This window comes from Pseudomonas sp. P2S-1 (assembly GCF_057197725.1).
This window is the reverse complement of record NZ_CM170068.1, coordinates 111,613-166,772: the sequence shown is the minus strand read 5'-3', so window position 1 is coordinate 166,772 and position 55,160 is coordinate 111,613. Positions and strand designations below refer to the sequence as shown.

Here is a 55,160-nt window from a genome sequence, read left to right as displayed (position 1 = left end):
CAGCGCAACGCGCGGTGAAGACCCGGCAGGGTGAACCGCGGCCGGATCAGCCGCTGGAGCAACTGACCAAGGCCGAGCTGATGGACAAGGCGCGCAAGCAGAACATTGCGGGGAGATCGACGATGAGGAAGGCGGATCTGGTCAAGGCACTAGCCAAGTAAAAGGAAACGACGCGGACCACAGGGTCCGCGTCATCTTCACGTTCAAGGCGAGATCGGATCACTCGCCGGGAAGGTCTCCTCCAACGCGTTATCCACATTCTCCTCATCCGGCTGCTTCGCCTTGTCATCCCCGCAATGGCATTCACTCATGCGGCACGGCTCGCCATTGGCATGCCCGCTCGCGCAGGCCTTGCAGCAATAGGCTTCGCCGCCCACCTGCACGGCATTGGCGTCCACTTCGCAGGTACAACCGGGGCAGGCACAGTGTTGTTCGCTCATGATCGTTTCCTCCTTCACTCAGGCTTCTTCATCGCCGTCAGCAGACGACACCCGGTCGGTCCAGGGCTTGCCGTCCAGCGGCGCCGAGCGTGCCAGCTCGGCTTCATCGAGGCCGATGCCGCCACCGATTTCGTCTTCGTCGACCCGCCGCAGTTGCTGGTCCACAGGCCCGGCACCGCCACGTTCGGACGGATCGCGGGCACCGGTCTGGTCGTAGAGGGTGTCGGGACTCAGGTCGTCGTAGGTGACGTTGTCTTCATGCAGGCTTTCACTGAGGGCTTCCCCCCCGGTCATGCCGCTGCGCTCAACCCGCTCGGCGGGAAACTCGCGATTCACCTCTTCCGCCGACCGCGCATCGCCGGCGCGGCCCTGACGCTCGTCGTGGCGGTCGCTGAAATCCAGCTCACGCATTTCGCCCATGCGGTCCTGGATGTCGTCGATCTCCTGCGGCACATGGCTGGCAGGCTTTTCACTTTTCTCGTTCATGGCAACCTCGCTTGCGGATGAGCTGTACCTGAGTCGACTCGCCGCCGCGAAGAATGATTCAGTCTTTCTGCCACCCGGTCGCCACGCCGATTGAACTCCGCTCCCGCGCGTCCTCTCCCACTTGGTAAGACGCCGGAGACAGAGCATCCGCCATGGCCAAGCCCCTCGAGGAATACCAGCGCAAGCGCAACTTCACCGCCACCCCTGAACCCAGTGGCAAGCGCGCCCGTGGCAAAGGCCAGGCGCTGCAGTTCTGCATCCAGAAACATGACGCCAGCCACCTGCATTACGACTTCCGCCTGGAACTGGATGGCACCCTGAAAAGCTGGGCGGTGCCCAAGGGCCCGTCGCTGGACCCGAAGGTCAAGCGCCTCGCCGTGCATGTCGAAGACCATCCGCTGGACTACGCCGGCTTCGAGGGGCATATCCCCGAAGGTCACTATGGCGCCGGTGATGTGATCGTCTGGGATCGCGGCATCTGGATTCCCGAAGGCGATCCCCATCAAGGCTATGCCAAAGGTCATCTGCGCTTCGAACTGCAAGGGGAAAAGCTGGGCGGGCGCTGGAACCTGTTCCGCACGCGCCTGGCCGGCAAGAAAGAACAGTGGATGCTGGTCAAGTCAGCAGACGCCCAGGCCCGTGAAGAAAGCGACTACGACATTCTCGAAGCCGCGCCGGACAGCGTGCTCAGCGATCGCACCCTGCCCAATGCGACACCCGCGCCCAAGCCCGCTACGGCGAAGAAAAAAACGCGCAAGGCGCCGCTGCCCGCCACACTCAAGCCGCAGTTGGCAACCCTGGTGGACGCTCCACCGCAAGGCGCCTGGCGCTACGAAATCAAGTTCGACGGCTATCGCATCCTGGCCCGCATCGATGACGGCGAGGTGCGTCTGTTCACCCGCAATGGCCATGACTGGACGGCGAAGATGCCGCGCCAGGTGGCCGCGCTCAAGAAGCTCAAGCTGAAATCCGCCTGGCTCGACGGCGAGATGGTGGTAGCCGACGAGAACGGCGTGGCCGACTTCCAGGCACTGCAGAACGCCTTCGACACCGAGCACGACGAACGCATTCTCTACTACCTGTTCGACCTGCCCTGGCTCGATGGCCACGACCTGCGCCAGCACCCCTTGCACGAGCGCCGCGCGGCCCTGGAAAAGCTGCTCGCCGATCCGCCGCCTGAAGTGCGCTACTCCGCCGACTTCGATGAACCGGTGACCTCGCTGCTTGCCAGCGCCTGCCGGATGAATCTCGAAGGCCTGATAGGCAAGCGTCGCGACAGCACCTATGTGGAACGGCGCAGCAGCGACTGGATCAAGCTCAAGTGCCAGCAACGCCAGGAGTTCGTGGTGCTCGGCTACACCGATCCGAAGGGCAGTCGCGCCGCCTTCGGCGCCCTGCTGCTGGGCCTGCACGATGGCAAGCAGTTGCGTTACGCCGGCAAGGTGGGCACCGGTTTCAGCACCGACACCCTGCACACTCTGCATCGGCAACTCAAACCGCTGGAAGTGTCCCGGCCGGCGCTGGACAAGCCACCGAGCGGTGCCGAGGCCCGTGGCGTGCACTGGCTCAAGCCGCATCTGCTGGCCGAAATCAGCTTCGCCCAGATGACCCGCGAAGGCATCGTCCGCCATGCAGTGTTCCATGGCCTGCGCAACGACAAGCCAGCCAGCGCGATCACTCTGGAGCGTCCCATGACCGCCAGGAAAAGCACCGCCAGGCAGATGCGCCTGACCCATCCCGAGCGCATCATCGATGCCACCAGCCACACCCGCAAACTGGACATCGCCGAGTACTATGCCAAGGTCGGCAAGCTGATCCTGCCACACCTCAAGGATCGCCCGGTCGCACTGGTCCGCGCCCCGGACGGGCTGGCCGGCGAGCTGTTCTTCCAGAAGAACGCCGCCCAGCTCGACCTGCCCCATGTCAAAACCTACGGCAAGGACGAGGCAGGCCAGGCCGCCATGGTGATCAATCGCCAGGACACTCTGCTCGGCGCGGTGCAGATGAACACCCTCGAACTGCACACCTGGAACGCCACCGACAAGCAGTTCGAGCGCCCGGACCGCTTCATCCTCGACCTCGACCCGGACCCTAAGCTGCCCTGGAAAGCCATGGTCGAGGCCACCACCCTGACCCTCACCCTGCTCGAAGAACTGGGCCTGCGCTGCTTCCTCAAGACCAGCGGCGGCAAGGGCATCCACGTGGTGGTGCCACTACAGCGCAAGGCCGGCTGGGACGAGGTGAAGGATTTCAGCCACGCCATCGTCAGCCACATGGCCGGGCTGTTCCCGGACCGGCTGTCGGCGGTGTCCGGGCCGAAGAACCGGGTCGGGCGGATCTTCATCGACTACCTGCGCAACGGCCAGGGAGCCACCACCGTCTGCGCCTGGTCGCTGCGGGCCCGCGAGGGCATGCCCGTGTCGGTACCAATCTGGCCGGAGGAACTGGCCGGGCTCAAGGGCGCCAACCACTGGACCCTGGCCACCATCGACGAGCGCCTGGCGGACGGCAACGACCCGTGGAAGGACTACGCCGCCACTCGCCAGTCGATCACCGCCGCCATGCGCAAGAAACTCGGCCTGAAGTGAAGGAGCCACGTATGAGCATCATCCAGGACTTCGACCTGGGCAGCCTCGACACCCTGCTGCGCAGCTTCACCCAGCGTCCCCAGGCGCTGCATCTGGACACCCAGTTGCCGCTGATCCTGCAATCGCTGCAACAGGATCATCTCGACCTGCTGCCCCTGCCCGGCCAGGGCCATACCTTGCAACGCTGGCAGACCCTGGCCCGGGTCGCCGGCTGCGACCTGAGCCTGGCCAAGCTGTACGAGGGCCACACCGATGCCCTGGCGATCCTTTCCGAATGCGGCGCCAGCCACAAGGTCGGCCAGGGCATCTGGGGCGTGTGGGCTGCGGAACCGCCAGATGCACGGGTGCGCATCGTCGAGCGCGATGGCGAGCGGGTGCTGCTGGAGGGGCGCAAGGCCTGGTGTTCCGGCGCCTTGCAGATCGACAACGCGCTGCTCACCGCCTGGGACAGGCATGATCAGCCGCAACTGGTGGCGATCGAGCTGTCTCATCCGAGCCAGCGAATCATTGCCGAGGGCTGGCAGGCGGTGGGCATGTCGACCACCTCCAGCGTGGTCATGGAGTTCAATGACTCACCGGCCCGGGCCATCGGCGCGCCGGGCCAGTACCTGTCGCGCCCCGGGTTCTGGCACGGCGGCGCAGGTATTGCCGCCTGCTGGTACGGCGCCGCCGAGGCGCTGGCCGATTACCTGCGCGAGCACTGCCGCAAGCCACGCCCCGACCCGCACGCCGAGGCGCACCTGGGCACAGTCGATGCCGCCCTGTGCGGTGCCCGTGCGACCTTGCGCGAGTGCGCGGGCTGGATCGACGCCAACCCGGGCAGCGATGCCGAGCTGCCTGTGCGGCGCACCCGGGCCCAGGTGGAACAGGCGGTGAACCGGGTGATCGAGCATGTCGGTCGCGCCCTGGGCGCCACGCCGTTTTGCCACAACAGCCATTTCGCCCGGCTTGCCGCAGACCTGCCGGTATTCCTGCGCCAGAGCCACGCCGAACGCGATCTCGCCGTGCTCGGCCGACAACTGGCGGGCATGCCCGCGGGAGCCTGGCAGCTATGAGCGAAGACCTGTTCAAGGGCCCGGCGACCCGGCCCGAGCAATGGCAGCACTCGGCTCACCTGGCCCGGGCCACCTGGATCACCCCGCAGCAGCTGTGCCCGCCGGGGCGGCGCCTGGTGGTGGTGGCGCCCCATCCCGACGACGAGATCCTCGCCTGCGGCGGCCTGCTCGCCAGCTTGCGCGGCCGTGAAGCGGACCTGCTGCTGATCTCGGTCACCGATGGCGAGGCCAGTCACCCCGGCTCCGTGCAGTGGACCGAACACCGCCTGCGCCGCCAGCGCCCACAGGAAAGCCGCAACGCCCTGCACAAGCTCGGCCTCGATGTGCAGACGCTGGACTGGCAGCGCCTGTCGTTGAAGGACACCGCCGTGGCCCGGGACGAGGCCTTCCTGGTCAATCACCTGAGCCAGCTGCTGCGCGCGGATGACCAACTCCTCTGCACCTGGCGCGGCGATGGCCACTGCGATCACGAGGCCGTCGGCCGTGCCTGCGCCCAGGCAGCGCAGGCCAAGAGCGTGGCCTTGCTGGAGGTGCCGGTATGGGCCTGGTACTGGGCCGAGCCGGAGGACACGCGCCTGCCCTGGGAGCGGGCGTACAAGGTGCAACTGGATGCCGATGCCCTGCAACGCAAGCAGCAGGCGATCACGGCCCATGTGAGCCAACTGGAAACCGATGGCGAGCGCCCGCCGGTGCTGCCGGCGGAAACGCTCGAATGCCTGATGCAACCTTTCGAACTGGTGTTCCGATGAGTGTCGATGCCCGTTACTTCGCCAACCTGTTCGCCGCCAGCGACGACCCCTGGGCCTTTCGCACCCGCTGGTACGAGAAGCGCAAGCGCGACCTGATCATGGCCAGCCTGCCAAAGCAGTTCTACGAACGCATCTTCGAGCCGGCCTGTGCCAATGGCGAACTGAGTGCAGCGCTTGCCGAGCGTTGTAGCGAACTGGTCTGCCATGACCTCGACGCCACCGCCGTTTCCCTCGCCCGCCAGCGCCTCGCCCACTTGCCAGGTGTCCAGGTCGAACAGGGACACCTGCCGGGGGACTGGCCGGGCGGCAATTTCGACCTGATCGTCCTCGGCGAGATCGGCTACTACCTGGACCCGGCGCAGTGGCTACAGGTGATCGAGCAGGCGGTGGCCAGCCTGAACGCCGATGGAGCGCTGCTGGCCTGCCACTGGCTGCACCCGATCGACGGCTGCCCGCAGGACGGGCGTCAGGTACATGCCCTGCTGGAGCAGCGTTTGCCGCTGTACCGCGTGCTGCGCCACGAAGAAGCGGACTTTTTGCTGGAGTACTGGAGTTGCCAGCCCAGCGTGATCGACCTGGACGAGACCTGCCCATGATTGCCGTGATCATTCCTGCACATAACGAAGCGGACACTTTGCCGCGCTGCCTGGCGGCCGTTCGAACCGCTGCCCGCGCCGCTGAAGGTGCCGGGCACCAGGTCGGGATCGTGGTGGTACTGGATCGCTGTACGGATGCCAGTGCCGAGATCACCCGCGGGTTTTGCGTGGAGACGCTGGAGGTCGATGTGCGCAATGTCGGCCAGGCGCGCCGGGCCGGGGCCGAACTGATGCTGCAACGCGGTGCGCAGTGGCTGGCCTGTACCGATGCCGACAGTTGCGTGCCGGCGGACTGGCTGCTGTGCCAACTGGGCTTCGCCGCCGATGCGGTGTGCGGCACGGTGCATATCGAGGAATGGCAGCCGGATCAGGACCAGGCGCTGCGTGAACGTTATCTCGGGCATTACCAGATGCGCGAGGGGCACCGGCATATCCATGGGGCCAACCTGGGGATCTGTGCCCGAGCCTATCAGCGGGTGGGCGGGTTCCGGCCGTTGGCGCTGAACGAGGATGTGCAGTTGATCCAGGATCTGGAGGCGTGCGGGGCGACTATCGTGTGGACGGCGTTGAACAGTGTGTCGACCAGCAGCCGCATGGACAGCCGGGCGCGGGGTGGGTTTGGGGATTATCTGCGGTCGCTGCAACTGTAAGACTTGCTGTGTTGCTGATGGCCTCATCGCTGGCAAGCCAGCTCCCACAGGTCCGGCGATGCACGCGGTCCTTGTGGGAGCTGGCTTGCCAGCGATGAGGCCAGTAAAACACCAACAATCATGAAGCTTTGCGCGCAGCCTTCTTCTTCGGCTTCCCACCGAGACTGCGCTTGAGCAACTCGGTCAGGTCGATGATGTCCGCGCCCTTGCCCTCGCCCTCCTCGTCCGGCTGTTCCACCGTGGCGATCTTGCCCTTGGCCGCCTTCTCCTCCACCAGGTCCATGATGGTCTGGCGAAACTCGTTGTGGTAATCCCCAGGCGTCCAGCTGCCGCTCATGTCCTTGACCAGGCGCTTGGCCATGTCGAGTTCGGCCTTGCTCGCCTTGGCCTTGGTCACGCTGCTGTCCAGTTCCAGGCTGTCGAGACCGCGTACTTCATCCGGCCAGCGCAAGGTAATCAACACCAAGGCTTCCTCCAGTGGCCGCACCAACGCCAGATGCTGTTGGGTATGCAAAACCACCGTGGCCAAGGCCACCTTGCCAGTGCTTTCCAGGGTATCGCGCAGCAACGCATAGACCTTGCCCCCGCGCTTGTCCGGCGCCAGGTAATACGGCGTCTCGAACTGCTGCAAGGGAATCTCCCCGGCCTCGACGAAGGAAAAGATATCGATGGTCTGGGTCGCCTCGGGCCGGGCCTTGCGGATCTCCTCCTCGCTGATCACCACATAGCGGCCCTTCTCCACCTCGACGCCCTTGACGATATGTTCCTTGGTCACCTCCTTGCCGGTGACCTTGTTGATCCGCTTGTAGCCCACCGGGTCCATGCTGCGCTGGTCGAGCCAGTCGAAGTCGATGCGCTGGCTGCTGACTGCGGTGGTCAGGGCAACGGGGATATGCACCAGGCCGAAGCTGATCGCACCTTTCCAGATTGCACGTGGCATGGCGAACTCCCGAAGGTCAGTTGTCGCTGTCCTTGCTCGGCGCCAGCTGCGAAGCCGGACTTTCCGATTGCGGTTGCTGCATCTGCAATGACGGCTTGCTCGGATCGGAGTCCTTGCCGGGGTGGTTGGAATTGTCGAAACAGCCGCCCAGCGCCAGCAGGCCGGACAGCAGAAGCATGGCTGCGCCCTTGTTCATGGCCGATTCCTCCGCAAAAGCAAACGGCGCACCGAGGCAGGGCCACGATGCGCCAGACGGACGGGGCATGTGCATGCCCCGCCAATTACTTCACTGCTGCATCAGGAGCGACCACCTTTGCGGCCGGTGTCCTGGGGTTTCTGCCGGTCCTGATTCATGCCGCCCGAATGTTGCCCGCCCTTGCGACCGGCTTCGGAGGCTTTTTCCCGATCGTTGGCGAAGTTGCCCGGGTTGCCACCTTGCTTGGAGCCAGTGCGGTTTTCATTGTTAGCCATGATCTTTCACCTCATAGAAACTAGGGATGCACGACGTTTGCCGTACATGACTTGGGGGTCCGGTTCAGGGCAGGGATTCGCTTTGATTCGGGGCGGTCGGACGGGTGGCGGGAAATAGCGGGAGGGGGGTGTTTGGGGTGCCAGGTATTTGTGGTGTTGCTACTGGCCTCATCGCCGGCGAGCCCCACACAATCCCTGTGGGAGCTGGCTTGCCAGCGATGAGGCCGGTGGCCGTTACTGATGCACGTGACCGTGCTTCATCTCCGGCTCACCCTCGGTCAAGGAGCGTACGGGCGCCTTGATCTCGAGGTTTTCCTTGTTGCCCTTGGCATCCTCGATCACCAGGGTCAGCGGCACTTCCTGGCCTTGCTTGAGCTGGTGCGTCAGGCCCATCAGCATCACGTGATAACCGTTGGCATCCAGGCTCACCGCCTTGCCGGCCGGCAGGTCGAGGCCGTTGACCGGGCCCATGGTCATCACGTCGCCATTCATCTTCATCTCATGAATCTCGACGGTCTTGGCAACCGGCGACTGCACGGCAACCAGCCGCGCATCGGTATCCGAGGTGAGGGTCATGAAGGCACCGGACGTCGGCTGGTTGGCCACGGTGGCGCGGGCCCAGGCGTTTTCCACGGTGGTTTGCGCCAGCGCCGGCAGGGCGGCGCCACACAGGGCCAGGACGGCCAGGGTTTTACGAACAGGCAGCATCAGCAGATCTCCATCAGGGTCAGCAGGTCTTCGGCGCACTCTTTCGCGGTCAGCGAATGGGACAGCCCCAGATGCAGGCGGCCGCGGGAGTCGAAGACGAAACTGGTGGACGAGTGCGACACGGTATAGCTGTCGCCCAACGGCACCTTCTCGTAGAACACACCGAATTCCTTGGCGGTGGCCGCGATCTGTTCCGGGGTGCCGGACAGTGCGGTGAAGGTCGGGTCGAAGGCCTTCACGTAGTCTTCGAGTATCTGCGGCGTGTCGCGTTCCGGATCGAGGGTGATGAAGATCACCTTGAGGAAGTCGCCATCGCGGCCCATCAGCTTCTTGATCTGCACCGCACGCGCCAGGGTGGTCGGGCAGATCGCCGGGCACTGGGTGAAACCGAAGAACACCATCGGCATCGAGCCGTAGAAGCTCGACAGCGCGTAGGTATCGCCGTGGACATCCTGGAGCTTGAAGGAGCGGCCGAGGATCTTGTTGCTCAGGTCCTTGCCGTACTTGAAATCGAGCTTGGGCGAGGTATCGCAGCCGGTCAGGGCCGCAAGCCCCGCCAGGCCGAGCCCGGCGAGAACCGTACGCCGGGTCAGTAGATCATTCATGTAACCATCCTTTGGGGAGGGTGCACGCTTGCGCAGGGAAGCCGTTTGTTTCCGGCTTTTCACGGGGCGGCATTTTCGCACGCAAGGCAGGGAGGGGCCAGCGCACAGCGCCCGAAGGGTGCGGCGTGGTGTCGCAGAAGGTGACGTAAAAACGTAACAAGGCATTAAACAATCTGTGCCGATTCCGTCAACAACACCGGACAAATCCGACAAATTACACACATTTGTCACAAATCGGCCCGCTTCCTGCTGTCGTCCCGCCGACGCATCGCCAAGATGCCAACGCCTACCGACACACAAGGACAAGTGCCGTGCTCAAACCACTCGCCATCGCCGTCGCCCTCGGATCCGCCCTGCTGCCTCTGGGGGCCGGGGCCTACGACTACGGGGACTACGCCAGCCAGACCCTCGACCGCCTGATCCACGACTATCCCGGCCGCTACCGCGGTACCGCCAGCTTCGCCGGCGCTGCGGACTGGATGGAAACGCAACTGGGCTACGGCTACCAGACCAGCCGCCAGGACTTCACCTGGGCCGGCAATCGCAGCTCGCAAAACGTCATCGCCTCCGCCGCCGGGACCAGCAGCAACTACGTGGTGCTTGGCGCCCACTTCGATACCTACTTCGGCCGCCCGACCCTGCAAGGGCTGGACGATAACGCCTCAGGCGCCGCGGTGCTGACCGAGATCGCCCGCAACCTCGGCGGCGTGCAGCTGGAGAATGGCCTGGAAGTGGTCGGCTTTGGTGCCGAGGAGGAAGGGTTGCGCGGTTCGCGGGCCTATGTCGCCTCCCTGGACGGCAGCCAGCGCGCCAACCTGCTGGGGATGATCAACCTCGACAGCCTGATCACCGGCGACAGGATGTATGCCCACGCCGGCAGCAATGCGGTCGCCAACCCGGCCCTCGGCGCCTACCGCGACCAGCTGTTGCGCATCGCCCAGGAACTGAAGATCGACCTGTTCACCAACCCCGGCCTCAACGCCGATTACCCCGCCGGCACCGGCTGTTGCAGCGACGGCGAAAGCTTCGAGGGGCTGAACGTGCCAGTGCTGTTCATCGAGGCGACCAACTGGGAACTGGGCGATCTCGACGGTTACGAGCAGACCGACAACCCGGCGATCCCGGGCGGCTCCACCTGGCACGACCCCAACGAAGATAACCAGACCGTGCTCACCGGCGCCTTCGGCCAGGAACGCATCGACCAGCGCCTGCGCGACTTTTCGCGCCTGCTGACGCGCCTGGTGCTGGAACTGACCAACGCCGACCTGCTCGCCTCCACCGCCTCGGGCGGGGCCATGGCGCGGCAGATGGAAGACCAGTTGCAACGCCAGCACCAGGCCATGACGCGCCTGCATGACCGACGCTGGCTGAGCTTGCTGGGCAGCGAGCGGGCCGTGGGTACGTTCGATGGCGAGGTTGGCGTGGAAGGCGAAGTGTCGCCGGACAGTGGCTTCGACATGGCGGGCAATCCCGAGTCGAAGCGCGTTGGCGTGCATGTGCTGGGCGACTACCGCCTGAGCGATGCCGCGAGCGTCGGTGCCAGCCTGAGCTTCGAGCGCAGCCGCGACAGCCTGGACCATGGTGGCCGGGTCGAAGGCGACACCTGGCAGGTCGGCGTGTTCGGCTTGCTCAACGATGGCGGTCCTCAGTGGCTGGCGGGTGAGCTAAGTGGCGGGCATACCCGTTTCGACACGCGGCGCTCGGTGTTCATCCAGGCCAATGGCGGGCCGGTGTTGCTGGACCAGCGGCTGTCCGGGGATACCTCGGCGCTGTTCTGGGGCGCGCGGGTCGAGGGTGGCTATGACTTCGACATCGGCGGTTTGAAGACCGGGCCGCTGGCCGGGCTGGATTACGTTCATTACCGCATCGACGACTTCAGCGAGGACGAGGCGCTGCGCACCGCGCTTGGGTACGAGAAACAGGATTACGACGCGCTGGAAGCCAGCCTCGGCTGGCGCCTGCATGGCCAGCTGGGGCTTGGCGCCGGGATGGTGGTCAAGCCTTACGCCAGCGTGCGCTGGGTGCGGGAACTGGCGGAGGGGCGGCTGGACGAGATCGATCTGACGGCCCGGGCCGACGGGCGGGTGCGGGTGGCTGAACCCGGAGACGTCGACAAGAGCTTCGGGCGCGCGCAGCTTGGGGCACAGTTGATGGTGACCGAGCAACTGGGGGTGTTTGCCGAGGCCAATACCCGGTTTGCCCATGATGAAGGGAATCAGGCGGGGTATTCGGTGGGGGTGCAATGGATGTTCTAAGCATCCAGTGATGTGGTGAACTTTCGGGCCTCATCGCTGGCAAGCCAGCTCCCACAGGGTTCGGCAGCGCCGCGGACACTGTGGGAGCTGGCTTGCCAGCGATGAGGCCATTAAAAACAACACAAAATCCGCCTATTCTTCACCTGTCAGCCATTCACCCCAGACAGCCCACCATGCCCCGCCTCATTCTCCTGACCCTGGCCCTGTTCCTCACCAGCACCCAGGCCGCCGGGCCCTGGCACCTGGCCCACGAAGAAGCGGGCATCCAGGTCTACCTGCGCGACGTCCCCGGCTCGAAATACCAGAGTTTCCGCGGCGTCACCACGATCAAGGCCGACGTGCGCACCCTCAGCGATCTCCAGGAAAACCTCCGGGTCGCCTGCAAATGGCTCTACGCCTGCGCCGACATGCGCCTGCTGGGCGTGGAGGGCGCCGACACCTTCGTCTACCTCACCACCGCCCTGCCCTGGCCCGCCGGCACCCGCGACATGGTGCTCAAGGTGCACAGCGAGCGCAGCGATGACGGCAGCCTGACCCGTGAACTCAGCGCCCTCCCCGGCCGTGTCCCGCGGGAACCCGGGCAGGTCCGCGTGACCCAATTGCAAGGCATCTGGCGCATGGTCCCCAAGGGCGAACGGGAAACCGAGGTCACCTACGAAATGCAGGCCGACCCTGCCGGCGACATTCCGGCCTGGCTGGCCAACCAGTTCGTCATCGACGCGCCGATGATCACCCTGAAAACCTTGCGCGCCGTGGCCGAGCGCCAGGGCATTCACAGTGCGGATGACACCGCGCAACCCATTCAGTAATCAAATACCACGAATTCCAACATTTAATTTGTGGATGCACCGCGATGCTCATACTGTAGAGCGGCAGCCCCGGTAGAACGGCCGTTACAGGCGGTCCCGGGGTCACAACAACAAACATCCGAGACTGTCCATGTCCAAATCCTACTTCGCCCCTCACGGCGGGCACCCGGCTCAGACCGAGCTGCTGACAGACCGTGCGATGTTCACCGAGGCCTACGCGGTCATCCCCAAGGGCGTGATGCGTGACATCGTCACCAGCCACCTGCCGTTCTGGGACAAGATGCGCATGTGGGTCATCGCCCGCCCGCTGTCCGGTTTCGCCGAAACCTTCTCGCAATACATCGTCGAAGTTGCCCCGGAAGGCGGCAGCGAGCGTCCTGAGCTGGACAAGAACGCCGAAGCGGTGCTGTTCGTCGTCGAAGGTGAAGTCGACATCACCCTGCAGGGCAAGAACCACACTCTGAAGCCTGGTGGCTATGCCTTCATCCCGCCGGCGGCCGAATGGAGCCTGCGCAACAACAGCAACGCCAACGTCACCTTCCACTGGATTCGCAAGCACTACGAAGCCGTGGAAGGCCTGGCGCATCCGGAAGCGTTCGTCACCAACGAACAGGACATCGCTCCGATCCCGATGCCGGGCACCGACGGCGCCTGGGTCACCACCCGCTTCGTCGACATGGCTGACATGCGTCACGACATGCACGTCAACATCGTCACCTTCCAGCCGGGCGGCGTGATTCCGTTCGCCGAGACCCACGTCATGGAACACGGCCTGTACGTCCTGGAAGGCAAGGCGGTATACCGCCTGAACCAGGACTGGGTCGAAGTGGAAGCCGGCGACTTCATGTGGCTGCGCGCCTTCTGCCCGCAGGCCTGCTACTCCGGTGGCCCTGGCCCGTTCCGCTACCTGCTGTACAAGGATGTGAACCGCAACGTGCACCTGACGCTGAACCCGAAGCGTTGAGTGGTGTTGGGCTCGCAGCCTGAATGAAAAAGCCCGCCGGTGGATGGCGGGCTTTTTTTATGAGTGCCTATGAGGGCCCCATCGCTGCAGCGACTCGGACCCTGTGGGAGCTGGCTTGCCAGCGATGAGGCCCTCAAGGTCAACACTTACTCCTGATCCAGCAACCCCGCCAGCACCACCCCCAATTCCTTCACCATCGGCTCCGCCGTCGGCCGATGCACCACCACGATCTCATAGCTGTCCACCACCGGCAGCCCATCCCCGTCACCCAGCACCCGATGATCCCCGGTCACCGCCCGCGGAGGCAGCAGGCTGATCCCCATCCCGTCCGCCACCGCCGCCTGGATCCCGCTCAAACTCGAACTGGTGAACGCAATCCGCCAGCGCCGCCCCAGCCCCTCCACGGCATTGATGATCTCGTCGCGGTACAGCCCACGAGGCGGAAAAGTCACCAGCGGGATCGGGTCCAGTTGCAGCGCCGGGTTCTTCGCGCTGTCGATCCAGGTCAGTTCCTCCGCCCAGTTCGCCACCCCTTCCCGGCCATTGCGCCGCTGCTTCAACAGGACCAGGTCCAGCTCACCGTTGTCGTAGCTCTGGGCGATATCCCGGCACAGGCCGCTGGTGACTTCCAGCTTGACCTCGGGATGCTTGCGGTTGAAGGCGGACAAGGCGTTGGTGGTGCGGCCCCCGACGAAGTCCTCGGGCACGCCAAGACGCACGGTGACGCCAACGGTCGCGCCAGCCAAGGCTTCGAGCATCTGGTCGTTCACCGCCAGCATATGGCGGGCGTAGCCGAGCAGGGTCTGGCCGGCATCGGTGGGCAGGACCTCGCGGTTGCCGCGTTCGAGCAAGCGGTGACCGACCATGTCTTCCAGGCGACGGACCTTCTGGCTGATGGTGGATTGGGTTGAATGCAGGCGGGAGGCAGCGGTGGTGAAGCTGCCGCAATCGGCGACCACGACGATGGCGCGCAGGAGGTCGAGGTCGAAGAGGGTTCTAGTGGGTTTTGCAATGGGCGGCATGGGGGCATTTACAGAATGAATGACCCCCGAGGTTTTAACACGCCCTCACGCCACCTGCGAGCCCTGCAGGAACAGATGCCGCTCGACATCCCGCCGCTTGACCATCTGGATATCCGGACGGCCACGGACCTGGACCCATTTGGAGAACTCCGCAGCTGCCCGTTCGAATTCACCGGCATTGACGTGACGGATCAGGATCGAGCTGCGGATGCGCGCGATGCCATAGTCGAACATCAGCATCAGCAGCGCGTCCCATTGCCCCTGGCTCACCGGGACCTGCAGCATCCCGGCCAGATGGGTCTCGAAGCGACCGAGTTCATGCTCCAGCTTGGCGTCGGCCTCAGCCTGGGTGATTTCCATGCCCTCGCTGACATCACCATAGTGGGCATAGCCGATGAACCAGGTGCCGGCAGTGTCCTGCCGGGCTTTGAGGGTCAGGCCGTTACGGCGTTTGATCAGGTCCAGACCCGTCGGGGACAGTCGCATGTGCCAGCTCCTTGCAAGAAAGTGAGGGACAACGTTCGGCCAAGACTACTTCAGACATGGGGCAGCGTGATAGCACTAAGCCGCTACCTATCGCCGCACCCGGTACAGGCCTCAGAACCGGACTTTCACCCCCACATACCCCGTCCGCCCCGGCGCCGGTTCGTAGTAGCGCCCGCCACTGTCATTGATCCGCAGATTGTCGTAATAGCGCCGGTCCGTCAGGTTATCCAGCCCGGCATACGGCTCCACATTCTCCGCCCAGCCCTGCAACTGCATGCCCACCCGAAGGTTGACCAGTGCATAGCCGCCGACACGGGCGGTATTGCCACTGTCGGCATACTGCCGGTCATACAGCGAGGTATTGACCCGTGCGTACCAGTTGTCGCGACTGTAGGACACTTCGCCAAACAGGCTTTGCACTGGAATTCCAGGCAAGCGATTGCCGTCGGCATTCTCGAAGCTGCGGTAGGTGTAGTCGTTGAGGCTGTAGGCCGTGCTCAGTTGCCAGTGCTCGTCGGGCTGCCAGCGGGCGCTGAGCTCCAGGCCGTCGCGGCGGGTGGAGCCGGCGTTGCGGTAGAAGGTGCGGCCGTCGACGTAGGGCACCAGTTCGTCGCGGGTGTCGATGCGGTAGACCACCGCTTCGTAGCGCCAGTGCGCGGTTTCGCCCTTGAAGCCGATCTCCTGGTTGAGCGCTTCCGCCGGCTCCAGGCTGCTGTTGAATCCACCGCCATTGGGGTTGGCGAGTTCGCTGACGGTCGGGGTCTCGAAAGAGGTCGCGACACGGGCATAGATCGTGTGGGACGGATCCAGCCGGTAACTGAGCCCGACGCTGTAATTGAGGTCGCGCAGGTTGCGCTTGCCGGAGTCGTCACCGTCCCGCAGGTAGCGGTCGTCGACGCTCAGGCGCACCGTGTCATGACGCAGGCCGAGGCTGAGCAGCCAGTCGTCGGTGAGTTCGGTCTGGCTTTCGACGAACAGACCAAGGCTGCGGGCTTCTTCACGTTGACGGGAGGTCAACGCACCCTTCTCTCCGCCGACGATATTGTTGTTGCGATCCCGATCATCGCGCAGGGATTCAAGGTCGCCGCCGAAGGTGAGCTTGTGCCTGAGGCCGAACCAGTCGGCGACATGGGTGTAGTTGGCGCCAACACCACCAAACAGGCGCTCGTAGCTGGTCTGGCCGTTGGCCGCCAGCGGCAGGCGATTCTCGAAATCGCGCTGACCGACATAGCTGCGAATCTGGTAGGTATCTTCCCCCAGCGGCTGACCATCCCAGACCAGCGACAGGCGTTGCTGGCGGATGCGTTCGTCGGAATCGAAGCTGAGGCTTTGCGGCCGCGCCTGATTGCGATCGGCACGAACCTGATCGAGCGTCAGCCCACCCGGATCCTCCGAACGATTGTCGAGGGCGTGCAAGGTCAGCCCCAGACGCCCCGTCTCGCCCCACCAACGCAGCTTGCCGGTCAGGCTGTTGGCTTCACTGGTGGCATGCTGTCGATAGCCATCGGACTGGGTCGAACTGACCGCCGCCAGGGCGCCGAAATTGCCCTCGGTACCACTGGCTTCGACGCTCTGCCGGCGGAAACCGTAGCTGCCGAAACTGACATCACCGGACACCCCCGGACGGTCGCCCGGCTCGCGGGTCTCGATCGCCAGCACGCCGCCGGCACCATTGCCATAGAGCACGGCGGCGGGCCCACGAAGGACTTCCATGCGCTCGACCAGGCCGAGGTCGAAGCCGTCCAGTTCGGTCTGGCCATCGGGCATGGTCAGCGGTACGCCATCCACCAGCACGCGAATGCCGCGCACGCCGAAGCTGGAGCGCGAGCCGAATCCACGGATTGCCGGACGCAGGCCCTGGGCGGCGTTGTAGCGGCTTTGCACGACTACGCCTGGCACGCTGGAGAGCAGGTTGCCCAGGGTCAGCGCCTGTTCGCCGCGGCTGTCGGCGGTATCGACGACGCTGGCGGACAAGGCCGCCTGGGCCCATTCGTCGCCGCTGCGGGTGGCGCTGATCACCACGGGGTCGACTTCGCTCGGAGTGTCGGCAAAGGCGCCGGTGCTGGTCAGGAGCAGTGCGCCAAGGGCAGCACGGCGGTGTGCGGCGCGTTGCCGCTCGTTGTTGTTCATAGGACGTTCCATCGAGGCCGGCAAGGTGGGGCTGAGTGGACCATAAACGGGCGGGTGGGCATAGGGCTATCAGGCTTGGGGCCGGGGGTTGGGGTACTTCGGTTGGGGGTCGAAAGTAGGAGTGTCAGGGAGAATTTGGGGCTGCTTCGCAGCCCTTCGCGGGCAAGCCACGCTCCTACAAGAGCGACGCGATCGTCTGTAGGAGCGTGGCTTGCCCGCGAAGGACCGCAAAGCGGTCCCAACGGATCTCAATAGAAATACGCCAACCTGAACTGCAACGAATTATCGATCTTCACCCCCTCCCGCACCGAGGTGTCGTGCATCACCTGCCCCATCACCTGCAGTTGCTTGTTGACCATGGTCGCCACCGTGAACCCGACGGTGCCATTGTCTCGACTGGTGGCCAGGGTCACCCCGTCCAGCGTCTCGCGCCCGCCCCAGTTATGCCGGTAGGTCACCGCCGCATAGGTGTCCTGGGTGAAGTTGTAGCGCAGGTGGTTGTGCAACTGCAGCAGCGTGTCCTTCTTTGCATCGGTCGAACGCTGGTCCTGGTAGAACTCGGCCTCGGCAATCACATCCCAGGTGATCCTGTCCGTCAGGCCCTTGATGTAGCCGACCTGGAAATCCACGGCCCAGCGGTTGTTGCTGAGGGCAAAGCCTTCGTTCTTGTCGCTGCCGGTCGGTGCAGTGAAGAACACCGACCAACCCAGGTGCTCGTTGCGTTCCAGGTCGCCGATGGTCCACAGCGTGCCGCCGAAGGTGATATCGCCCAGGCCGGAATTCTTCGTGTGGGTCGCGCCGATATCCTGCTGGCCGAAGGGAATGACGATCTGCGGATCCCAGGTGTAGCCGGTGCCGAAGAAGTCGGTGAAGTGGATCAGACGCAGCACACCCACGGTCATGTCCAGGTCGAGGTCGTCGGCGACCTTCTTGCCGCCAGAGTAGACCTTGTCGCCCCGCGGATTCTGCTGGTACAGCACCACCACGTCGGTGCCCTTGGGCAGCGCGGTGTAGTCGCCGGGATCGGGTTTGACGTCTGCCAGGACCGTCAAGGAAGTGCCGAACAGTGCGAGGCCGGCCGTGAGGGCCGAGGCGTTGAAGGTCTTCATGGTGAACTCTCGTTGTTGTTTTTGTTGGCGTGCAGAGCCCCGGACGACCCCGTTTCCGGGGTCGCCTGGTTAATGAACCGGACTCAGTTGGCGGCGTTGGCCTTCAGATCGGCCTGAAGGTCATGGGTGCGCTTGACCAGGTACTGACGGATCAGCTCCATGTCCTGCGGCTTGAGGATGTCGGAGAAATTCGGCATGCCGCGGTAGATCAGGGCGCCGCTGACGAAGGCCGGGAAGGCTTCGTGCTTCTCTTTCGTCAGGTAGCGCAGGTCCGGGACCACACCGCCCGCCACCGCGTTAAGGCCATGGCAACCTGCACACAGGCCGTTGAACAGGTTGCGCGCTTGCACCAGTTGCTCCGGCGTAGCCGTCAGTTTCAGCTCGACATTGGGGAATACCGGGGCCGCTTTCGGCGGCGGCAGTTCACCCTTGGCCCCCAGCTTGAAGGCGATGATCCGCGACTCGGACTGGACCTTGGCCTTGTTGGTCAGCGAGCCGGTCAGCAACGGCAGGATCCCGCCCCAGCCGACGGAGAAGGCCACGTACTGGTCCTTGCCCACGGTGTAGGTGATCGGCCCGGCCATGACTCCGGAGTTGGCCCGGTGCTCCCAGAGTTTCTCGCCTTTGTCGGCGCTGTAGGCCACCACCCGCCCGTCCGCCGTGCCCTGGAACACCAGGTTGCCAGCAGTGCTCAGGGTGCCGCCGTTGCCGGCGCTGGCGTATTCCTGCTTCCAGGCCGGGGCCTGCTTGACCGGGTCCCAGGCGATCAGTTCGCCGGTCCAGGCATCGCGGATCTGCTTGAAGGTCTTCGGGTCTTCCGGCAGGTCCGGTACGTCGAGGCCGAAATTGAGCACCGATTTGTTCGGGAAGAACATCGGCTCTTTCGCCGCCTTCAGCTCGGCCAGGGTGTGCTGGGCCGGGATGTAGACGTAGCCGGTTTTCGGGCTGTAGGACATCGGGTGCCAGTTATGCCCACCGAGGAAGCTCGGTTGTACGACCTTGGGCTCCTTGGAGTAGTCCGCTGCACCGGTCAGCACCGGGCGGCCGGTCTTCAGGTCGATCTCGCTGGCCCAGTTCACTGGCACGTAGTTCTTCGCCGACAGCAGCTTGCCGTCGGTGCGGTCGAGCACGTAGAAGAAGCCGTTCTTCGGCGCCTGCATCAGGACCTTGCGCACCTGCCCGTCGACCTTGATGTCGGCGAGGATGATGTGCTGGGTCGCGGTGTAGTCCCAACGGTCCTGCGGGGTGACCTGGTAATGCCAGACGTATTCACCGGTGTCCGGACGCAGGGCGAGGATCGACGAGACGAACAGGTTGTCGCCCTTGCCCTGGCTGCGGAACTGGTAGTTCCACGGCGAGCCGTTGCCGGTGCCGATGTACAGCAGGTCCAGGTCCGGGTCGTAGGCCATGGAGTCCCAGGCCGTACCGCCACCGCCCCATTTCACCCAGCCGTCGCCGGTCCAGGTCTTCATGGCCATGGCCATGGCGGGGTTTTCCGGCGGCAGCTTGGGGTCACCCGGCACGGTGTAGAAGCGCCAGGCTTGCTTGCCGGTCTCGGCATCGTAGGCAGTGACGTAGCCACGCACGCCGAACTCGGCGCCACCGTTGCCGATCAGCACCTTGCCCTTGACGATGCGCGGCGCACCGGTGATGGAGTAGCTCTTGCTGCGATCGATGATGGTGTCCACCGACCAGGCTTCCTTGCCGGTCGCTGCGTCGAGGGCGATCAGGCGGCCGTCGAAGCTGCCGACATAGACCTTGCCGTTCCACACCGCGACACCCCGGTTGACCGGGCCGCAGCAGCCCTGGCTGAGGTTCTCCGGCGGCACATGGGGGTCGTATTTCCAGAGCATCTCGCCGGTCGCCGCATTCATCGCATAGACAATGCTGAACGCGCCGGTGGTGTACATCACCCCATCGACCACGATAGGCGTGGCTTCGGTACCGCTGTCGATGTCCAGGCGGGTGGTCCAGGCCATGCCGAGCTGGCCGACGTTCTGGTCGTTGACGGCGTCCAGCGGGCTGTAGCGCTGTTCGTCGTAGGTACGACCGTGGCTCATCCAGTTGCCGGGATCGAGGTTGGCGTTGGTCAGGCGTTTCGCATCGACCTGCGCGGCCGCGGGAAGCGGGCTGTCGGCCGCCACGGCATGCAGGGTCGACAGCAGCAAGGGCAGACCCGCCAGGAGAAAGAGGGTTTTCATGTGTTTCGGACTCCAGCGACACATTTATTGTTGTTATGCGCCCGCGGGACAGGCTGCCCCCGCAGGTCACGCAATAGCAGGCGTTGCGCTACGTAGAGGTATTAGAGGTTTTGCCGCGGGGCGGTGCTTGACTGACACCGCCAATGCAGTTGGCATTTCCTGCCAATGCTCAGACCTGGAAGGCGTGGGCCCGGTAGTCGCGGGGCGAGACTTCGAACTGCCGCTTGAACGCCCGGCTGAAGTGGGCGACATCGACGAAGCCCCACTTGAAGGCGATCTGGGTGATCGACTGGCTACGCAAAGTGTGGCAGCACAGGTCATGGGCCACTTTGGTGAGGCGGGTGCGCAGGATGTACCGCGAGACACTCTCGCCGTGTTCTTCGAACAAGCGGTACAGACTGCGCACCGAGGTGTGCAACTGATCCGCCAGGTACGCAGGACCGAGGTCGATGTCCTGCAGGGATTCATCCACCAGGCGCAGCGCCGTGGCGAACAGGCTGTTGCTCTCCAGCAAATGCCCCTCCCCCTGCGTCTGCCCGGACATCGCCGGCAGCACCAGGGACACCAGGGCATTCTGGATCGCCTGGCCGTCATCACCGTTGGCCGCGCCATCGCCGAGCATGCCGATCGACTGCACCAGCGAACGCACCATGCGGCTCGACACGTTGTTGCGCGACAGCTTGCCGAACAGGTTATCGCCCTTGAACTGGCGGGTGACGATATCCCGCGACAGGTGCACGGAGATGTTTTCCACCAGGCCCAGGGGCTCGATCTCGAACAGCCGCGCCGAGTCCACCAGGGCGATGTCTTCCGGACCCAGTTCGACTTCCATGCCGGCCTGGCGAATGCGCTGGCGACCGCTGCGCTGGTAGATCAGGAAGCAATGGCTGTCGTCGCTGTCGACGCCTATCAGCTCGCGGCTGATCAGGCGGGCGTTGGTGCGGATGTGGGCGGTGTCGAGGGCGCCGATGGTCTGGCTGTGGATCTCGCCGATGAAATGACGGGTCAGGCTGGAAGGCAGCGTACTGAAATTACCGCAGATACTGCGCAGGGACTGACACCAGCGTTCGAAGCCGATCTGCTCGCTCGATGACAGGAACATGGCATCCTCCGATCTTGTTATTTAATTAACATATTATCTAATTTCGAAGAGATCAAGCCGCGTAGCGACACCACTTTAAACCATGACAACCTTAAAAAGTATCATATCGAATAGTGGCGACTGGACCTTCATCGGCAAGGGAGCGCGTCCCTCCCCGGCCGTGACAACGTCCCTGCGCCGGTTTTTGTCTCTCAAGCCGCGCTTCGGCCAACCGATAAACTTTGCACGCGCATGGAAAGGCGTGGCGAATTCGCGCAAGCTCATGCACCGGATCTGCAACCTCAACCCTCGGTACTCAAGGAGACAAGCATGGCTGGCGAGCTTTATATCGAGTCCATCAGCAGTGACGACGTGGAAAACCTGGTCAGGCTGGGCGGGAGCCTGATCGAGTCGGTGTTCCACTCCGACAAGAGCGACATGGCGGTGCTCCAGACCCGCGCGGCCCTGGCGGCTGGGGCGCAGAACCGCCGGGACCTGCCGGCGCACTGCTACATCCGCTTCGAGCGCAACAACACCACGCAGACGGACGTCCTGCGGATGAGCAGGATCCTCGACCTGACCTCGCGTCCACCGGTCATCGTCTCGACACGAGCGGCGTTTGCCGGCTGGGCCGGGCTCACCGACCTGCAAAAGGCGCAACTGCTCTGGGCAGAACTGGCCAACGCCGCCGTCACCCTGGAGTTCTACAAGGTCGGTTTTTCGAGCGTGAAAACCCACTACCCGAAGTTCACCATGGTCCCCCAGTAAAACGTCCGAATAAACGGTTCGAACAGGTTTGACGATTTCGGCCCCGCCCACGGGCGGGGCCGGCATGGCACTGTTGCGCATCAGCGGCTATCTTAGGTGCCGTAACGGCCACGGCCGGTTGCATCCATAACAAGATCGCCGTGCCTGCCTTCGCGCAGCAGCACGCCACACGGAGCCGTTCATGACCCGGCATAGCGCGCAGCCTCACCCAAGCGAACTCGCGGCCTTCGTCAACGAGCATTTCCCGCAGCGCCGGATACGTCCGGACGGGGTCATCGCCCAGTCCTGGTATCGCAGTGTCGTGCAACACCACCTCGACCCGGCTACCGCTACCCGCCTGGACATCCTCTGCGCCGAGGACATCCGCCGCCACCAGCAGCAACACCAGGAGTACCTCGACATTGCCAGCCAGGGCGTCAGCGGCCTGGCCCGGCGCGTGGTGCCGGCCGGCTTCGCGGTGCTGCTCAGCGATGAGCACGGCATCACCCTCGACGCCCGCCTGCCCAGCGCACACACCCCCTACAGCCGCTCGGGCCTGGTGGTCGGCGCGCGCTGGGACGAGTCCATCGCCGGCACCAACGGCATTGGCACCACCCTGGCCGCAGCCGAGCCACTGATCATCCATCGCCAGGAACACTTCCTCGATGCCAATGCCCGCCTGAGCTGTTCCGTGGCGCCGATCTTCGATGCCCAGGGCCTGTTGCGCGGCTGCCTGAACGCCACCTGCCTGAACAACGACGGCCCCAAGGAAAGCCAGTACCTGACCCTGCAACTGGTGATCCTCTACGCGCGCCTGATCGAGAACGCGCATTTCCGCCAGAGCTATCGGGACCGCCTCACCCTCTCGCTCAAGCCGATCGACGAGATCGCCGACCTGGCCAACGAGCAATTGCTGGCCCTGGATGACAGTGGCCGGGTAATCGGCGCCAACCGCGCAGCCTTTGTCGCTCACCACCAGCCGGCGGGCCGCACGTTGCCGGGCAGCCTGATCGACCAGTTGCTGCCGATGGGCGTCGATGAGTTGTTGCGTCTGACCAACGGCGGCGCCCGCGGCCTGCGCTTGCGTGCACTGCATGACGATGCGCTGCTGGACCTGAGCCTGCGCATTCCCTCGGCCCAGCACCGGCCAACGCCTGCGCCGGCAAAAGTACAGCCACCGCGCCACCCGGACCTGGAACGGCTGGCCGGCGCCGACCCGACCCTGCAACAGGCCGTGCGCCGCCTGCGCAAGGTCATCGACAAGGACATCGCCATCCTGATTACCGGCGAGACCGGTACCGGCAAGGAGGCCTTTGCCCGGGCCATCCACCAGGCCAGTGCACGCCGGGCCGGGCCTTTTGTCGCGCTCAACTGCGCGGCGATCCCGGAGAGCCTGATCGAGAGCGAGCTGTTCGGCTACCGCGGCGGAAGTTTTACCGGCGCCGAGAAAAAGGGCATGAAGGGCAAGCTGGAACTGGCCAATGGCGGCACGCTGTTTCTCGACGAGATCGGCGACATGCCGGCCCACCTGCAAACGCGCCTGCTGCGGGTGCTGGCCGAACGCGAGATCAGCCCGATCGGTGCTCCGGCGCCGGTGCCGCTGGATATCCAGGTGGTCTGTGCGACCCACCAGGATCTGCAGGCGATGCTGCGCGACAAAGGGTTTCGCGAAGACCTGTTCTACCGCCTCAACGGCATGCACCTGCGCCTGCCGCCGCTGCGCGAGCGCAGTGACCGTGGGCAATTGCTGGACGAGCTGGTTGCGGCACAGGGCGCGCGGATGACCGCCGAGGCGCGGCAGAGCCTGCTCGATGCGCCGTGGCCCGGAAATGTCCGGCAGCTGCTCAATGCCCTGCGCTATGCAGTGGCACTGGCGGAGGATGGGTGTATCGAGGTGGAGTGTCTGCCGGAGGAATTGCTGCGGGGCAGTCCTGCGGTGTCAGTCGACACCCCTCAAGGGACGGGGCTGCTGGAAGTCTTGCGTCGGCATCGGTGGAATATCAGTGCGGCGGCGAGCGAGCTGGGTGTGGCGCGGTCGACGCTGTATCGGCAGATGAAAAAGCAGGGGTTGGTACAGCCCAATGACCGGCTTTGAAGCTGATGGCCTCATCGCTGGCAAGCCAGCTCCCACAGGGTCTGCGGTGGATGCGATCCCTGTGGGAGCTGGCTTGCCAGCGATGAGGCCATCAGCAACAACCAGACTGTCAGCCCTGGATATACACCACATGACTATGGGTGTACTCATACAACCCATGCTTGCCATCCGCCCCGCCGATCCCCGACTTGCGCGTCCCGGCATGGAAGCCCTGCATGGCTTCGAAGTTCTCCCGGTTGATGTAGGTCTCGCCAAAGTCCAGCGAACGGGTCGCCTGCAGGGCCGCACTCAGGCTGCGGGTGTAGATCGATGAAGTCAGCCCGTACTCGCTGTCATTGGACAGCACGATGGCCTCGTCCAGGTCATCGACGATCTGGATCGGCAGCACCGGCCCGAAGATCTCCTTGCGCATGATTTCCATATCCGCCGAGCACCCCGCCAGCACCGTCGGCTGGTAGTGGAAGCCCTGGCCAAGATCGGCCACCGCACCGCCGCTGATCACCTGCGCGCCCTGGCCGCTGGCGGTACGCACCATCTGCGCCACCTTGTCCAATGCTGCCTGGTTGATCAACGGGCCCATGTCCAGGCCGCTTTCGGCCAGCGGATCACCGTAGCGGGTCGCGGCCATGGACGCGGCGATGCGCTCGATAAAGGCATCCGCCACCTTGCGCTCGACATACACCCGCTCGGCGCAGTTGCACACTTGCCCGGTATTGATCACCCGCGACGCGGTAATGGCCTTGACCGCCAGCTCCAGGTCAGCGTCCGCCAGCACGATGGCCGGGGCCTTGCCGCCTAGCTCCAGGTTGAGCTTGGTGATATTCGGCGCCGCCGCGGCCATGATCCGCGAGCCGGTGCCAACGCTGCCGGTAAAACTGATCAGGTCGATGCCCGGGTGACTGGTCAGTGCGTTGCCGACGGTAGCGCCGGTGCCACAGACCACGTTGAAGACCCCCGCCGGCAGGTCGGTCTCGGCCACCAGGCGGGCGAACTCGAAGCAGTTGATCGGGGTTTCCTCGCTCGGCTTGATCACGATGGTGTTGCCGGTCAGCAGGGCCGGCGCCATCTTGCGGGCGATCAGGAAGAACGGGAAGTTCCACGGCAGGATCCCGGCCACCACGCCCAGGGGCTTGCGCAGCAGCAGGATGCTTTCGCCGGGGCGGTCGCTGCTCAGCACTTCGCCTTCCAGGCGCCGTGCCCACTCGGCCATGTAGTCGAGGTAGTCGGCAGTGAAGTTCACCTCGACCCGCGCCAGCTCCAGCACCTTGCCCTGCTCGGCGGTGATGATCCGCGCCAGGCGCTCGGTGTGTTCACGGACCTTGCTGGCGATGGTCCGCAGATAGCCGGCACGCTCGATGGCCGGCCGCGCAGCCCAGGCTTTCTGGGCCTGGCGCGCGGCAGCGATGGCCTGCTCGACCTGGGCGCCGCTGCCCTGGGGCACACGGCCGAGCAACTGGCCGTTGGCCGGGTTATGTACCTCGATCAACTCGTCGCTGGGCACGAAGGCGTTGCCGATGTAATTCTGGTAAGTGGTGTCAGTCATTTGCACGTCTCTCCTTGTCGGGGCTTATTGCTTGGCGCTGAACTGCTTCCAGGCTTCGCCTTCGTTTTGCAGGTCGTGGGAGCGCTTGATCAGGTACTGATGAATCTGCTCGACCTGCTCGGGGGTGAAGGCATCGGCGAAGGACGGCATGCCATCGGGCACGCGACCACCGTAGAGAATGCCGAGGAACATCTGGTGTTTTTCCGCCGTCAGCTTGCGCAGGTCTGGCAGCACGCCGCCGCTGACCGCGTGGATGCCGTGGCATTGCGAGCAGTAGCCGTCGTAGAGCTTGGCGCCGGCCTCGATGGCCGCCGTGTCGGTGCTCAGGGGCGGCGGTTTCGGGGTGTCCGGGCGCGGTGCCGGTTCCTGCAGCTTCGCCGTGCCGCCGATCTTGTAGGTCAGCACCTGGGAGAATGGCTGGACCCCGGCACGCAGCGACAGGGCGCCAGCGAAGGTGGAAAACGCCCCGCCCCAGCCGGCCATGAAGGTCACGTACTGTTCCCCATCGACGCTGTAGGTGACCGGTGCCGCCATCACCCCGCTGGCCGCCGGTTGCTCCCAGAGTTTCTTGCCACTGTCGGCAGCGTAGGCGATCACCCGGCCATCGGCGCTGCCTTCGAAGACCAGGTTGCCGGCGGTGCTCAGGGTGCCGCCGTTGAAGATGGTCACATAGGGCACTTCCCAAGCCGGCTGCTGCTTGACCGGGTCCCAGGCGATCAGCTTGCCGGACCAGCCCTTGGCCATTTCCAGCAGGCCGTCGACGTTCTCCGGCATCATCCCGGTGCGCAGGCCGAGCTGGTACATGCTCTTGAACGGATTGCGCTTGGGCGCCTCGGGGATGTGCTCGTAGTAGGCCGACATGATATGGGCCGGGATATACACCAGCCCGGTGTTCGGGTTGTAGGACATCGGCTGCCAGTCATGGGCGCCCCAGAACGCCGGGGTCACCAGCTTGCGCTTGCCGTCCTTCCAGTAGGCGGCGTTCTCGTCGTCGAAGATCGGCCGGCCGGTCTTCATGTCCATGCCCTTGGTCCAGCTCTGCGGCACGATGCCCTTGGCCGACAGCAGCTCGCCGGTGGCGCGGTCGATCACGTAGAAGAAGCCGTTCTTCGGCGCCTGCATCAGCACCTTGCGCGGTTTGCCGTCGATGGGCAGCTCGGCGAGGATCATGTGCTGGGTGGCGGTGTAGTCCCAGGCATCACCCGGGGTGGTCTGGTAGTGCCAGACGTACTCGCCGGTATCGGCGTTGACCGCGACGATGGACGACAGGAACAGGTTGTCGCCCTTGGCCTGGCTACGCCATTTCGGGTCCCACATCGAGCCGTTGCCGACGCCGATGTAGAGCAGGTTCAACTCGGGATCGAAGGCGAACGAATCCCAGGCCGTACCACCACCGCCCTGCTCAACGAAGGCATCGCCGTGCCAGGTCTTGGCGGCGATCTCCATGCCCTTGCCTTCCGGCGGCAGCTTCGGATCGCCCGGCACGGTGTAGAAGCGCCAGGCCTCCTTGCCGGTCTCGGCGTCATAGGCGGTGACGTAGCCGCGCACGCCGAACTCGGCGCCACCATTGCCGATCACCACCTTGCCGTTGACCACCCGGGGGGCGCCGGTGATGGTGTAGCTGCGCTTGTGGTCGGCACGGGTATCCACCGACCAGGCGAGCTGGCCGGTCTTGGCGTCGATGGCCTCCAGGCGACCGTCGAGTACGCCCACGTAGACCTTGCCCTTCCACACGGCAACACCGCGGTTGACCGCATCGCAGCAGGCTTCCCCGGCGCGGTTGCGGTCGGATTTCGGATCGTATTTCCAGATCAGCTTGCCGTTGCGCGCATCCAGCGCGTAGACCACGGAGAACGGCCCGGTGGTGTACATCACGCCGTCGACCACGATCGGCGTGGCCTCGACACCGCGGTCGAGATCGAGCTTGTAGCTCCACGCCAGGCCGAGCTGGCCGACGTTCTGGTCGCTGATCTGCTTGAGCGGGCTGTAGCGTTGTTCGTCGTAGGTGCGACCGGTGCTCATCCAGTTGCCGGGTTCCTGGTCGGCGGCGATCAGGCGCTTGGTGTCGACGTTCGCCGGCATCTCGACGGCCAGGGCGGGTGCGCTGGCGAGACAGAGCAGCAAGGCGGCGGCAAGGGATTTCAGGGGTGTGCCGGGGGGCGAGGCATGGCCAATCTGTGTCATGGGGCTTGTCCTGTTCTTATTAGTGGCGCGAGGTTTTTGCTGCGCGGGAGGGACAGGAGCAATGGGGATGCCAGAACAGCTAGACAGCTCTGGAGCCGCCGGATTACTTGGGTTTGTGCAGAGTGGGAACAGACACGAGGGTGGTGAACAGCGCTACAGGTGTTGCATCCGGCGCTACAGTGCGGCGCTACACATGGAGCACGTGAACCTTGTCTCACTTGGTTACGTAAGCAATCATGCGCACATCAATTTGCCGGCATGACTGACTATGGAAGAAGCAATCAAGAAGTTGCGCGCATTCCGCGACGCGCGCGACTGGAAGAAATTCCACAACCCCAAGGATCTGGCGCTGGCGTTGAGCATCGAGTCGAGCGAACTGCTGGAAGTGTTCCTGTGGAAGTCCGCTGAGGAGGCCGATATCGCGAAGGTCAGGGAAGAATTGGCTGATGTACTCGCCTATGCCCTGTTGCTGGCCGACAACTATGGCCTTGATCCGCAACAGATCGTACTGGACAAGATCAAGCTCAACAAAGCCAAGTATCCAGTAGAGAAAGCCAAGGGAACGGCCAGGAAGTACACGGAGCTATGAGTGACAAGCCTCTGGTCGAAATAAACCGCTACAGCTTCACGAAAGGCGCCCTGGAAGAAGACCTGCATGGCAACTTCCACGCAGCGAACGCCTGGCCACTGGTGTATATCCTCAGCGATGAAGCCAGGAAGCAGGCCTATATCGGCGAGACTGCCGACACGCTCAAGCGCATGAGCACCCATCTGGCCAACGGCGACAAGAACCTGCTGCGCTCGGTGCACCTGATCAGTAGCGAGAAATTCAACAAGTCGGCGACTCTCGATATCGAGTCGTCATTGATCAAGTACATCGCCGCCGACGGCAAGTTCGCCCTGCTCAACAGCAACCTGGGACTGGTCGATCACAACTACTACCAGCGCAGCGGACTCTACGCCGACATCTTCAGGGAAACCTGGAACAGGTTACGTGGCGAAGGCGTGGTGCAGCATTCCCTCGAGTCGATCGACAACTCCGACCTGTTCAAGTATTCGCCGTACAAATCCCTGTCCTCCGATCAGCGCCAGGGGCTGCTGGGCATGCTCCACGCGCTGCTGGATGAGCGCACCACGACCCTGGTCGTGCAGGGCGGTGCAGGAACCGGGAAATCGGTATTGGCGATCTACCTGTTCAAGCTGCTGCAATCGGATATCGACGAAATGAGCTTCCACGAGTTCGATGCCGAGGAAGCCGAGTTGCGCACAGCGCTGAAGACGATCAAGGCACGCTATGGCACACCGAAAATGGCGCTTGTCGTGCCCATGAGCTCGTTCAGGAAGACCCTGAAGAAAGCCTTCGCCAATGTCGCTGGCCTTGCTGCGGACATGGTCATCGGCCCTGCCGAACTGTCCCGGCAACACTACGACATCGTCCTGGTGGATGAAGCCCATCGCCTGCGCAAGCGTTGCAACCTGGGCTCCTACTTCAAGGCCTTCGACAACGCGTCCAGGGCGCTCGGCTTCGATCCCTACAGTTGCAGTGAAGTGGATTGGGTATGTCACCAAGCGGGCAAGGCCATCTTCTTCTACGACACCAGCCAGTCGATCAAGCCCTCGGACGCCAATGCCGAAGACTTCGTCAGGCTCAAGGCTCGGGACACGACACAAGTGCAGACACTGCTGTCGCAGTTTCGGGTACGGGCTGGCAATCCCTATGTGAAGTTCCTGGATGACTTGCTAAACGTCCGGCGCAACGGCCAGCCCAGGTTCTCGCCGAACAACTACGAGCTGGTTCTTTTCGATTCGATCAGCGAAATGCTGCAGGTCACGCTGGAACGGAACCGCCAGTTCGGCCTTTCGCGCATGATTGCCGGCTTCTCATGGCGGTGGGCCTCGAAAAAGAACAAGGACGCGTTCGACATTGAAATCGACGACGTGAAACTGCGCTGGAACCGCACCAGCAGTGATTGGATCAATACGAAGAACGCCGAGACCGAGGTGGGCTGCATCCACACCACCCAAGGCTACGACCTGAACTTCGCAGCGATCATCCTTGGCAATGAAATTGGCTACGACAAGGTGCGGGGCGAAATCACCATCGATGCGAGCCGCTACTTCGACCGCAACGGCAAGAACGGGATCAGGGAGCCGGGCGAGCTGAAGCGGTACATCCTGAATATCTACAAGACCATCATGCTTCGTGGTATTCGCGGGACTTTTGTCTATGCCTGCAACCAGGACTTGCGCGAGTACCTGGCGCAGCACATTTGCGGTTATCACACGGCTCAGCCTGCTACCGAGCCCGTGAAGATGGTGGCCTATGTGAATGCGGTGCCGCTGTACAACCTGCATGCCGCTGCCGGTGGCTTCAGTGAGGCCCAGCAGGCCGAGCAACAACGCTTGATCGCGGTCAACGCAGAGGTGCCGCTGGACAGTACCTGCTTCGCTTGTGAAGTGGTGGGCGAATCGATGAATACCGTCATTCCGAATGGCTCGATATGCCTGTTCCGTGCAGAGCGTGGTGGCAGTCGCAATGGCAAGATCGTGCTGGTGGAGTTGTGGGATGAGACCGGCGGGGCGCACTACACGGTCAAGGAGTACCGCAGCGTCAAGATGGAGGATGAAAGCGGCTGGCGTCACGAGAAAATTCTATTGTTGCCGCGATCTTCGGACGCGGCGTTCGAGCCGCTCGAGTTGAGGAATGACCTGCTGTCGAACTACCGAGTGGTCGGGGAATTCGTTCGAGTTATCCGGTAGATATGCATAGAAACGAAAAAAGGGCCAATGGGCCCTTTTTCAAGCGCCTCAGCACATGATGCGCTGAGACAAATATCTGGAGCGGGAAACGAGACTCGAACTCGCGACCCCGACCTTGGCAAGGTCGTGCTCTACCAACTGAGCTATTCCCGCTTTGGTGTTGCCTGGTTACCACGACTATCCGGTATCGGATAAAAAAATCCAGTTACCAATCAGCAACTGGATTTTCGGGGATTTTTGGTCGGGACGGAGTGATTCGAACACTCGACCCCTTGCACCCCATGCAAGTGCGCTACCGGGCTGCGCTACGCCCCGACTGCATTCTCGATGTTGCTGAGAACGATGAGGAATCTACCTTAAGCTTTTGAATTTTGGAAGGATTATTTTCACAACCCTGGCAAAACCTGTCTCAGGTCACTTCTTCAGCACCACCAGCACGTCTTCCAACTCGACAATCATCTGCCGGATCAGCTGTTTATACTGGGTGGTGTCGTCCTTGGCTTCATCACTGGACAGGCGCAAACGCGCACCGCCGATGGTGAAGCCCTGGTCGTAGAGCAAGGCGCGGATCTGACGGATCATCAGCACGTCCTGGCGCTGATAATACCGACGGTTGCCGCGGCGCTTGACCGGGTTGAGTTGCGGGAACTCCTGCTCCCAGTAACGGAGCACGTGCGGTTTTACCGCACAGAGCTCACTGACCTCACCGATGGTGAAGTAACGTTTTCCCGGGATAGGCGGGAGTTCGTCGTTATGGCTTGGTTCCAGCATAAGCCTCAACCCGGGCCTTCAGTTTCTGCCCTGGACGAAAGGTGACGACGCGGCGTGCCGTGATCGGGATTTCTTCCCCGGTTTTCGGGTTGCGTCCCGGACGCTGGCGTTTGTCGCGCAGGTCGAAATTGCCGAAACCGGACAATTTGACCTGCTCGTTGTCTTCAAGAGCGTGCCTGATTTCCTCAAAGAACAGTTCGACCAGTTCTTTGGCTTCACGCTTGTTCAGGCCCAGCTCCTCGTACAGCCGTTCTGCCATCTCAGCTTTCGTCAGAGCACCCATACGCTATTTCCTTAACGTGGTGTTCAACCTTTGTTCGAGCGAGGTGAGGATGTTTTGGGTCGTGGCATTCACCTCATCGTCGTTAAGAGTGCGCGATGGATGCTGCCAGGTCAAGCCGACTGCCAGGCTTTTTCTATCAGGATCAATACCTTTACCCTGGTAGACATCAAACAGCCTGAGGTCCGTGAGCCATTCCCCTGCATTGTCACGAATTACTTCAAGTACCGCACTCGAAGCCACATCACGATCGGCGATCAAGGCCAGGTCACGACGCACTTCCGGGAACTTCGAGAGTTCATGGAACTTCGGCAGGCGCCCTTCCACGACTTCGTCCAATACCAACTCGAAGAGGAACACGCTGCGGTCCAGGCCGAGGGTCTTGGCCAGTTCCGGGTGCAGCGCACCGAGGAAGCCGACTTCGCGACCATTGCGCTCGATGCGCGCGGTCTGGCCCGGGTGCAGCGCCGGGTGCTTGCCGGCAGCGAAGGTGAACTCGCCCAGCGAACCGGAAGAATTCAGCAGCGCTTCGACATCCGCTTTCACGTCGAAGAAGTCGATGCCTTCACGGCCGTTAGCCCAGGCCTCCGGCAGACGGCTGCCGCAGACCACACCGGCCAGCATCGGCTGCTGTTGCAGGCCTTCCAGTTGACCGACGAAGCGCAGGCCGCTTTCGAACAGGCGCACACGGTCCTGCTGGCGGTTGAGGTTGTGCTGCAGCGCCTTGACCAGACCTGGCCACAGGGACGCACGCATGGCGGCCATGTCGCTGGAGATCGGGTTGGCCAGCAGCAGCGGCTCGACGCCCGGAGTGAACAGTTCGAACAGTTTCGGATCGATGAAGCTGTAGGTGATCGCTTCCTGGTAACCACGGGCAACCAGCAGACGGCGCAGGGCCGGCAGCTCGCCACGGGCTTCGGCACGGGCCTGAGGCGCCAGGCGTGCTTGCGGGTAACGAACCGGCAGACGGTTGTAACCGTACAGGCGACCCAGTTCTTCGATCAGGTCGACTTCGAGGCTGATATCGAAGCGATGGCTTGGCACGTCAACCTGCCACTGGTCTTCGCCGGCGGTGGTTTTCAGGCCCAGGGCGTTGAGCAGTTGCTCGACTTCGGCGCTGGCCATTTCCATGCCCAGCATCTGGCTGATGCGCTCGGCACGCAGGGTGATCGGCGCCACTTGCGGCAGGTGCTGCTCGCTCAGGGCCTCGATGACCGGACCGGCTTCACCGCCAACGATTTCCAGCAGCAGGCCGGTGGCGCGCTCCATGGCTTCGCGGGCCAGTTGCGAATCGACACCACGCTCGTAGCGGTGCGAGGCATCGGTGTGCAGGCCATAGGAACGGGCCTTGCCGGCGACGGAAATCGGCTCGAAGAAAGCGCTTTCCAGGAAGATGTCACGAGTGGTCGCGGACACGCCACTGTGCTCGCCGCCCATCACGCCGGCGATGGCCAGGGCGCGGCTATGGTCGGCGATGACCAGGGTGTCGGGACGCAGGGTGACTTCCTGGCCGTCCAGCAGGACCAGCTTCTCGCCCTCCTCTGCCATGCGCACGCGGATGCCGCCGTTGATCTCGGCGAGATCGAAGGCGTGCAGCGGCTGACCGAGTTCGAGCATCACGTAGTTGGTGATATCCACGGCCGCATCGATGCTGCGCACGTCAGCGCGACGCAGGCGCTCGACCATCCACAGCGGGGTCGGACGCGACAGATCGACATTGCGGATCACCCGGCCCAGATAACGTGGGCAGGCAGCAGGGGCCAGCACGTCGACCGGACGCACTTCGTCATGCACGGCGTTGACCGCAGGCACCACCGGACGGGTGACCGGCGCGGCGTACAGGGCACCGACTTCACGGGCCAGACCGGCCAGGGACAGGCAGTCGCCGCGGTTCGGGGTCAGGTCGACCTCGATGCTGGCGTCGTCCAGGTCCAGGTACACACGGATGTCCTGGCCGACCGGCGCATCGGCAGCCAGCTCCAGCAGGCCGTCGTTGTCGTCGCTGATCTGCAGCTCGGAGGCCGAGCAGAGCATGCCGTTGGACTCGACACCGCGCAGCTTGGCCTTCTTGATCTTGAAGTCGCCTGGCAGCTCGGCGCCGATCATGGCGAACGGAATCTTCAGGCCCGGGCGCACGTTCGGCGCGCCGCAGACGACCTGGAAGGTCTCGCTGCCATTGCTCACCTGGCAAACGCGCAGCTTGTCGGCGTCAGGGTGCTGCTCGGTGCTCAGCACCTCGCCCACCACGATACCGCTGAATTGGCCGGCGGCCGGGGTCACGCTGTCGACTTCCAGACCCGCCATCGACAGACGGGCTACCAGCTCGTCACGGGAAACCTGCGGGTTGACCCAACCGCGCAGCCACTTTTCACTGAATTTCATCCTGCTCTCCTAAAGATTCGTTACGGGTGCGCGACCTAGCGAAATTGCGCGAGGAACCGCAAATCGTTGTCGAAGAACAGGCGCAAATCGTTGACGCCGTAACGCAGCATGGCCAGGCGCTCGGCCCCCATGCCGAAAGCGAAGCCCGAGAACTCTTCCGGGTCGATGCCGGACATGCGCAGCACGTTCGGGTGCACCATGCCGCAGCCCATGACTTCCAGCCAGCCGGTCTGCTTGCACACGCGGCAGCCTTTGCCGCTGCACATCACGCACTGGATATCGACTTCAGCCGAAGGCTCGGTGAAGGGGAAGAACGAAGGACGGAAACGCACCGCCAGCTCTTTCTCGAAGAACACGCGAAGGAACTCTTCGATGGTGCCCTTGAGGTCGGCGAAGTTGATGTCGCGATCGACCAGCAGGCCTTCGACCTGGTGGAACATCGGCGAGTGGGTCAGGTCCGAGTCGCAGCGATAGACGCGGCCCGGGCAGACAATGCGGATTGGCGGCTGCGAGGATTCCATGGTCCGCACCTGCACCGGCGAGGTGTGGGTACGCAGCAGCATGTTGGCATTGAAATAGAAGGTGTCGTGCATTGCCCGGGCCGGGTGGTGGCCGGGAATGTTGAGCGCTTCGAAGTTATGGTAGTCGTCTTCGACCTCAGGGCCTTCGGCGATGCCGTAGCCGATATGGGTGAAGAACTGCTCGATGCGCTCGAGGGTACGGGTGATCGGGTGCAAACCACCGGAAGTCTGGCCACGGCCCGGCAAGGTCACGTCAATGCATTCGGCCGCCAGGCGAGCGCTGAGCTCGGCTTCTTCGAAGGCGGTCTTGCGCGCATTGAGCACTTCGGTGACGCGTTCCTTGGCGTCGTTGATCAGCGCGCCGACTTTCGGGCGCTCGTCGGCAGGCAGGTTGCCCAGGGTCTTCATCACCTGGGTCAGTTCGCCTTTCTTGCCAAGGAATTGAACCCGGATCTGCTCCAGGGCATTGATGTCTTCAGCGCGTTCCACAGCCTCCAGGGCTTGGGAGACCAGCGCATCCAGGTTTTCCATGTACAGACTCCAGATACGAAATAGGGGAAGAGCTTACAGGCTCTTCCCCTATTTATGACGTTTAACATTCGCCGCCGGAATCGACGGCAAATGATTGTCGTGGGTACTTAAGCCAGGACGGCTTTAGCTTTCTCGACAATCGCAGCAAACGCCGCTTTTTCGTTCACTGCCAGATCAGCCAGAACCTTACGGTCGATCTCGATGGACGCCTTTTTCAGACCGGCGATCAGACGGCTGTAGGACAGACCGTTGTTGCGAGCACCAGCGTTGATACGAGCGATCCACAGAGCGCGGAACTGACGTTTTTTCTGGCGACGGTCGCGGTAGGCGTATTGGCCTGCCTTGATGACCGCTTGCTTGGCAACACGGAATACGCGGGAACGCGCGCCGTAGTAGCCTTTAGCCAGTTTCAGGATTTTCTTGTGACGCTTACGAGCGATGACGCCACGCTTTACACGAGCCATGAGTTACTTCCTCTATCTTTGACCGAAATTAACGTACGCGCAGCATGCGCTCGACTTTTGCAACGTCAGACGGGTGCAGCAGGCTGCTACCACGCAGTTGACGCTTACGCTTGGTCGACATTTTGGTCAGGATGTGGCTCTTGAAAGCGTGCTTGTGCTTGAAGCCGGAAGCGGTTTTCAGGAAACGCTTCGCTGCACCGCTTTTGGTTTTCATCTTTGGCATGTTCGGATACTCCGCATTCAGTGGATAAACATAACCGCAAGGCCTGCCGTGCCCTGGTGGTTATTTCTTTTTCTTGGGGGCGATGACCATCATAAGCTGGCGTCCTTCCATCTTCGGATGCTGCTCAACGGTGCCGTATTCGGCGAGGTCAACCTCGACCCGCTTCAACAGCTCCATGCCCAGCTCCTGGTGGGCCATCTCACGGCCACGGAATCTCAGAGAGATCTTGGCCTTGTCCCCATCACTAAGGAAACGTACCAGGTTGCGTAGTTTTACCTGGTAATCCCCTTCCTCCGTCCCTGGACGAAACTTGATTTCTTTGATCTGGATCTGCTTCTGGTTCTTCTTCGCCGCAGCCTGCTGCTTCTTCTTCTCGAAGAGGCTCTTGCCGTAGTCCATGACCCGGCACACAGGGGGTACAGCGTCAGCAGAAATTTCTACCAGGTCCAGCTTCGCTTCATCAGCGATACGAAGCGCTTCATCAATCGAGACGATGCCAATCTGCTCGCCGTCAGCGCCAATTAACCGAACCTCGCGTGCCGAGATATTCTCGTTGATCGGGGCCTTCGGTGCAGTTCGTTTATCCTGTCTCATATCACGCTTAATGGTAATTACTCCGAATCTTGGCGACCACGCCGGGAAACCGCTTGCGCAAGCAAGTCCGCGAACTGGGCGACGGGCATGGAACCCAGGTCAGCACCTTCACGGGTACGCACAGCGACAGTTTGCGTTTCGACTTCCCGATCTCCAATAACCAAGAGATAGGGAACCTTGAGCAAGGTATGCTCGCGGATTTTAAAGCCGATCTTTTCATTTCTCAAGTCGGACTTGGCACGGAATCCGCTATTGAGCAGGGTTTTTTCCACCTGGAGGGCGAAATCGGCCTGCTTGTCGGTGATATTCATCACCACAGCCTGGGTTGGCGCCAGCCAGGCCGGGAATGCACCTTCGTAGTGCTCGATCAGAATTCCGACGAAACGCTCGAACGAACCGAGGATGGCGCGGTGCAGCATCACCGGATGCTTGCGGCCGTTGTCTTCGGAAACGTACTCGGCGCCGAGACGGATCGGCAGGTTGAAGTCCAGCTGCAGGGTACCACACTGCCAGACACGGCCCAGGCAGTCCTTGAGCGAAAACTCGATCTTCGGACCGTAGAAGGCGCCCTCGCCCGGCTGCAGGTCATACGGCAGGCCGGCGTTGTCCAGGGCAGCGGCCAGCGCAGCCTCGGCACGATCCCACAGCTCGTCGGAACCGACACGTTTTTCCGGACGGGTGGACAGCTTGAGCTGGATGTCCTGGAAGCCGAAGTCGGAGTACACGTCCATGGTCAGCTTGATGAACGCCGCCGATTCGGACTGCATCTGCTCTTCGGTGCAGAAGATGTGCGCGTCGTCCTGGGTGAAGCCACGCACGCGCATGATGCCGTGCAGCGCACCGGACGCTTCGTTGCGGTGGCAGGCACCGAACTCGGCCAGGCGCAGCGGCAGCTCGCGGTAGCTCTTCAGACCCTGGTTGAACACCTGCACGTGGCACGGGCAGTTCATCGGCTTGACCGCGTAGTCGCGGTTTTCCGACTGGGTGGTGAACATGTTGTCGGCGTAGTTGGCCCAGTGACCCGACTTTTCCCACAGGGTGCGATCGACCACCTGCGGCGTCTTGATCTCCAGGTAGCCGTTCTCGCGCTGGATCTGGCGCATGTACTGCTCCAGCACCTGGTACAGGGTCCAGCCGTTCGGGTGCCAGAACACCATGCCCGGGGCTTCTTCCTGGAGATGGAACAGGCCGAGGCGCTTGCCGATCTTGCGGTGATCGCGCTTTTCCGCTTCCTCGATGCGCTGGATGTAGGCAGCCAGTTGCTTCTTGTCGGCCCAGGCAGTGCCGTAGACACGCTGCAACTGCTCGTTCTTGGCGTCGCCGCGCCAGTAGGCACCGGACAGCTTGGTCAGCTTGAACGACTTGAGGAAACGGGTGTTCGGCACGTGCGGACCGCGGCACATGTCGACGTATTCTTCGTGATAGTACAGGCCCATCGCCTGCTCATCCGGCATGTCCTCGACCAGGCGCAGCTTGTAGTCCTCGCCACGGGCCTTGAACACTTCGATCACCTCGGCGCGCGGGGTGACCTTCTTGATGACGTCGTAGTCCTTGTCGATCAGCTGCTGCATGCGCTGCTCGATCGCCGCCATGTCGTCAGGCGTGAAAGGACGCTCGTAGGCGATGTCGTAGTAGAAGCCTTCGTCGATGACCGGACCGATGACCATTTTTGCGGTCGGGTACAGTTGTTTCACCGCGTGACCGACAAGGTGCGCGCAGGAGTGACGAATGATTTCCAGCCCCTCTTCGTCCTTGGGCGTAATGATTTGCAGACGGGCGTCGTGTTCGATCAGGTCGCACGCGTCGACCAGCTTGCCGTCGACCTTGCCGGCGACGGTGGCCTTGGCCAGACCGGCACCAATGGATGCGGCGACCTCGGCGACGGTAACCGCCTGGTCGAACGTACGTTGACTGCCATCGGGAAGAGTAATTACGGGCATGGCGCCTCCTCTCCTAGTGGTGACCCCTACCAAAGGTCACGTGGGTTGGGATGAGCCAGTACGCGATTCGCCCCTGTCCTTTCTTGCGAAAGGCCTGCCTCACAGTGGCAGAAGTCGGATGCCTGTCAGGGAACGAACCAGAGTGACTGGAACAGAAATAAGTAAGTACGGAAACGCACGGAACAGACGTCCAGCGAACCCGAGCCGGGCATGCTAGCACATGGATTGGCACCTGCGTCGCGCCTGAGCGGCGCCAAGTGGAAATAATTGGAAAAAGGACCGATCGGTGAACTCCTGCGGATTTTTCCCGCTCAGAGTTACTGAAGCGTCCTACTCTTCCATGAGACCAAAAACCCAAGGAGTGCCTGGTTATGCGACTTCATTCTCTTCTGGCCCTGACGGCCGCTGGAGCCCTGCTGCTGCCCCTGGCTGCCAATGCCGGACCATGGCCTGATGGCAAGAAAGGCGAATACATGGACCAGTGCGTGCAGGTTGCCAGCAGCCAGCAGGGTGTCACCGCCGTCCAGGCGGACAAGCACTGCAAGTGCGGCGCAGACGCCATCGAGAAGAACTTCACCACGGCGGAAATCGAACAACTGGACAGCAAGACCGGCATCGACCCCAAGCTGAGGGACCGGGCCCAGGCTGCGGTGACGGCCGCCTGCAAGTCTAAATAATGAAGATGATCCGGCTCAATCTTGCGCCAGATCAGCATTAGATGAAGCTAAAAGCCACCACACGCGAATATTTAGACTATGATGTCCCGGTGCATCCTGTTGGCTCTCGGCGACACCGCACTACCGAAAAAAATCAAGTTTCCTGGAGATACACCCCATGTCCAATCGCCAAAACGGCACCGTCAAATGGTTCAACGATGAGAAAGGCTACGGCTTCATCACTCCTGCAGGCGGCGGCGACGATCTGTTCGTACACTTCAAGGCCATCGAATCCGACGGTTTCAAATCGTTGAAAGAAGGTCAGACCGTATCCTTCGTGGCCGAGAAAGGTCAGAAAGGCATGCAGGCTGCACAGGTTCGCCCAGAGTAATTTCTCTGCCGAATTAAAAAACCCGTCGCTCGCGACGGGTTTTTTTATGCCTGCAATTGGCTGCTCAACCGCAGTTGACGCGGCTGATCACGCCCTTGTCATCGGCATGCAGGTTCAGACGCTCGGAGCGGTACTCCAGGGTAATCGCGTCAGTCGGCTTGAGGATGCGGGCCAGTTGTGCCCCGCTCGCCTTGCGCGCCTGCTCGAGCAGATCTGCAGACGCTGGCTTGCCGACCGCGAACCCGGCATTGCTGGCTTCGCAACGACCATCGGTGTTGGCAGGCGCTGCGGGCTCGGGCGTTTTCGATGCGCTACCGCCGCTGCTGCAGCCAACCAGGACTGCGGCGGCCAACAGGCTCACCAGTGATGCACGCATGGGAAACATGAATCCTCCTTAGGGATGCTGAATGCTGTTCGATCCGACAGCACTTGATGCGAGTTGTTGCAAAAGCATGTCAGTCTGCCCGAGTCGTCCCTGCAGGGGAAATGACAATAGTGTCTGGATTTTGCGCAGCAACGGCAGCTCAATACAGGTCGATATAGTCGCTGGACGGCTTGGGCCAGTTGTCCTGCAAGGCCTTGAACACCTGCCGCACCCAGCGCTCATCCTCTGCGGCCACCGGGCCGACGCAACCGGAGCCGGCGGCCCAGGTCTCCAGGCGGAACAGCAAGCCGTCAAGCTGGGCACCGCCGACCACCTCGGACAACCAGGCCTGCCCCGCCCGGTTGACGCGCAGCTGGTTGTGCCTGGCCCCATTGCCACAGGCAATCAGTTGGCGAACCTGTTCGAGAGTGAATTGCTGCGGGTCCTTGAGATCGATAGTCATGCTGTGGTCGCGCTGCTGGATAAATACCGATAGTTTGCCACGCTGCCGCTCTTATGCCTAAGTCGCAGAGCCGCATTGCACCCGGGATGGGTAAACTGGAAGCGTAGCGACAGACAATGGCGAACGGCCGCCGAACCGCCCAGGGCCCGGCCTTCAACCTCGACAGAATGGGCCACCCAGAGACCTCCATGACCAGCCACAGCATCGATGCCGACATCAAGGTGAAATGGCCCGAAGGCCAGAGCGCCTACAGCCCAGGGACAGCGGAAGAGCTGAGCCTTATCGCGATCGACCTGCTGGTCAAGGAAATGGGCAGCGACGCTGCGCGCAGCTTTATCGACCAGGTCTTCGAACGCTACCGTCACGAGCCGATCGCAGCGCCCGCCCAGGTGCTCACGGGCCGACCTCAGCCAGACCCGGAATCGACGGCTGAGCCCCTGCACGAGTGACGGAGATAGCCGCTGCACGCTGACCGAAAGCGACTGCCTCACGCTCGCTGCAACCCCGTGCCAGCGCCGCAGCGAAGGCACCGACAAAGGTGTCACCGGCCGCCGTGGTGTCCAGCGCCTGCACAACCGGCGCGGTAAAGTGCTCACTGGCCTGCCCGGTTACCAGCAAGGCGCCCTGCGCACCCAGCGTGACAATTACCCGTGCCAACCCGAGATCGCACAAATGCCCGGCCGCCAACTGCGCCGAGGACTGGTCATGTACCGGCAAGCCAGTCAGGGCCGCCGCTTCGCTTTCGTTGGGAATCAGGTAGTCGATATTGCCCAGCCACTCTCCAGGCAAAGGCCCGCTGGCCGGCGCCGGATTGAGAATCACCGTCTTGCCCAGCGCACGCGCCCGCGCAAGCGTGAACGCGACGGTCTGCGGCGGGACTTCCATCTGGCAAACGACCACATCGGCAGCCTGCAGCAAGGCGTCGAAGCGCTCTATCGAGGGCGGCAACAAGTGCCCGTTGCTGCCGGCGACAATGACAATGGCATTCTGGCTTGCCGCATCCACCACGATCAGCGCCACGCCGCTGGAGACACCGGCAACCTCCTCCACCGCCTGGCAATCGATACCCTCGGCGCACAAGCCAGCCAGCAGTTGCCGGCCATAGGCATCGTCGCCCACGCAACCGACCATCGCCACCTGCGCCCCCAGCCGTGCAGCCGCAACCGCCTGGTTCGCCCCCTTGCCGCCGGGGACGGTGAAGAAGGAGTCGCCTGCCAGCGTTTCACCCGCCTGCGGCAAACGTCCGGCACGCACTACCAGGTCCATGTTGAGACTGCCCACCACCACTACCCTGCCTTGCATGATGCGCCCTCAGTCTTGTTCAGCGAACAGGTCCGGGCTACGCCCGGTGGACTCGCGCAGGACGATCTTCGGCGCGACGATCCGCTGCTCCACAGGGAGCACCCCGGGGCCGCCGATACGCCGCAGCAACATCGAGGCAGCCATTTCGCCAAGGTCACGAATCGACTGCCCGACCGTGGTCAGCGCCGGATAGACGTACTGACACATCTGGATATCGTCGAAGCCGATCACCGACAGTTCACCCGGCACCGTGATATGACGCTCGGCAGCGGCACGCAGTACGCCCATGCCGATCATGTCGTTGCCGGCAAAGATCGCCGTCGGCCGATTGCGCCCGAGCAACTGAGCCGCCACGCCATAACCGCCAAGGCTGGTGAAGTCGCTGTTCACCACCCGCCCCTCGCCCAGCGTCACACCGGCCTCGACCAGCGCACGCTGGAAGCCGGCCAGACGCATCTTCGCCACGCTGGTGTCCGCCGGGCCGTTGATGCAGGCAATATCCACATGCCCCAGGTCGAGCAGGTGGCGGGTTGCCAGATACGCACCCTGCTCGTGGTCGATGCGCACGAGGTCGGCGTCCACGCCTTCCAGCGCGCGATCAAGGATGACCATCGGAGTGCGTACGCTGGACAGGCTGGCGAGCAGGTCGCGGTCCTCACCGACCGAAGCGACGATGAGGCCGTCGATACGCTTCTCCAGCAACACGCGCAGGTAGCTGCGCTGCTTCTGCGGATTGTCGTCGGAGTTGCACAGGATCACGCAGTAGCCATTGCGTTCGCAGGCATCCTCGATGCCCCGGGCCAGCTCGGCGAAATACGGGTTGACACTGTTGGGCACCAACAGGCCGATGGTCGCGGTGCTGCGCGCCTTGAGCGACCGCGCCACGGCACTGGGCACGTAGTCGAGCTCGGCAATCGCGGCCTCGACCTTCAGGCGCACCGGCTCGCTGACCGGACGGGTCTTGTTCAGCACATGGGACACGGTGGTGTAGGAAATGCCGGCCAGCGCCGCTACGTCTTTTATGGTTGCCATGCTTTCAATTCCGTCGGCCCGCGCGCCGGCTGCGATAAGTGTCGAGCACCACGGCGATCACGATGACCGCCCCGGTGATGATGCGTTTGGTCGGTTCGGAGGCGCCGATCTGCGCCAGCCCCGCCGCCAGTACCGAAATGATCAGTACGCCGAAGAAGGTGCTGACGACCGAGCCACGCCCGCCCATCAGGCTGGTCCCACCGATCACCACCGCGGCGATGACCTGCAGTTCCAGGCCGGAGCCGGCATTGGGGTCGGCCGCTTCCAGGCGAGAGATCTGGAACAGCGCGGCCAGCCCGGCCAGCAGGCCCATCAGGGCAAACACCATGATCTTCCGGGGGCGCGGATCGACCCCGGCCAGGCGCACGGCCTCTTCGTTGGTACCGATGCCCACAAGGTAGCGTCCGAACACCGTGCGACTCAGCACCAGTTGCGCCACGACCACCACGGCCAGGGCAATCAGGAAGGACGGCGAGATGCCCAGGGCAACGGGGTTGGATAACCAGGCCAGGGCATCGCCGATATACGCGGTGCGCGAATCGGTGAGCTGATAGGCCGCGCCCCGGGCAATCTCCAGCACGCCAAGGGAGACGATGAAGGAGGGAATACGCCAGGCCACGGTAATCGCCCCGGTCAGGCTGCCGACCAGCGCCGCGCAGGCCATGCCCAGCAGGGCCGCCGGCAGGACACTCCAGCCCCAGCCGAGCATGGCCACGCTCACTACCGAGCCGGCCAGGGCCAGTACCGAACCGACGGACAGGTCGATGCCGCCGATGATCAGCACGAAGGTCATGCCCACTGCCAGCACCATCAGGTCAGGAATCTGGTTGGCCAGGGTGCTGAAGGTGGCGTACGAGAGAAAGTGGCTGCTGAGCAAGGAAAACAGCACCACCATGCTTAGCAAGGCGCCGGAAAGGCCAAGGTAGGTACCGAGTGAAAGCTGGCTGGCGCCGCGCCGGGCGGCCGCTGCCGGGCCAGGAGAGGATGTCTTCATGAGGCGCTTCCATGCGCTGCGTCGGACAGCAGCGCGTCACGTTTCTGATAGCCGGAAAAGGCCGCAGCCAGCAACGCATCCTGGCTCCAGTCATCCCGTCCGAAGGTGTCCACCAGGCGTCCCGCGCTGAGCACACCGATGCGGTCGCAAATCAGCATCAACTCGCGCAAGTCGCTGGATACCACCAACAGTGCCTTGCCCTGGCGCGCCAGCTCGGCGAGCAGAGCGTAGATGTCCAGCTTGGCCCCGACATCGATACCCCGGGTCGGCTCGTCGAACAGCAGCACCTGACAGTCACGCTCGAGCCAGCGCCCGATCACGACTTTCTGCTGGTTGCCACCCGACAGTTCGCCAACCGCCTGCCAGGCACCCGCGCTGCGAATGCGCAGGGCGGCGATACGACGCTCGGCCAGTGCCTGTTCGGCATTGCGGTCCAGTACGCCTGCGCGGGACACCGCCTCGAGATTGCCCAGCACCAGGTTGGCACTGATCGATTCGCCCAGGAGCAAGCCTTCGCCCTTGCGGTCCTCGCTGACCAGGGCGATGCCCTCGCGCACCGCCGCCATCGGCGAATCGATGCGACAGACCCGCAAGGGACGCCCCAGCTCCAGCGTGCCCCGGTCGGCAGGGTCGGCGCCGTAGATCAGACGCAAGAGCTCGGTTCGCCCAGCCCCTACCAGCCCGCACAAACCGAAGACTTCACCGGCTCGCACCTCGAAGGAAACATCGACCACCTTGTCGCCGCGCCCGAGGCCGCTGACCCGCAGCAGCGGCTCGCCGATCTGCCGGTCCGGCGCCTCGATATGCTCGCCCAGCTCGCGCCCCACCATCAGCCTGACCAGTTCCTCGCTGCTGTAGCGCTCGATCGGTTCGACGCAGACCAGGCGCCCATCGCGCAGCACGGCGATGCGCTGGGCCACGCGCTTGAGTTCTTCAAGCCGGTGGGAAATGTAGATGATCGCCACCCCGCGCTGGCGCAAGGCGTCGATCTGCACGAAAAGCAGTTCCACCTCCCGCTCGGTGAGCATCGCAGTGGGCTCGTCGAGAATCAGCAGGTGGCAGTCGCCGATGAGGTTGCGGGCGATCTCGACCATCTGCTGGTGGCCGATCCCCAGCTCAGCCACCGGCGTGTCCGGATCGATCGCTTCCAGCCCCATGCGCGCCATCGCTACCTCGGCCTGCTGGCGCAGGCGGGTGCGGTCGATCCAGCCGAAGCGTCCGGGCAGGTCGTGGAGAAAGAGGTTTTCCGCGATGCTCAAGGTCGGCAGCAGGTTCAGTTCCTGCATCACCATGCGCACACCGAGACGTTCGGCTGCGGCGCGACCGCCGGGCTGATAGGGTTGCCCCTGCAACGTCATGCTGCCGACGCTGGCGGCTTCGAGACCGGCAATGATCTTCGACAGCGTGCTCTTGCCCGCGCCGTTCTCGCCTGTGAGGGCCAGCACCTCGCCCCGCCGCAGGCTCAGGTCGATGCCATCGAGCACAGGGTGCGCGTAGGTCTTGCCCACTGCGTTGACGGTGAGCAGCACGTCGCCGTTCATTGCTTGCCGGTCACCAGGTCAACCGGGGTCTGGATGACATTGTCGGCATCCACTTCGGGCTTCTCGCCCTTGAGCATCTTCAACGCGGCCTCGATGCCGAACACCGCCTGCCGGGCGGCGTACTGGTCGGCGGTAGCGAGCACGCGGCCATCCGCCAGCATCGGTGCGATGGCCTTGATATTGTCGTAACCCACCACCTGCACCTGACCGCTACGGCCGGCGGAACGCACCGCCGATACCGCGCCCAGGGCCATGCTGTCGTTGCCGGTGAGCAGGGCCTTGAGGTTCGGGTACTCGTTGAGCATCGCCGAAGCCACCGCATTGCCCTTGTTGATCTCCCAGTTACCGGACTGCACCGAGACGATCTTCATCTGCGCCGCCTCCATCGCATCCTTGAAGCCGGCGGTGCGCTGCTGGGCATTGGTGGTGGTCGGCACACCCTCGATGATGCCGACCTCGTCACCGGCCGTAAGCCTGCCGGCCAGGTAGTCGCCGACCAGACGGGCACCCTTGCGGTTGTCCGGCCCTACGAACGGCACGCTGAGCTGCTTGCTTTTCAGAACGTCGGGATCGAGACGGTTATCGATATTGACCACCGTGATACCCGCATCCATGGCGCGCTTGATCACCGGCACCAGGGCCTTGGAGTCAGCCGGGGCGATCACCAGGGCGTTGACCTTCGAAACGATCATCTGCTCGACGATACGGATCTGCGCCCCGGTATCGGACTCGTCCTTGATACCGTTGGACACCAGATCGAAGTCGCCGGCGTGTTCTTTCTGGTAGGCCTTGGCCCCGTCTTCCATGGTCAGGAAGAATTCGTTGGCAAGGGATTTCATGACCAGCGCGACCTTGGGGCGGTCTTCGGCATGTGCGAAAGAGGCAAGTGAGAGAACGGCGAGCAAGGCCACGGCCTGAATCCGTCCACGGGAAGGCAAGTGCATGTAGTTTACTCCGCATTTTATGCTTTTTATCGGATCGCAAACGTTTGCGTTACCCCACTATGGGAACGGAACCTGACTTTGTCAAATGTGCGGAAAGGCACCAGGCAGGAACCGCGGCGCGGGAATTGTCACTCAAACGCTCGGAAAACCGAACTTTTAATTGGAATCGTCCGGATTTCCGGAGGCAGACAAAGTGCCCTTCCGATTCTAGGCAATGGGCCAGCGTTTGCTGAGTCCTACGCGACCTTGTTGAACGCTGGTGGAAAATTGTTTTGCCACCCATGCAGCAAATACGCGGCGAAGCGGTCATACAGCCTCTTTGAACCGACGAGCTGTTGCGAAAACTCCTACAGTTAAATACTGTATGCGCATACAGCAAAAACAAGGAACCCTTGCGTGGCCACTTCCTCCGCAATCACTCCCGCCAGCAGCTACGAACAGCTCGGCGTGCGCATCCAGAAAATCATCAACTCTCCGACTGCCCAGCGCTCGAAGGCCGCACTGATCTTCCGCCTCGAACACGAGTCGGTGGATGACTGGGAAACCCTGCTCGAAGAAATCGCCGAGAACGACAACGTCACCCTCGCCCACCGCGACGATGGCGGCGTGCAGATTTTCTGGACGGTACCGAAGGAAGACTGACGCGGATGAGATTCATGGTATTGGCAGCCAGCTGCCTGTTGTTCAGCCTCACCGCCCACGCCGATGCACCCCGGACCTTCAGCGAAGCGAAAAAGGTCGCCTGGCGCCTGTACGCGCCGCAATCGACCGAGTTCTATTGCGGCTGCAAGTACAACGGCAACAAGGTCGACCTCGCCGGCTGCGGGTATGTCCCGCGCAAGAATGCCAATCGCGCCTCGCGCATCGAGTGGGAACACATCGTGCCGGCCTGGCAGATCGGCCATCAGCGTCAATGCTGGCAGAGCGGCGGTCGCAAGAACTGCTCGCGCAACGACACCGTCTACCAGCGCGCCGAAGCCGACCTGCACAACCTGGTACCGAGCATTGGCGAGGTCAATGGCGATCGCAGCAACTTCAGCTTCGGCTGGCTGCCCGAGCAGCATGGGCAATATGGCTCATGCCTGACCCAGGTGGATTTCAAGGCGAAGAAGGTCATGCCGCGTCCATCCATTCGAGGGATGATCGCACGCACCTATTTCTACATGAGCAAGCAATACAACCTTAACCTGTCCAGACAGGATCGGCAGTTGTACGAAGCCTGGAACAAAACCTATCCGGCCCAGGCCTGGGAAATCCAGCGCAACCAGCGCGTTGCCTGCGTGATGGGGCATGGCAACGAATTCGTCGGCCCGGTGAACCTCAAGGCCTGTAGCTGAAGTTCAGGCCAGCGTCTGCAGGTAGGCGCTGGCCTGCTGGCAACGTTGCAGGCGGGCGATGTCGGCGGGACCGGGCACCACGATGCGGGTCGGGTCACTTTCATCGGCCAGGTCCGCCAGCTTGACCACCCGCGCCAGGGGATCGCTGCCGATCCTGATGACGAATTCCTCATCGCTTTCATCGCAACGCGGACTCAGGGCCTGCACCGCCGCGAGGATCTTCAGGGCGAAGCCCTCGCGAGCCAGGTCGGACAGCGTCATGGGCGACTCCTGCAGCACTTCGTGCAGCACCGCGACGATACGCTGCTCGGTGGTCGACACCCGCAGCATCACCCGCAGTGGGTGCAGGATGTATGCTGCGCCCCCTTTGTCCCTGTGCCCCTCATGGGCGCGGGCTGCAACCGTAATGGCTCGCTCCAGCGTGGACATGGCCCCCTCCTCACCGTTGCTGCACTCAGCGATAAACACCTTCCTCAATGAGCATAGCTGGCAGGGGCGCAATGGACAGGTCTATCGCGGCGCGTCGTGCTGGATGACCACCGAGTCGGTACCCAGGCGGGCCATCACGTCGTTCTTGCTGGCTTCGGCTTCGGCCTTGTCCATGAACGGGCCAAGCAACACCACGGGCTTCTCGTTGCGGTAGACCACGGAAGAAGGAATGCCCTTCTCGATCAGGCGCGCGGTGATGTCGCTGAGGGCGCCCATGTTCGGCCCCTGGACGATCTCCACATCCCAGCCCTGCGGCGCCGGCTCGTTGGCGATGGCCTCGGCGCGGCGCTGCAGGTCGGCACCGCCGCACACTTCACGGATGCGCAGGTCGTTGCCGGTTTCGTCGATGATGATGTTGTAATCCGCGCCGCTCTTGATCGCCACGTAGCTGCGATACGGCAGGTAGTTGCCGCTGTCGTCCTTGCCACGGAACTGGCCGCAGATGTCGCCCTGGGTGTTGAACCGCACGTTGGCGAACTTGGCCGTCTTGGGGTTCTGCAAGTGCTCGGCAACCTGCTTGTGAACCCGCTCGGCATCGTTGTTACAGCCGGCCAGGGCCAGGACTGCCATTACCACCGCCACTTTGCGCACGCGTCTACCTCCTGAATTCAAGCGGCGGATTCTAGCACCTGGCCGCCAGCCGGGTCCGCTACTCCTTGACGCAGTCCACGGTGTAGACCCGTACTCCTTCTATTTCCTCATGTTGCAGACCATGCACATCGGCGACGAATCCGGGGAAACCGGTATCGAAGGCACGGGCGAAGGCGAGGTAATCGAGAATGGACCGGGTCGCCTCGGTGAAGCGCTCGCCAGGCATGATCAACGGGATGCCCGGCGGATACGGGACCAGCATCACCGCCGCGACGCGCCCCAGCAGTTGCTCGATGGGCACGGCTTCGACGTCGCCGCGAACCAGCTTGTCGTAGGCCATCGACGGTTTCATCACCGCTTCCGGCAGGCGCGTGTAAAGGCGCTTGAGCTGCTTGGCGGTGGCGTTGCTGCGATAGCAGGCGTGCAATTCATCACAGAGATCGCGCAAGCCCATGCCGCGATAGCGCTGCGGGTCCAGGCCAGCGACACAGGGCAGGCACTGGCTCAGCTCGGTGTTGGCGTCATAGTTGCGTTTGAACTCCAGCAACTCGGTGAGCAAGGTGCTCCACTTGCCCTTGGTGATCCCCATCGAGAACAGCACCAGGAAGGAATACAGCCCGGTCTTCTCCACCACCAGCCCGCGCTCCCAGAGAAACTTGCTGACCACTGCCGCCGGGATGCCATGGCGGTCCAGGCTGCCTCCGGCGTCCAGGCCAGGCATGACCAGGGTCACCTTGATCGGGTCGAGCAGCACGTAGTCCTCGCTGACGTCGCCGAAGCCGTGCCAGTGCGCCTGGGGCTCGAGCAGCCAGTCCTCGGTGGCGACGCGATGGATGCCTTCGACCCGCGGCGGCTGCCAGACGCTGAACCACCAATCCTCGGCAGCCAGGTGCTCACGCAGGTTGGCCAATGCACGGCGGAAGCTCAGGGCCTCGTCGAACATCTCCTGCAGCAGCGAACGCCCCGCCGGCCCTTCCATCATCGCCGAGGAGACATCCAGCGAAGCGAGGATGCTGTACTGCGGCGACGTGGAGATATGCATCATGAAGGCTTCATTGAAACGGTCGCGGTCCAGTTGCCGGCGACCGCCATCCTGCACATGGATCATCGACGCCTGGCTGAAGGCGGCGAGCAGCTTGTGGGTGGAATGGGTACTGAAGACCAAAGGGCTATCGTCGCTGCGCGAGGTGCCCATGGCATAACGCCCGGCGAAGAATTCATGGAAGGCCGCGTAGGCGTACCAGGCCTCGTCGAAATGCAGGACCTCGACACTGTTGCCCAGGGTCTGCTTGATCATCTCGGCGTTGTAGCAAAGGCCGTCGTAGGTGGAGTTGGTCACCACCGCCATCTTCACCCGCGGCTCGCGATCACGGGTCAGCGGATTGGCGAGGACCTTGGCCTGGATCGATTCGGGACTGAATTCGCTGAGGGGGATCGGGCCGATGATGCCCAGCTCGTTGCGCTCCGGGCACAGGTACAGAGGAATCGCGCCGGTCATGATGATCGCGTGCAGCACCGACTTGTGGCAGTTGCGGTCCACCAGCACGAGATCGTCGCGCCCCACCATCGAGTGCCAGACGATCTTGTTCGCTGTCGAAGTGCCGTTGATCACGAAGAAGGTGTGGTCGGCGCCGAAGTTGCGCGCTGCGCGGGCTTCGGCCTCCGCCAGCGGGCCCGTGTGGTCCAGCAGCGAGCCCAGTTCAGGCACCGAGACCGACAGGTCGGAACGCAGGGTGTTCTCCCCGAAGAACTGGTGGAACGCCTGCCCGACCGGGCTCTTGCGATAAGCCACCCCGCCGCCATGGCCGGGTGTGTGCCAGGAATAGTTGGACTGCGCGGTGTGCTGTACCAGCGCCTTGAAGAAGGGTGGCAGCAAACCGTCGAGGTAGTTGTGCGCGGCGCGGGCGACCTGACGGGCGAGAAAAGGCACGGTGTCTTCGAACAGGTAGAGGATGCCGCGCAACTGGTTCAGCTCGCTCATGGCATCGGCCGGGGCATTTTCCAGGGTGACCTGCTCGCCCAGGGCGAATATGGGCAGATGAGGTGCCCGGGACCGGGCCAGGCGAATCAGCTCGACCATGTTCTGCAACAGGTGGGTATTTTCGCCTGCCCCTTCGGCGGCGATCAGCATGCAGGCGAGGCCATGATGGGTCGCCGCGACCAGGCGGCCTTCGGCGTAATCCACGGCGCTGAGGATGGTAAAGCCATCCTGCGCCAGCTCCTGGGCGATACCGCGGACGCGGTCGCCGGCTACGGTGTCGGACTTGATATCACGGTGAACGATCAGAACGGGAAACTTGAGATCCTTGTACATGGGCGGCGCTACCTTCTTCCTGCGACCGGCCTCGTGGGCCGTTCATCTCAGGGTAGAAGGTCGCCGCCATCACGTGCGGGAAATGCCTTGGGGACTGATGCCATTAACCCGTTCGAAAGCACGGCGCGGACCCTGTGGGAGCTGGCTTGCCAGCGATAGCGGTAGTGGATTCACCGACGTCATCGCTGCGGTGCGGCGGTCCGACAAGCCAGCTCCCACAAGGTTCGTGCAGGACCTCAAGATTTTATTGAAGTTGTTGCCACAGCGCCGGGCCACCGGCCGACTTGGCCACGGCCTCGAGGCGCGCGACATGGGCTTCCAGTTCTTCCGGCGTAGCGCGAATGATCCGCCCGGCCTGACGGCTCGCAGGCAACCGGCGGATCTCGCTGCCCTGGTTGGCGGCGCCCTCGCCTTCACCATCGTTGCCAGCCAGCGAAAGGCTGGTCTGGCCACCGGTCATGGCCAGGAAGACATCCGCCAGCAACTCGGAGTCGAGCAAGGCGCCGTGCAGTTCACGGCCGGAGTTGTCGATGCCGTAGCGTTTGCACAAGGCATCGAGGCTGTTGCGCTGGCCCGGATGACGCTCGCGGGCCATCACCAGGGTGTCGAGGATGTCGCAATACTGCGACAGATCGGCGCGATCCTGCTGGCCGATCAGAGCGAATTCGTTATTGAGGAAGCCGACGTCGAACGCCGCGTTGTGGATGACCAGGCGCGCGCCCTGGATAAAGTCGAAGAACTCGTCGGCGACTTCGGCGAAACGCGGCTTGCCCACCAGGAAGGCATCGGTGATGCCGTGGACGCCGATGGCGCCTTCGTCACTCGGGCGGTCCGGCTGCAGGTAGACGTGGAAATGGCGCCCGCTCAAGCGGCGGCCAATCAGTTCGACGCAGCCGATCTCGATGACCCGGTGGCCATCGGTTACCGGCATACCGGTGGTTTCGGTATCGAGGACTACCGACCTGTTGTTCTGCAAATCCACGCCGGTGCTCTCCTGCCGTGTTGCTCAAAGCGACGAATCTTAACCCAGCTTCGCCGCGGCGTCCCGGAGATTCATCGGCACGCGCTCAGCGCACGCCGCGAACCTCGTCGACCCCGCGATTGGCCAACTGGTCGGCGCGCTCGTTGCCATGATGGCCGATATGCCCACGCACCCACTGCCACTTGACCTTGTGTCGATTGACCTGCTCGTCGAGCAATTGCCAGAGGTCGGCGTTCTTCACCGGCTCCTTGGCCGCGGTTTTCCAGCCGCGTTTCTTCCAGTTGGTCATCCATTCGGTGATGCCTTTCATCACGTACTGCGAGTCGGTCACCAGCAACACGTCACACTCGCGGCGCAGCGCCTCGAGGCCCTTGATCGCCGCCATCAGCTCCATGCGGTTGTTGGTGGTCTCGCGTTCGCCGCCCCAGAGCTCCTTCTCGACGCCCTTGTAGATCATCAGGACGCCCCAGCCGCCCGGGCCAGGATTGCCCTTGCAGGCGCCATCGGTGTAGATCTCTACGCTATCGCTCATGTACAGCCTTTTTCATCGTTGAAGGGTCTGCCTTCCGGGTGCGGCGCCTGGCGGTTGACCTTGGCCAGCGGCAGCGGCAGAAGCTTGCCCATTGGCTCGCGGCGCTCGCGGCGCAGCGGGCGCAGGCCGACCACCATCTTGCGCGCCACCAGCAGGTAGACACCGCCGCCGGAGCCTTGCCAGCGTCCGGCCAACCGCTCCCAACCCGCCAGGCGGGCCTGCCAGGCCGGTGAGGCAAGCGGCGGACGATAGCACCCGAACCGGCGTTTCTCCAGCGCGAAACCGAGCAGGTTGAGCCAGTCACCAACCCGCGATGGCGAGATGCAGCGCGCCTTGCGCAGCGCGTCATGGGCGAAGACCCGGCGCACGCCCCAACTGCTCCAGGGGTTGATCCCGACGATCAGCAGATGCCCGCCGGGACGCACGCTGCTGGCCGCCTCGCGCAGCAGCCCGTGGGGAGACAGGGAAAAGTCCAGGCCATGCTGCAGCACCACCACGTCGGCCGCGTGCTCGCTCAACGGCCAGGCCTGTTCCTCGCAAACGATCTCCACCCCAGGCAGCGGCGCGCCGAGGCGCACGTTGCGCTGCACCTGCGGCGCGGTGGGCGGCGGCTCGGCGCCAGGCCCGTAATGCACCAGGTAGCCGCCGAAATAGCGGCCAAGCTCGTCCTCCAGAAGGCGCTGCTCTTCGGCGAGCATCAATTGCCCCAGCGGACCGGCGAACCAGTCACGGGCCAGGCTGATCAGTTCGAGCCACTCAGGATCGGCCTGGGCGAAGGCTTGATCGGTCATTGCGTTCTCCCTGGAAGGTTCTCGACGGGACACATAGCTACTAAGATGCACCCTTGTCCCACGTTTGGCGAATCGCTCGATGATACAGATAGAAGCCTTGCCCGCTTTCAATGACAACTACATCTGGTTGTTGCAGGATCCCGCCAGCCGCCGCTGCGCGGTGATCGATCCGGGCGACGCGGCACCGGTGCTGGCGTGGCTCGAAGCCCATCCGGACTGGCGCCTGGAAGATATCCTGATCACCCATCATCACAACGACCACGTCGGCGGCGTCGAGGCCCTCAAGGCCAGGACCGGGGCGCGGGTCAGCGGGCCGGCCAGCGAACGCATTCCGGCGCGTGACGTAGACCTGGAAGACAACGCCGTGGTCCGGGTCCTGGATACCGATTTCCAGGTGTTCGCGGTGCCCGGCCATACCCTCGGGCATATCGCCTATTTCAGCGACCAACCGGAGACGCCCCTGCTGTTTAGCGGCGACACCCTGTTCGCGGCCGGCTGCGGCCGTCTGTTCGAGGGCACGCCGGAGCAGATGCACCGCTCGCTGCAGCGCCTGGCGGCCCTGCCCGGGGCCACCGAGGTGTATTGCGCCCACGAATACACCCTGAGCAATATGCGCTTCGCCTGTGCCGTCGAGCCGAACAATCCGCAGGTTCTCGCACGGTTCGAGGAAGTTTCCCGCTTGCGCGCGGAAAATCGCATCACGTTGCCATCAACCATCGAGCTGGAGCGGCTGACCAACCCCTTTTTACGGGTCGACGAAACATCCGTTAAAGAAAAAGCAGACGAACGGACCGGCGCCTTAAACCCTACGCCAAGTGCTGTTTTTGCTGGGTTGCGGGCTTGGAAGGATAGGTTCTAAGGATTGCCGCTTGATGACTGCACAGTTCTGAAAGGTTGACCCGGTTGGGGGCGCTTTCTAGAATCGCCCGACATTTTCGCCCGGAACTCTATCCCAGCCAATGTCGTCCAATCGCCGCAGAACCTTCAAATCCGTCGCCCTGACGCGCCTGGCACAGGCCGTCGCGCTCGGCCTGACAGCCACCCTCGTGGGCTGCCAGAGCACCAGTCACCTGGGTGACGACGAAAGCGTTCGCGTCCACGTCCAGCCCCGCGTGAAGCACAAGCCTGTGTTCGTCCAGGCCAAGCCCGCGGAGCAGGTGCCACAGGACGTCTGGGAACGCATTCGCCAGGGCTTCCAGCTGCAGGACGATATCGGCGTGAACCCGCGTATCGAGCAGCAGCGCCTGTGGTTCGCCAGCAACCCGAGCTTCCTGCAGACCGCAGGCGACCGCAGCAGCCTGTATATCCACTACATTGTCGAGCGCCTCGAAGAGCGCGACATGCCGCTGGAACTGGCCCTGCTCCCGGCCATCGAGAGCGCCTACAACCCGATGGCCTACTCCCGCGCCCATGCAGTCGGCCTGTGGCAGTTCATTCCGTCCACCGGGCGGCACTACAACCTGCGCCAGACCAATTTCTACGATGGCCGTCGCGACATCACCGCCTCGACCAACGCCGCACTGAACTACCTGAGCCGCCTGCACGACATGTTCAATGGCGACTGGCTGCTGGCCCTGGCGGCCTACAACGCCGGCGAAGGCACGGTCAGCCGGGCGATCGAGCGCAACGAGCGCGTCGGCCTGCCCACCGACTACTGGAACCTGCCACTGCCCCAGGAAACCCGTGACTACGTGCCGAAGCTGCTGGCCCTGTCCCAGGTGGTGCTGACCCCGGACGCCTACGGCGTCAACCTCAACCCGATCGCCAACGAACCCTACTTCGAAGCGGTGGCCATCAAGGACCGCCTCGACCTGTCGCGGGTCGCCGCCCTGGCGGAGATCGACGAGGACGAACTGTTCCAGTTGAACCCGGCCTTCAAGAAGCGCATGACCGTGGATGGCCCGCACCAGCTGCTGGTACCGACCGCCAAGGCGCAGTTGCTGACCAGCAGCCTGTCGAGCATGAAGCCCGAGGAGCTGCTGGCCCTGCAGCCCAAGGCTGCCGTGTTCGAGGCCGCCCTGGCCGAAGCCAAGGCCCCGCCAGCGCGTAGCGTGCGC

56 protein-coding genes and 2 tRNA genes (2 of these 58 only partly in view) are annotated in these 55,160 nt (G+C 63.2%); 20 read left to right on the top strand and 38 right to left on the bottom strand.

Annotated features, from left to right (window positions below):
• On the top strand, nt 1–161 hold the 3' portion of the coding sequence (locus AC2CQI_RS00840) for a Rho termination factor N-terminal domain-containing protein (protein WP_484578804.1). 211 nt of this gene lie to the left of the window's left edge; the window shows 161 of its 372 coding nt (coding positions 212–372); its start codon lies beyond the left edge, outside the window; its stop codon occupies nt 159–161.
• 42 nt (nt 162–203) lie between these two features.
• Here the strand turns inward: AC2CQI_RS00840 and AC2CQI_RS00835 are convergent, their stop codons facing one another.
• Both AC2CQI_RS00835 and AC2CQI_RS00830 read right to left on the bottom strand, forming a co-directional pair.
• Entirely contained in the window at nt 204–440 is a 237-nt protein-coding gene (locus AC2CQI_RS00835; protein ID WP_484578803.1) for a metallothionein, read from the bottom strand.
• 18 nt (nt 441–458) lie between these two features.
• Nucleotides 459–926 carry a phosphotransferase system, HPr-related protein gene (locus tag AC2CQI_RS00830; protein WP_484578802.1) on the bottom strand — a complete coding sequence of 156 codons (468 nt, stop codon included), beginning with the start codon at nt 924–926 and terminating at the stop codon, nt 459–461.
• Nucleotides 927–1,078: 152 nt separating this feature from the next.
• Between AC2CQI_RS00830 and ligD the strand changes: the two genes are divergently transcribed.
• Genes ligD through AC2CQI_RS00805 form a run of 5 tightly spaced genes read left to right on the top strand, consistent with a single transcriptional unit; the run spans nt 1,079 to nt 6,564 of the window.
• Nucleotides 1,079–3,514 carry a DNA ligase D gene (gene ligD / locus AC2CQI_RS00825; protein ID WP_484578801.1) on the top strand — a complete coding sequence of 812 codons (2,436 nt, stop codon included), beginning with the start codon at nt 1,079–1,081 and terminating at the stop codon, nt 3,512–3,514.
• Nucleotides 3,515–3,525: 11 nt separating this feature from the next.
• The gene (locus AC2CQI_RS00820) at nt 3,526–4,569 is read left to right on the top strand and encodes an acyl-CoA dehydrogenase family protein (protein ID WP_484578800.1); all 1,044 of its coding nucleotides are present in this window, start codon (nt 3,526–3,528) and stop codon (nt 4,567–4,569) included.
• Nucleotides 4,566–5,318 carry a PIG-L deacetylase family protein gene (locus AC2CQI_RS00815; RefSeq protein ID WP_484578799.1) on the top strand — a complete coding sequence of 251 codons (753 nt, stop codon included), beginning with the start codon at nt 4,566–4,568 and terminating at the stop codon, nt 5,316–5,318. Before AC2CQI_RS00820 ends, AC2CQI_RS00815 begins: the two co-directional genes overlap by 4 nt.
• Entirely contained in the window at nt 5,315–5,914 is a 600-nt protein-coding gene (locus AC2CQI_RS00810; RefSeq protein ID WP_484578798.1) for a class I SAM-dependent methyltransferase, read from the top strand. The genes AC2CQI_RS00815 and AC2CQI_RS00810 overlap by 4 nt, the downstream gene beginning before the upstream one ends.
• Complete coding sequence (locus AC2CQI_RS00805; protein WP_484578797.1) at nt 5,911–6,564, top strand: glycosyltransferase family 2 protein; 654 nt, start codon at nt 5,911–5,913, stop codon at nt 6,562–6,564. Before AC2CQI_RS00810 ends, AC2CQI_RS00805 begins: the two co-directional genes overlap by 4 nt.
• A gap of 118 nt (nt 6,565–6,682) precedes the next feature.
• Here the strand turns inward: AC2CQI_RS00805 and ku are convergent, their stop codons facing one another.
• From ku to AC2CQI_RS00780, 5 genes are all read right to left on the bottom strand, one after another.
• Complete coding sequence (gene ku / locus AC2CQI_RS00800) at nt 6,683–7,504, bottom strand: non-homologous end joining protein Ku (RefSeq protein WP_484578796.1); 822 nt, start codon at nt 7,502–7,504, stop codon at nt 6,683–6,685.
• 16 nt (nt 7,505–7,520) lie between these two features.
• Nucleotides 7,521–7,700 (bottom strand): hypothetical protein, encoded by a 180-nt coding sequence (locus AC2CQI_RS00795; RefSeq protein WP_075805167.1) that lies wholly within the window; start codon nt 7,698–7,700, stop codon nt 7,521–7,523.
• A gap of 101 nt (nt 7,701–7,801) precedes the next feature.
• Entirely contained in the window at nt 7,802–7,975 is a 174-nt protein-coding gene (locus AC2CQI_RS00790) for a con-10 family general stress protein (protein ID WP_075805168.1), read from the bottom strand.
• A 234-nt stretch (nt 7,976–8,209) separates the two neighbouring features.
• Nucleotides 8,210–8,689 carry a copper chaperone PCu(A)C gene (locus AC2CQI_RS00785; protein WP_484580566.1) on the bottom strand — a complete coding sequence of 160 codons (480 nt, stop codon included), beginning with the start codon at nt 8,687–8,689 and terminating at the stop codon, nt 8,210–8,212.
• Entirely contained in the window at nt 8,683–9,288 is a 606-nt protein-coding gene (locus tag AC2CQI_RS00780; RefSeq protein ID WP_484578795.1) for an SCO family protein, read from the bottom strand. Before AC2CQI_RS00780 ends, AC2CQI_RS00785 begins: the two co-directional genes overlap by 7 nt.
• A 311-nt stretch (nt 9,289–9,599) precedes the next feature.
• Here AC2CQI_RS00780 and AC2CQI_RS00775 point away from each other — a divergent pair, with 311 nt between their 5' ends.
• The 3 genes from AC2CQI_RS00775 (at nt 9,600) to AC2CQI_RS00765 (ending at nt 13,316) form a co-directional block, all read left to right on the top strand.
• Complete coding sequence (locus tag AC2CQI_RS00775) at nt 9,600–11,543, top strand: autotransporter outer membrane beta-barrel domain-containing protein (protein ID WP_484578794.1); 1,944 nt, start codon at nt 9,600–9,602, stop codon at nt 11,541–11,543.
• A 173-nt stretch (nt 11,544–11,716) separates the two neighbouring features.
• A complete protein-coding gene (locus AC2CQI_RS00770; protein WP_484578793.1) occupies nt 11,717–12,352 on the top strand; it encodes an START domain-containing protein in 636 nt (211 codons plus the stop codon).
• Between the two features lie 130 nt (nt 12,353–12,482).
• Nucleotides 12,483–13,316 (top strand): bifunctional allantoicase/(S)-ureidoglycine aminohydrolase, encoded by an 834-nt coding sequence (locus tag AC2CQI_RS00765; RefSeq protein ID WP_075805754.1) that lies wholly within the window; start codon nt 12,483–12,485, stop codon nt 13,314–13,316.
• A 146-nt stretch (nt 13,317–13,462) separates the two neighbouring features.
• Here the strand turns inward: AC2CQI_RS00765 and AC2CQI_RS00760 are convergent, their stop codons facing one another.
• From AC2CQI_RS00760 to feaR, 6 genes are all read right to left on the bottom strand, one after another.
• Nucleotides 13,463–14,338: a LysR substrate-binding domain-containing protein gene (locus AC2CQI_RS00760; RefSeq protein ID WP_484578792.1), complete on the bottom strand. Its 876-nt coding sequence runs from the start codon at nt 14,336–14,338 to the stop codon at nt 13,463–13,465.
• Between the two features lie 45 nt (nt 14,339–14,383).
• Entirely contained in the window at nt 14,384–14,824 is a 441-nt protein-coding gene (locus AC2CQI_RS00755) for a lysozyme (RefSeq protein ID WP_484578791.1), read from the bottom strand.
• Nucleotides 14,825–14,935: 111 nt separating this feature from the next.
• A complete protein-coding gene (locus AC2CQI_RS00750) occupies nt 14,936–16,954 on the bottom strand; it encodes a TonB-dependent receptor family protein (RefSeq protein ID WP_484578790.1) in 2,019 nt (672 codons plus the stop codon).
• A 248-nt stretch (nt 16,955–17,202) separates the two neighbouring features.
• Nucleotides 17,203–18,063, bottom strand: coding sequence for a transporter (locus tag AC2CQI_RS00745; protein ID WP_484578789.1), 861 nt, complete (start codon nt 18,061–18,063; stop codon nt 17,203–17,205).
• Between the two features lie 83 nt (nt 18,064–18,146).
• Nucleotides 18,147–20,264 (bottom strand): PQQ-dependent dehydrogenase, methanol/ethanol family, encoded by a 2,118-nt coding sequence (locus AC2CQI_RS00740; RefSeq protein ID WP_484578788.1) that lies wholly within the window; start codon nt 20,262–20,264, stop codon nt 18,147–18,149.
• A gap of 169 nt (nt 20,265–20,433) precedes the next feature.
• Nucleotides 20,434–21,366, bottom strand: a complete 933-nt coding sequence (gene feaR, locus AC2CQI_RS00735; RefSeq protein WP_075803572.1) for a transcriptional regulator FeaR — start codon at nt 21,364–21,366, stop codon at nt 20,434–20,436.
• A 309-nt stretch (nt 21,367–21,675) separates the two neighbouring features.
• On the opposite strand from feaR, the gene AC2CQI_RS00730 reads away from it, so the two are divergent.
• Together AC2CQI_RS00730 and AC2CQI_RS00725 are read left to right on the top strand one after the other, a co-directional pair.
• On the top strand, nt 21,676–22,113 hold the full coding sequence (locus AC2CQI_RS00730; protein ID WP_075803574.1) for a hypothetical protein: 438 nt from the start codon (nt 21,676–21,678) through the stop codon (nt 22,111–22,113).
• Nucleotides 22,114–22,294: 181 nt separating this feature from the next.
• Nucleotides 22,295–24,187 carry a sigma-54-dependent Fis family transcriptional regulator gene (locus AC2CQI_RS00725; protein WP_484578787.1) on the top strand — a complete coding sequence of 631 codons (1,893 nt, stop codon included), beginning with the start codon at nt 22,295–22,297 and terminating at the stop codon, nt 24,185–24,187.
• Nucleotides 24,188–24,296: 109 nt separating this feature from the next.
• On the opposite strand, the gene aldA is transcribed toward AC2CQI_RS00725, so the two are convergent.
• Nucleotides 24,297–25,730, bottom strand: a complete 1,434-nt coding sequence (gene aldA, locus AC2CQI_RS00720) for an aldehyde dehydrogenase (protein WP_484578786.1) — start codon at nt 25,728–25,730, stop codon at nt 24,297–24,299.
• A 24-nt stretch (nt 25,731–25,754) separates the two neighbouring features.
• Nucleotides 25,755–27,914, bottom strand: coding sequence for a PQQ-dependent dehydrogenase, methanol/ethanol family (locus AC2CQI_RS00715; protein ID WP_484578785.1), 2,160 nt, complete (start codon nt 27,912–27,914; stop codon nt 25,755–25,757).
• Between the two features lie 268 nt (nt 27,915–28,182).
• On the opposite strand from AC2CQI_RS00715, the gene AC2CQI_RS00710 reads away from it, so the two are divergent.
• Nucleotides 28,183–28,503, top strand: a complete 321-nt coding sequence (locus AC2CQI_RS00710) for a nucleotide pyrophosphohydrolase (protein ID WP_484578784.1) — start codon at nt 28,183–28,185, stop codon at nt 28,501–28,503.
• Complete coding sequence (locus tag AC2CQI_RS00705; protein ID WP_484578783.1) at nt 28,500–30,674, top strand: DNA/RNA helicase domain-containing protein; 2,175 nt, start codon at nt 28,500–28,502, stop codon at nt 30,672–30,674. The genes AC2CQI_RS00710 and AC2CQI_RS00705 overlap by 4 nt, the downstream gene beginning before the upstream one ends.
• Nucleotides 30,675–30,751: 77 nt before the next feature.
• On the opposite strand, the gene AC2CQI_RS00700 is transcribed toward AC2CQI_RS00705, so the two are convergent.
• The 10 genes from AC2CQI_RS00700 to thrS form a co-directional block, all read right to left on the bottom strand.
• Nucleotides 30,752–30,827 (bottom strand) — tRNA-Gly (locus tag AC2CQI_RS00700).
• 85 nt (nt 30,828–30,912) lie between these two features.
• Nucleotides 30,913–30,989: transfer RNA gene (locus AC2CQI_RS00695), tRNA-Pro, on the bottom strand.
• Nucleotides 30,990–31,088: 99 nt separating this feature from the next.
• Nucleotides 31,089–31,445 (bottom strand): MerR family transcriptional regulator, encoded by a 357-nt coding sequence (locus tag AC2CQI_RS00690; RefSeq protein ID WP_009394050.1) that lies wholly within the window; start codon nt 31,443–31,445, stop codon nt 31,089–31,091.
• Nucleotides 31,426–31,728 carry an integration host factor subunit alpha gene (gene ihfA / locus AC2CQI_RS00685; protein ID WP_009394049.1) on the bottom strand — a complete coding sequence of 101 codons (303 nt, stop codon included), beginning with the start codon at nt 31,726–31,728 and terminating at the stop codon, nt 31,426–31,428. Before ihfA ends, AC2CQI_RS00690 begins: the two co-directional genes overlap by 20 nt.
• 3 nt (nt 31,729–31,731) lie before the next feature.
• A complete protein-coding gene (gene pheT, locus AC2CQI_RS00680; RefSeq protein WP_484578782.1) occupies nt 31,732–34,107 on the bottom strand; it encodes a phenylalanine--tRNA ligase subunit beta in 2,376 nt (791 codons plus the stop codon).
• Between the two features lie 35 nt (nt 34,108–34,142).
• Nucleotides 34,143–35,159: a phenylalanine--tRNA ligase subunit alpha gene (pheS, locus tag AC2CQI_RS00675; RefSeq protein ID WP_330075375.1), complete on the bottom strand. Its 1,017-nt coding sequence runs from the start codon at nt 35,157–35,159 to the stop codon at nt 34,143–34,145.
• A 107-nt stretch (nt 35,160–35,266) separates the two neighbouring features.
• Nucleotides 35,267–35,623, bottom strand: coding sequence for a 50S ribosomal protein L20 (gene rplT / locus AC2CQI_RS00670; protein ID WP_009394046.1), 357 nt, complete (start codon nt 35,621–35,623; stop codon nt 35,267–35,269).
• 28 nt (nt 35,624–35,651) lie between these two features.
• Nucleotides 35,652–35,846 carry a 50S ribosomal protein L35 gene (gene rpmI / locus AC2CQI_RS00665; RefSeq protein WP_009394045.1) on the bottom strand — a complete coding sequence of 65 codons (195 nt, stop codon included), beginning with the start codon at nt 35,844–35,846 and terminating at the stop codon, nt 35,652–35,654.
• Nucleotides 35,847–35,906: 60 nt separating this feature from the next.
• Entirely contained in the window at nt 35,907–36,458 is a 552-nt protein-coding gene (gene infC / locus AC2CQI_RS00660) for a translation initiation factor IF-3 (RefSeq protein WP_170395068.1), read from the bottom strand.
• Complete coding sequence (gene thrS / locus AC2CQI_RS00655) at nt 36,458–38,380, bottom strand: threonine--tRNA ligase (protein ID WP_075802418.1); 1,923 nt, start codon at nt 38,378–38,380, stop codon at nt 36,458–36,460. Before thrS ends, infC begins: the two co-directional genes overlap by 1 nt.
• Before the next feature lie 371 nt (nt 38,381–38,751).
• On the opposite strand from thrS, the gene AC2CQI_RS00650 reads away from it, so the two are divergent.
• On the top strand, nt 38,752–39,057 hold the full coding sequence (locus AC2CQI_RS00650; RefSeq protein ID WP_075802419.1) for a hypothetical protein: 306 nt from the start codon (nt 38,752–38,754) through the stop codon (nt 39,055–39,057).
• A gap of 157 nt (nt 39,058–39,214) precedes the next feature.
• On the top strand, nt 39,215–39,427 hold the full coding sequence (locus AC2CQI_RS00645; RefSeq protein WP_064301762.1) for a cold-shock protein: 213 nt from the start codon (nt 39,215–39,217) through the stop codon (nt 39,425–39,427).
• 64 nt (nt 39,428–39,491) lie between these two features.
• Here AC2CQI_RS00645 and AC2CQI_RS00640 read toward each other — a convergent pair whose 3' ends face one another.
• Both AC2CQI_RS00640 and AC2CQI_RS00635 read right to left on the bottom strand, forming a co-directional pair.
• A complete protein-coding gene (locus AC2CQI_RS00640) occupies nt 39,492–39,812 on the bottom strand; it encodes an I78 family peptidase inhibitor (protein ID WP_075802420.1) in 321 nt (106 codons plus the stop codon).
• A gap of 139 nt (nt 39,813–39,951) precedes the next feature.
• Nucleotides 39,952–40,254 (bottom strand): hypothetical protein, encoded by a 303-nt coding sequence (locus AC2CQI_RS00635; protein ID WP_075802421.1) that lies wholly within the window; start codon nt 40,252–40,254, stop codon nt 39,952–39,954.
• Nucleotides 40,255–40,442: 188 nt separating this feature from the next.
• Between AC2CQI_RS00635 and AC2CQI_RS00630 the strand changes: the two genes are divergently transcribed.
• A complete protein-coding gene (locus tag AC2CQI_RS00630; protein WP_075802772.1) occupies nt 40,443–40,703 on the top strand; it encodes a hypothetical protein in 261 nt (86 codons plus the stop codon).
• Here the strand turns inward: AC2CQI_RS00630 and rbsK are convergent.
• Genes rbsK through AC2CQI_RS00605 form a run of 5 tightly spaced genes read right to left on the bottom strand, consistent with a single transcriptional unit; the run spans nt 40,648 to nt 46,067 of the window.
• Entirely contained in the window at nt 40,648–41,556 is a 909-nt protein-coding gene (rbsK, locus tag AC2CQI_RS00625; RefSeq protein WP_484578781.1) for a ribokinase, read from the bottom strand. The two genes, AC2CQI_RS00630 and rbsK, sit on opposite strands and share 56 nt — an antisense overlap.
• Nucleotides 41,557–41,565: 9 nt before the next feature.
• On the bottom strand, nt 41,566–42,588 hold the full coding sequence (locus tag AC2CQI_RS00620) for a LacI family DNA-binding transcriptional regulator (RefSeq protein ID WP_075802423.1): 1,023 nt from the start codon (nt 42,586–42,588) through the stop codon (nt 41,566–41,568).
• Between the two features lie 4 nt (nt 42,589–42,592).
• Nucleotides 42,593–43,582 (bottom strand): ABC transporter permease, encoded by a 990-nt coding sequence (locus AC2CQI_RS00615; RefSeq protein WP_484578780.1) that lies wholly within the window; start codon nt 43,580–43,582, stop codon nt 42,593–42,595.
• Nucleotides 43,579–45,123 (bottom strand): sugar ABC transporter ATP-binding protein, encoded by a 1,545-nt coding sequence (locus AC2CQI_RS00610; RefSeq protein WP_484578779.1) that lies wholly within the window; start codon nt 45,121–45,123, stop codon nt 43,579–43,581. The genes AC2CQI_RS00615 and AC2CQI_RS00610 overlap by 4 nt, the downstream gene beginning before the upstream one ends.
• Nucleotides 45,120–46,067 carry a sugar ABC transporter substrate-binding protein gene (locus AC2CQI_RS00605; RefSeq protein WP_075802426.1) on the bottom strand — a complete coding sequence of 316 codons (948 nt, stop codon included), beginning with the start codon at nt 46,065–46,067 and terminating at the stop codon, nt 45,120–45,122. The genes AC2CQI_RS00610 and AC2CQI_RS00605 overlap by 4 nt, the downstream gene beginning before the upstream one ends.
• Nucleotides 46,068–46,463: 396 nt before the next feature.
• Between AC2CQI_RS00605 and AC2CQI_RS00600 the strand changes: the two genes are divergently transcribed.
• Both AC2CQI_RS00600 and AC2CQI_RS00595 read left to right on the top strand, forming a co-directional pair.
• Complete coding sequence (locus AC2CQI_RS00600) at nt 46,464–46,709, top strand: DUF1654 domain-containing protein (RefSeq protein WP_075802427.1); 246 nt, start codon at nt 46,464–46,466, stop codon at nt 46,707–46,709.
• A gap of 5 nt (nt 46,710–46,714) precedes the next feature.
• Nucleotides 46,715–47,404, top strand: a complete 690-nt coding sequence (locus AC2CQI_RS00595; RefSeq protein ID WP_075802428.1) for an endonuclease — start codon at nt 46,715–46,717, stop codon at nt 47,402–47,404.
• Between the two features lie 3 nt (nt 47,405–47,407).
• Here the strand turns inward: AC2CQI_RS00595 and AC2CQI_RS00590 are convergent, their stop codons facing one another.
• The 6 genes from AC2CQI_RS00590 to AC2CQI_RS00565 form a co-directional block, all read right to left on the bottom strand.
• Nucleotides 47,408–47,833 carry a GTP pyrophosphokinase gene (locus AC2CQI_RS00590; RefSeq protein WP_075802429.1) on the bottom strand — a complete coding sequence of 142 codons (426 nt, stop codon included), beginning with the start codon at nt 47,831–47,833 and terminating at the stop codon, nt 47,408–47,410.
• A gap of 81 nt (nt 47,834–47,914) precedes the next feature.
• Nucleotides 47,915–48,484, bottom strand: a complete 570-nt coding sequence (locus AC2CQI_RS00585; RefSeq protein ID WP_484578778.1) for an SPOR domain-containing protein — start codon at nt 48,482–48,484, stop codon at nt 47,915–47,917.
• A gap of 58 nt (nt 48,485–48,542) precedes the next feature.
• Nucleotides 48,543–50,798, bottom strand: coding sequence for an Orn/Lys/Arg family decarboxylase (locus AC2CQI_RS00580; RefSeq protein WP_075802431.1), 2,256 nt, complete (start codon nt 50,796–50,798; stop codon nt 48,543–48,545).
• 244 nt (nt 50,799–51,042) lie between these two features.
• Complete coding sequence (gene dnaQ, locus AC2CQI_RS00575; RefSeq protein ID WP_484580565.1) at nt 51,043–51,729, bottom strand: DNA polymerase III subunit epsilon; 687 nt, start codon at nt 51,727–51,729, stop codon at nt 51,043–51,045.
• Between the two features lie 136 nt (nt 51,730–51,865).
• Nucleotides 51,866–52,312, bottom strand: a complete 447-nt coding sequence (gene rnhA, locus AC2CQI_RS00570) for a ribonuclease HI (RefSeq protein WP_075802433.1) — start codon at nt 52,310–52,312, stop codon at nt 51,866–51,868.
• Nucleotides 52,309–53,103 carry a methyltransferase domain-containing protein gene (locus AC2CQI_RS00565; RefSeq protein ID WP_075802434.1) on the bottom strand — a complete coding sequence of 265 codons (795 nt, stop codon included), beginning with the start codon at nt 53,101–53,103 and terminating at the stop codon, nt 52,309–52,311. The genes rnhA and AC2CQI_RS00565 overlap by 4 nt, the downstream gene beginning before the upstream one ends.
• A 79-nt stretch (nt 53,104–53,182) precedes the next feature.
• Here AC2CQI_RS00565 and gloB point away from each other — a divergent pair, with 79 nt between their 5' ends.
• Entirely contained in the window at nt 53,183–53,962 is a 780-nt protein-coding gene (gene gloB, locus AC2CQI_RS00560) for a hydroxyacylglutathione hydrolase (protein WP_075802435.1), read from the top strand.
• Nucleotides 53,963–54,062: 100 nt separating this feature from the next.
• On the top strand, nt 54,063–55,160 hold the 5' portion of the coding sequence (locus tag AC2CQI_RS00555; protein ID WP_075802436.1) for a lytic transglycosylase domain-containing protein. 348 nt of this gene lie beyond the right edge of the window; the window shows 1,098 of its 1,446 coding nt (coding positions 1–1,098); its start codon is at nt 54,063–54,065; the stop codon falls past the right edge of the window.

What these genes read in the sequence shown, in the direction of transcription:
- AC2CQI_RS00770 (WP_484578793.1), top strand. Translation starts at nt 11,717, where the DNA reads ATGCCCCGCCTCATTCTCCTGACCCTGGCCCTGTTCCTCACCAGCACC.
- AC2CQI_RS00765 (WP_075805754.1), top strand. Translation starts at nt 12,483, where the DNA reads ATGTCCAAATCCTACTTCGCCCCTCACGGCGGGCACCCGGCTCAGACC.
- AC2CQI_RS00620 (WP_075802423.1), bottom strand. Translation starts at nt 42,588, where the DNA reads ATGGCAACCATAAAAGACGTAGCGGCGCTGGCCGGCATTTCCTACACC.
- AC2CQI_RS00780 (WP_484578795.1), bottom strand. Translation starts at nt 9,288, where the DNA reads ATGAATGATCTACTGACCCGGCGTACGGTTCTCGCCGGGCTCGGCCTG.
- dnaQ (WP_484580565.1), bottom strand. Translation starts at nt 51,729, where the DNA reads ATGCCGGTAACCGATGGCCACCGGGTCATCGAGATCGGCTGCGTCGAA.
- AC2CQI_RS00820 (WP_484578800.1), top strand. Translation starts at nt 3,526, where the DNA reads ATGAGCATCATCCAGGACTTCGACCTGGGCAGCCTCGACACCCTGCTG.
- AC2CQI_RS00805 (WP_484578797.1), top strand. Translation starts at nt 5,911, where the DNA reads ATGATTGCCGTGATCATTCCTGCACATAACGAAGCGGACACTTTGCCG.
- AC2CQI_RS00725 (WP_484578787.1), top strand. Translation starts at nt 22,295, where the DNA reads ATGACCCGGCATAGCGCGCAGCCTCACCCAAGCGAACTCGCGGCCTTC.
- AC2CQI_RS00640 (WP_075802420.1), bottom strand. Translation starts at nt 39,812, where the DNA reads ATGTTTCCCATGCGTGCATCACTGGTGAGCCTGTTGGCCGCCGCAGTC.
- ihfA (WP_009394049.1), bottom strand. Translation starts at nt 31,728, where the DNA reads ATGGGTGCTCTGACGAAAGCTGAGATGGCAGAACGGCTGTACGAGGAG.
- AC2CQI_RS00830 (WP_484578802.1), bottom strand. Translation starts at nt 926, where the DNA reads ATGAACGAGAAAAGTGAAAAGCCTGCCAGCCATGTGCCGCAGGAGATC.
- AC2CQI_RS00710 (WP_484578784.1), top strand. Translation starts at nt 28,183, where the DNA reads ATGGAAGAAGCAATCAAGAAGTTGCGCGCATTCCGCGACGCGCGCGAC.
- thrS (WP_075802418.1), bottom strand. Translation starts at nt 38,380, where the DNA reads ATGCCCGTAATTACTCTTCCCGATGGCAGTCAACGTACGTTCGACCAG.
- AC2CQI_RS00835 (WP_484578803.1), bottom strand. Translation starts at nt 440, where the DNA reads ATGAGCGAACAACACTGTGCCTGCCCCGGTTGTACCTGCGAAGTGGAC.
- AC2CQI_RS00615 (WP_484578780.1), bottom strand. Translation starts at nt 43,582, where the DNA reads ATGAAGACATCCTCTCCTGGCCCGGCAGCGGCCGCCCGGCGCGGCGCC.
- rpmI (WP_009394045.1), bottom strand. Translation starts at nt 35,846, where the DNA reads ATGCCAAAGATGAAAACCAAAAGCGGTGCAGCGAAGCGTTTCCTGAAA.
- AC2CQI_RS00810 (WP_484578798.1), top strand. Translation starts at nt 5,315, where the DNA reads ATGAGTGTCGATGCCCGTTACTTCGCCAACCTGTTCGCCGCCAGCGAC.
- AC2CQI_RS00755 (WP_484578791.1), bottom strand. Translation starts at nt 14,824, where the DNA reads ATGCGACTGTCCCCGACGGGTCTGGACCTGATCAAACGCCGTAACGGC.
- AC2CQI_RS00645 (WP_064301762.1), top strand. Translation starts at nt 39,215, where the DNA reads ATGTCCAATCGCCAAAACGGCACCGTCAAATGGTTCAACGATGAGAAA.
- rplT (WP_009394046.1), bottom strand. Translation starts at nt 35,623, where the DNA reads ATGGCTCGTGTAAAGCGTGGCGTCATCGCTCGTAAGCGTCACAAGAAA.
- AC2CQI_RS00610 (WP_484578779.1), bottom strand. Translation starts at nt 45,123, where the DNA reads ATGAACGGCGACGTGCTGCTCACCGTCAACGCAGTGGGCAAGACCTAC.
- AC2CQI_RS00650 (WP_075802419.1), top strand. Translation starts at nt 38,752, where the DNA reads ATGCGACTTCATTCTCTTCTGGCCCTGACGGCCGCTGGAGCCCTGCTG.
- AC2CQI_RS00635 (WP_075802421.1), bottom strand. Translation starts at nt 40,254, where the DNA reads ATGACTATCGATCTCAAGGACCCGCAGCAATTCACTCTCGAACAGGTT.
- AC2CQI_RS00590 (WP_075802429.1), bottom strand. Translation starts at nt 47,833, where the DNA reads ATGTCCACGCTGGAGCGAGCCATTACGGTTGCAGCCCGCGCCCATGAG.
- AC2CQI_RS00760 (WP_484578792.1), bottom strand. Translation starts at nt 14,338, where the DNA reads ATGCCGCCCATTGCAAAACCCACTAGAACCCTCTTCGACCTCGACCTC.
- AC2CQI_RS00790 (WP_075805168.1), bottom strand. Translation starts at nt 7,975, where the DNA reads ATGGCTAACAATGAAAACCGCACTGGCTCCAAGCAAGGTGGCAACCCG.
- AC2CQI_RS00630 (WP_075802772.1), top strand. Translation starts at nt 40,443, where the DNA reads ATGACCAGCCACAGCATCGATGCCGACATCAAGGTGAAATGGCCCGAA.
- AC2CQI_RS00730 (WP_075803574.1), top strand. Translation starts at nt 21,676, where the DNA reads ATGGCTGGCGAGCTTTATATCGAGTCCATCAGCAGTGACGACGTGGAA.
- aldA (WP_484578786.1), bottom strand. Translation starts at nt 25,730, where the DNA reads ATGACTGACACCACTTACCAGAATTACATCGGCAACGCCTTCGTGCCC.
- ligD (WP_484578801.1), top strand. Translation starts at nt 1,079, where the DNA reads ATGGCCAAGCCCCTCGAGGAATACCAGCGCAAGCGCAACTTCACCGCC.
- AC2CQI_RS00815 (WP_484578799.1), top strand. Translation starts at nt 4,566, where the DNA reads ATGAGCGAAGACCTGTTCAAGGGCCCGGCGACCCGGCCCGAGCAATGG.
- AC2CQI_RS00565 (WP_075802434.1), bottom strand. Translation starts at nt 53,103, where the DNA reads ATGACCGATCAAGCCTTCGCCCAGGCCGATCCTGAGTGGCTCGAACTG.
- AC2CQI_RS00795 (WP_075805167.1), bottom strand. Translation starts at nt 7,700, where the DNA reads ATGAACAAGGGCGCAGCCATGCTTCTGCTGTCCGGCCTGCTGGCGCTG.
- pheT (WP_484578782.1), bottom strand. Translation starts at nt 34,107, where the DNA reads ATGAAATTCAGTGAAAAGTGGCTGCGCGGTTGGGTCAACCCGCAGGTT.
- pheS (WP_330075375.1), bottom strand. Translation starts at nt 35,159, where the DNA reads ATGGAAAACCTGGATGCGCTGGTCTCCCAAGCCCTGGAGGCTGTGGAA.
- AC2CQI_RS00595 (WP_075802428.1), top strand. Translation starts at nt 46,715, where the DNA reads ATGAGATTCATGGTATTGGCAGCCAGCTGCCTGTTGTTCAGCCTCACC.
- AC2CQI_RS00740 (WP_484578788.1), bottom strand. Translation starts at nt 20,264, where the DNA reads ATGAAAACCCTCTTTCTCCTGGCGGGTCTGCCCTTGCTGCTGTCGACC.
- feaR (WP_075803572.1), bottom strand. Translation starts at nt 21,366, where the DNA reads ATGTTCCTGTCATCGAGCGAGCAGATCGGCTTCGAACGCTGGTGTCAG.
- AC2CQI_RS00690 (WP_009394050.1), bottom strand. Translation starts at nt 31,445, where the DNA reads ATGCTGGAACCAAGCCATAACGACGAACTCCCGCCTATCCCGGGAAAA.
- rnhA (WP_075802433.1), bottom strand. Translation starts at nt 52,312, where the DNA reads ATGAGCGATAGCGTAGAGATCTACACCGATGGCGCCTGCAAGGGCAAT.
- ku (WP_484578796.1), bottom strand. Translation starts at nt 7,504, where the DNA reads ATGCCACGTGCAATCTGGAAAGGTGCGATCAGCTTCGGCCTGGTGCAT.
- AC2CQI_RS00750 (WP_484578790.1), bottom strand. Translation starts at nt 16,954, where the DNA reads ATGAACAACAACGAGCGGCAACGCGCCGCACACCGCCGTGCTGCCCTT.
- rbsK (WP_484578781.1), bottom strand. Translation starts at nt 41,556, where the DNA reads ATGCAAGGCAGGGTAGTGGTGGTGGGCAGTCTCAACATGGACCTGGTA.
- AC2CQI_RS00745 (WP_484578789.1), bottom strand. Translation starts at nt 18,063, where the DNA reads ATGAAGACCTTCAACGCCTCGGCCCTCACGGCCGGCCTCGCACTGTTC.
- AC2CQI_RS00580 (WP_075802431.1), bottom strand. Translation starts at nt 50,798, where the DNA reads ATGTACAAGGATCTCAAGTTTCCCGTTCTGATCGTTCACCGTGATATC.
- AC2CQI_RS00705 (WP_484578783.1), top strand. Translation starts at nt 28,500, where the DNA reads ATGAGTGACAAGCCTCTGGTCGAAATAAACCGCTACAGCTTCACGAAA.
- AC2CQI_RS00715 (WP_484578785.1), bottom strand. Translation starts at nt 27,914, where the DNA reads ATGACACAGATTGGCCATGCCTCGCCCCCCGGCACACCCCTGAAATCC.
- gloB (WP_075802435.1), top strand. Translation starts at nt 53,183, where the DNA reads ATGATACAGATAGAAGCCTTGCCCGCTTTCAATGACAACTACATCTGG.
- AC2CQI_RS00605 (WP_075802426.1), bottom strand. Translation starts at nt 46,067, where the DNA reads ATGCACTTGCCTTCCCGTGGACGGATTCAGGCCGTGGCCTTGCTCGCC.